The organism is Dactylosporangium sp. NPDC050588, from assembly GCF_040654975.1.
Taxonomy (GTDB): domain Bacteria; phylum Actinomycetota; class Actinomycetes; order Mycobacteriales; family Micromonosporaceae; genus Dactylosporangium; species Dactylosporangium maewongense.
On the sequence record NZ_JBFAJA010000074.1, the window covers coordinates 1 to 56,726 of the forward strand.

Here is a 56,726-nt window from a genome sequence, read left to right on the forward strand (position 1 = left end):
AGACACCCCCCCCCCCGCGCCGCGGCGGGCCCCCGGCGGGGGCCCCCCCCCCCCCCCCCGGCCGCCCCCGCCCCCCCCCACTGCCGGCGCGCTGAGCGCGCGGCAGGACCTGCGCGTCCCGTGCGCCGTCGCCGCCGGCCCGTCCGGTCGCGTTCGTTGCTCCACTCCGCGTCCGGTCTCATCGTCGGCGTGGCCGCCGCCGTGGCGGTTGTGCCGGAGGGGCCTTCAGCTGACGGCTCGGATGGCGGCCACAGCGATGAGGACGACGCCGACCGGCCCGGTCAGGAAGAGCTTCGGATGGCCGACGAAACACGTGCTGGGTTCGAAGAACTGCCGGTCGGGGTCGTCGTCCCGCCGGAGGGGCTGCACGACGTGCGGGTGCTGTGGCAGATGCGCTGAGGCGCCCCGGGATACTGAGGGGACCGGGACCAGGGGGGGTGGCGATGACAGCACAGGCGGCGCGGAGCACCGAGCAGCGCGTGGCGGACACGGTACGACGGCTGGAGGAGGACGTCGACGCGTGGGTGGCGACGGCGTCGGCGGACGGGGAGCCGTGCATGGTGCCGCTGTCGTTCCTGTGGGACGGGGCGACCCTGCTGTTCTCGACGGCCGTCAACAACCCGACGGCGCGCAACCTGGCGGCCAACGGCCGGGCCCGCGTCGGTGTAGGGCCGACGCGGGACGTGGTGCTCATCGAGTGCGCCGTGCAGACCGTGCCGGCCGGCGACCTGACGGACGGCACGAAGGACGCGTTCGCCGAGAAGACGGGGTTCCGGCCGGGGAAGGGCTACGTGTACTTCCGGATGACGCCGCTGTGGATCCAGGCCTGGCGGGAGGCCAACGAGCTGGCCGGCCGGGACCTGCCGGAGCTCACGCCACCGAGGTGAGGGCCAGCATCTCCCACGGGCCCGCGCTCGCGCCGTTGGCGCGCAACATGTTGGCGGAGCCGCCGGTCATGTCGACGCGGACGCTGACCCAGCCCTTCGTGGACTGGTTGCGCAGGTAGTAGACGCCGGCGTCGGACCAGACCTCGAAGACCTCCCAGACGCCCGGCCACTCGCCCCGCCCGCGCATCATGCCGCGGAGGTTGCCGCTGTACCCGTATTCGGCGGTCACGAGGTAGCCGGAGCTGGCCTGGATGTAGATGGTGTCGGTCCGGCCGTTGTAGGCGCAGAGGCGGAAGTGCTCCCACGTGCCCAGCGCGCCGGCCGAGGAGCGGGCCCGCAGCATGTTGTGGCTGCTGCCGGTGTACCCCTGCTCCTCCGAGACGTAGCGCGCCGCGCGGTAGCTGTAGATGTAGAACCGCTGGCAGATCGAGGCGCCCGGGATGCCGACCGGTCCGAGGGCGTTCGCCTGCGCCTCACCGCCGCCGAGGTCCAGCGACGTGCGCGTCAACCCCTTCGTGGCGGGATCGTCCTCGGCGGCCGCGGGCGAGGCGCCAGGGCTGGGCGCGGCGTACGCGGACGCCGGGACCAGCAACGCGAGCAGGATGACGACAGCGGACAGCAACCCCCGGGCACGGCGCACAGCGACTCCAAGCGTGATGTAGTACGACCCCGCCGGACATGCTGGACGAATGCATCGATGAGTGTCAAGGCCCGTCGAAAAGCTTCAGGGTTGCGGCGTGCAAAGTGGCGCTCCGTGCGAAAACCGACGGCCCGGGACCGGGTTCCGGCCGGCCGTGCAGGCCGCTGTACCGCCCGCCGGCCTCCCGCACGATCAGCGACGTCGCCGCGAAGTCCCAGATCTGCCCGCGGGTCTGCACGCACAGGTCGAGCCGCCCGTCGGCGACGAGCAGCGCCGCGTGCACCGGCCACGGCTCCTTGCGCGCCACGGCGGTCAGCGGCTCCAGCATCGCCCGCTCGGGCCGTAGGACGTAGTCGTCGGGGATGACGCCGAGCGTCGCGCCCTCGGGCGTCTCGGCGCCCTCGGCGGCCACCCGCAGCCGCCGGGCGTCGTCGCCGCCGATGCCGCCCTGGAACGAGCCGCCGCCTCGCGAGGCCCACCAGATGGTGCCCTGCGCCGGTACAGCGGCGACACCCGCGACGATCTCGCCGTCCTCCTCCAGAGCGACGAGCACGAGCCAGCGGTCGTCGCCGGCGACGAACATCGCGGTGCCGTCGATCGGGTCGATGATCCAGCGGCGGCCGCCGGTGCCGGTGAGCCCGCCTTCCTCGCCGAGGATCGCGTCGCCGGGGCGCTCCTCGGCCAGCACGGCCCGGATCGCGGCCTCGACGGCGCGGTCGGCCTCCGTGACGACGCTGCCGTCGGCCTTGATCTCCTTCGGCAGCCCGGCGAGGGCGGCGAAGTAGCGCATGCCGACCTCGGCCCCGGCGAGCGCGGCCCGCCGGGCGAGGAGGAGGTCGCTCACAGGCGCGCCAGGTCGATGAAGTACGTCGGGTACGTCTTCGACACGCAGCGCGGGTCGCGGATCTCGATGCCGGGCACGCGCAGGCCGAGCAGCGCCAGGCTCATCGCCATCCGGTGGTCGTCGTACGTGTGGAAGGCCGTCGGCGCGGGCGTCCCCGGGTTGACCGTGAAGCCGTCCTCGTCCTCGACCGCGTCGATGCCGGCGCGGCGCAGCTCGGTGACGATCGCGGCGATCCGGTCGGTCTCCTTCTTGCGGATGAAGCCGATGCCGCGCACGCGCGTGGGGGAGTCGGCGAACACCGCGACCGCCGCCAGGGTCTGCGCGGTGTCGGAGATGTCGGCCATGTCGACGTCGATGCCGTGCAGCGTGCCGGTGCCCGTGACGGTGACCCGGTCGGCGGTCCGCTCGACCCGCGCGCCCATCTGCTCCAGCAGGTCCGCGAAGCGCACGTCGCCCTGCAGGCTGCTGGTGCCGAGCCCCTCGACGGTGACCCGGCCGCCGGTGATCGCGGCGGCGGCGAGCACGTACGACGCGGCGCTCGCGTCGGGCTCGATCGCGTAGTCCGTCGCCCGGTACGCGCCCGGGCGCACGTGCAGGCCGTCGACGGTGACCCCGAACGCGGCCATGACGGCGGTGGTCGCCTCGACGTAGGGCACGGAGACCAGCGGCGAGGTGAGCTCCACCGACAGGCCGTCGGACATCAGCGGCCCGGCCATCAGCAGCCCGGACAGGAACTGGCTCGACAGGTGGCCCGGCACCGCGACCTTCCCGCCGGCGACCGGCCCGGTCACCGCGATCGGCAGGAGCCCGGGCCCGGCCTCGGACAGGTCCTCCACCGTCGCGCCGAGCTCGCGCAGCGCGTCGGTCAGCGGCCCGAACGGCCGCGCCCGCAGCTGCGGCGCGCCGTCCACGACGCTGCGCGCCGGGCGCAGCGCCGCCGCCGGCACCACGAACCTGCCGGTGGTGCCCGACTGGCGGGCGTCGATGCTCGCCGGCGTGGTCTGCGTGCGCGGGTCGACGCCGTCGACGACGACGGTGTGCGCGGCCTCGTCGATGGTCAGCGTCGCCCCGAGCGCCCGCACGGCGCCGAGCATCGCGTGCGTGTCGTCGGCGAACAGCACCCCCGTCAGCGTGCTGCGCCCCGGCGCGAGCGCCGCGCAGATCAGCGCCCGGTTGGTGATGCTCTTGGAGCCCGGCGGCCGCAGCGACACGTCGGGCGGCGCGGTCAGCGGCGTGATGGCAAGGACGTCCGGCAGGTCATCGGCATGGAGGCTCACCCCTCAATTGTCCCGCAGCCCGCCGCCGCCCCGCGGGGCAACCCCACCCCGCTAGCGTTTGCGCATCTCGTACGAGCCGTCGCCGGCCGGGTCCAGCGGCACCGCGTCGCCGAGCATTCCGGCGGCGTCGGCGGAGACGCGCAGCCGCCCGGGCCCGGCGAGGTCGGCGAGGCGGGTCGCGCCGGCCACCACGGGCCCGGTCAGTCGCTCTTCGCCCTGCGGTGTTCCGCCGACGTGCAGGCCGAACCGGACCATCGTCAAGGCGCGCGGCCGCAGGTAGCCGGCGACGTCCCGTACAGCTGCCGCGGCGTCGTCGTAGAGCACGAGGGCGTGCCCGTCGGCGGCGAGTGCGGGACGCCCGCCCGTCAGGGACTTCACGACGTCGCCCGGGGCGGCCGAGCCGCCGATCGCGAGGACCGCTGCGTTCAGGTTCACGGCACCGAGTATCGGGGCCCCGCAGCCCCGCGTCCACCGTGGACTGTTCGCCTCCTAACGATGGTGGGAGGATCGCCCGACCGACTCGAATCTCGCTCCACCGAACGGCTCACCCTCGGGTGATCGTGACCACAGGCATCCGTGCTCATCGGTGCCTGCCGCAGGCCGTCCGCCGCCGCCGTCCCATTCACGGAATCGTTGACGCACAAGGATTTCCGGCGACCCGATGGGTGGTTCGCGACGACTTCCGGACCTTCTGCGGGCATCCGCTCCCGGAGTCGGGCGGTTGCGTCTACTGTGGAATCCCAACCAGCTATTTGCCGGTTTCGGTGGCGCGTGTTTCATTTGCGGTGCACAGTGATGTCATGAGCAGCAGCGGTGCTGAGCGGTACTACTGGTGCCTTTCCCACCATCGGGTCGAGTCCGAGGCAGACATGTGCGCCGGAAGGGATCGACTCGGCCCCTATGATTCGGCGTCAGAAGCGCAGCGGGCGCTGGAAACAGTCCAGCAACGCAACGAGGCGTGGGACGCCGAAGACGAACGGTGGGAAGGCAAGCGCTAGCAACACGTCGGAGCCGAAGGCGACCGCGAACCGCCCCGGCACACGACTCCGGTCCGACCCGTCTCCATCCGCACAACCCAACCGCGAACATCCCGCAGGATGCGGGAGAACTCCTCCAGGAGGACCACGATGGCCGCAGCTAAGAAGGCCACCACGAGATCGGCCGCAACGAGCGCGGCCACGACGACTCCCGCAGCGGACGCTGCACTGACCGCGACCCCCGCCAGGGCCGCGAAGACCGTCGCCGCCGCCGCTCCCCGCCGGCGCGCGACCAGCTCGGCGGTGGCCCAGCCCACCGCCACCACCCAGGCAGCCACGTCCGAGGCTTCCACGACGGCGGCTCCCGCCGCCGCGTCCCCGTCTTCGTCGTCGCCGAGGTCCACGAGGGCGGCGCGCCCCGCCGCCGAGCGGGCCACCGCGACGAAGACGACCCCGGCCGCTTCCAAGGCTACCGCCACCGGCACCGCCACCACGGCCACTGCCGCGAAGTCCCCGTCCACCAAGTCGGCGAAGTCGGCCACCCCGGCGGCCAAGTCGACGGGCGCCTCCGCGGCGAAGACCCCGGCGGCGAGGTCGGCGGCGGCGAAGTCGGCCACCCCGGCGGCCAAGGCAACGGGCGCCACCGCGGCGAAGGCTCCGGCGGCGAAGTCGGCGGGCGCTTCCGCGGCGAAGACCCCCGCTGCGAAGGCCGCGGGCACCACGACCGCGAAGACCCCGGCGGCCAAGACGACGGGCGCCACCGCGGCGAAGGCTCCGGCGGCCAAGCCCACGACCGGCCGGGCCACGACGAGGTCGGCGACCCCCGCCGCGAAGGCGACCGCGGCCAAGTCCGCGACCCCCGCCGCGAAGTCCACGGCCGCCAAGGCCACGACGGCGAAGGCCACCCCGGCCGCGAAGGCCACCACCGCGAAGGCCACCCCCGCCGCCAAGTCGACGGCGGCGAAGGCGGCCACGGCGAAGGCGACCCCGGCAGCGAAGTCGACGGCGGCCAAGGCGACGACGGCGAAGGCGACCCCGGCAGCGAAGTCGACGGCGGCCAAGGCCACCACGGCCAAGGCGACCCCGGCCGCGAAGTCCACGGCGGCGAAGGCGACGACGGCCAAGGCGACTCCGGCGGCGAAGGCCACCACTGCCAAGACGGCAGCGGCGAAGGCGACGACGGCGAAGGCGACCCCGGCCAAGTCCACGGCAGCGAAGTCCACGGCGAAGGCGGCTCCGGCGAAGACCGCCGCTGCGGCCAAGTCGGCCCCCGCCCCCGCCAAGGCAGCCGTGAAGTCCGCGGCGACGAAGGCGGCCCCCGCGAAGACCGCGAAGGCGACGACCGCGAAGGCGGCTCCGGCCAAGGCGGCGGCCAAGGCGACCGCTGCCAAGTCCACGGCGGCCAAGGCCACCGCGGCGAAGAGCACGGCGAAGGCGGCTCCGGCGAAGGCGGGCGCGGCCAAGGCGACGCCCGCGGCCACGAAGGCCACGGCGAGCAAGGCCACCACCGCGAAGGCGACCGCTGCCAAGACGACCGCCGCGAAGTCGACGGCCGCCAAGGCCACGGCGAAGGCGGCCCCCGCGAAGGCCGCGAAGGCCACGACCGCCAAGGCGACGACCGCGAAGGCGGCTCCGGCCAAGGCGGCGGCCAAGGCGACCGCTGCGAAGACCACGGCGGCGAAGGCGGCCCCCGCGAAGACCGCCAAGGCCACCACCGCCAAGGCCACCACCGCGAAGGCGACGACCGCCAAGGCGGCTCCGGCGAAGGCTCCGGCCAAGTCGGCGGCCAAGGCGACCGCTGCCAAGGCCACCGCGGCGAAGTCCACGGCGAAGGCGGCTCCGGCGAAGGCGGGTGCGGCCAAGGCGACGCCGGCGGCCACGAAGGCCACGGCGAGCAAGGCCACCGCCGCGAAGGCGACCGCTGCCAAGACGACCGCCGCGAAGTCGACGGCGGCCAAGGCGGCGCCGAGCAAGGCCACGGCCAAGGCGGCCCCGGCCAGGACGGCAAAGGCCACGGCTGCCAAGTCCACGGCGGCGAAGGCAGCCCCGGCGAAGACGGCGAAGGCCACGACGGCGAAGGCGGCCCCGGCGAAGGCCGCCACGGCCAAGGCGGCGCCCGCGGCAGCCACGAAGGCGACCGCGAGCAAGGCCACCACCGCCAAGTCGACGGCTGCGAAGGCGACCGCTGCCAAGGCGGCCCCGAGCAAGACCACGGCGAAGGCGGCTCCGGCCAAGACGGCGGCGGCCCCGGCGAAGGCTGCTGCCAAGGCGACCACTGCCAAGTCGACGGCTGCCAAGGCGACCACCGCCAAGGCGACCCCGGCCACGAAGACCGCCCCGGCAAAGGCCGCCAAGTCGACCGCCGCGAAGTCGACGGCTGCGAAGTCGACGGCCGCCAAGGCGACCGGCACCAAGGCGACCCCGGCGAAGGCGGCCGCGGCCACGGGCACGGCGGCCGCCGCGGAGACGGCGACGCCCGCCACCGCCACGGCCCCCGCGGCCAAGGCCACCGCGAAGTCGACCGCTGCCAAGGCGGCGCCGAGCAAGGCCACGGCGAAGGCGGCCCCGGCCAAGACGGCGAAGGCGGCCAAGGCAGCCCCGGCGAAGACCGCCAAGGCCGCCCCGGCCAGGGCGGCGAAGTCGGCCGCGGCCAAGGCCACCCCGGCCCCGGCCGAGCCCGCGCCGGCGGCGACCGAGACCGCGCCGGCGGCGACCGAGACCGCGCCGGCAGCGACCGAGGCGACCCCGGCGGCGACCGAGGCAGCAGCCCCGGCCGAGGCGACGGCGACCGAGGCGACCCCGGCGGCGACCGAGTCGGCGGCGGCGCCGGCCGCGGCCAAGACGGCCCCCGCGAAGGCGGCCAGGGCCACCAAGGCCACCAAGGCCACGCCGAGCAAGACCACGGCCAGCAAGGCCACGCCGAGCAAGGCCGCCAAGGCCGCGCCCAGCAAGGCGGCCAAGTCCACGGCGGCGAAGAAGGCGGCCCCGGAGGCTTCCGACACGCCGGCTCCGGCCGCCAGCGCGCCGGCCCCCGCGGAGGCGGCGACCCCGCCGGCCGTCGTGTCCGAGGGTGGGCTCGACGCGGGCAGCGTCGGTGACGTCGAGGGTGCCCCCGTGGCGCCCGCCGGTGGTGCCGCCACCGAGGCGATCCCCGGCCGCGAGAACGGCAACAACGTCGAAGAGGCAGCGAGCATGACGCCCGAGGACTGGGCGAGCCTCGCCCGGCCGTAACGGCGGACAGCGACAAACCATAGGCAGCGCCACGGTCCGGAACGAGGGACCGTGGCGCTGCCGTGTGACGGGGTGCCGGTGGTAAGACTGTGCGGTGGCCCTACGACGTATCCGAGCCGCCCGCATCGACTTCTCCGGGCTGCGCCGAGAGCTCGACCTGCCCACCGGCTTCCCCGACGCCGCCGACCGGGAGGCGGAAGCCGCCGCCAAGGACCCGCACGACGACCGCGAGGACCGCACGGCGCTCGAGTTCGTGACGATCGACCCGCCGACGTCCAAGGACCTCGACCAGGCGCTGCTGCTGGAGGAGCGCCCCGACAAGAGCTACCGGGTGTATTACGCCATCGCCGACGTCGCCGCGTTCACCGCCAACGCGCCCGCGATCGAGCAGGAGAGCTGGCGGCGGGGGCAGACGGTGTACCTGCCGGACGGCAAGGTCCCGCTGCACCCTGCGGTGCTCAGCGAGGGCGCCGCCAGCCTGCTGCCGGACCAGGACCGGCCCGCCGTGCTGTGGACGATCGACATCGACCAGAGCGGCACCACCACGGCGGTCGACGTGCGCCGGGCGACGGTCCGCAGCCGGGCGAAGCTCAGCTACGAGCAGGTCCAGCGCGACGTCGACGCCGGCCAGGCCCACGCGTCGATCAGGCTCCTGCCGGAGATCGGCCGGCTGCTCACCGGCAAGGGGCTGGAGCGGGGCGCGATCAACCTGCCGATGCCCGAGCAGGAGATCGAGCCCGACGGCGACGGCTGGCGGCTCGCCATCCGCGGGCCGGTGCCGGTCGAGGAGTACAACGCGCAGATCTCGCTGCTGACGGGCATGGCCGCCGCGCAGATCATGCTCGAGCACGGCATCGGGCTGCTGCGCACCATGCCGCCGCCGGAGGAGGAGGCGGTGCGCAGGCTGCGGCTGGCGGCGAAGGCGCTGCGGCTCGACTGGCCCGAGGGGCAGGGCCCGGGCGAGGTCATCGCGGCGCTCGACCCGATGGACCCGCGGGCGGCGGCGCTCATCGACCAGGCCGCCGAGATGATGCGCGGCGCCGGCTACACCCCGTTCGACGGCGCGCGGCCGGAGCAGCCGCTGCACGGTGCCGTCGCCGCCCCGTACGCCCACGTCACCGCGCCGCTGCGGCGCCTCGCCGACCGGTACGTCACCGAGGTCTGCCTGGCCCTGCACAACGGCACCGAGGTGCCGGGGTGGGCGCGGGAGGCGCTGCCGCGGCTGCCGGAGGTCATGAGCCGCACCGACCGGGTCGCCAACGCCGCCGAGCGGGGCGCGATCGACCTGGTCGAGGCCGTCCTGCTGGAGCACCGCATCGGTGAGGAGTTCGACGCGGCGGTGCTGGACGTCGAGAAGCACCGGGCGGACATCGCCCTCGACGAGCCGGCGGTCCGGGCCCGCTGCGAGGGCGACGGGCTGCCGCTGGGGGAGCGGATCCGGGTAATCCTCACAGCTGCGGACCCCGCCAGCCGCAAGGTGCTCTTCAGCACGGTAAGACTTGAGTCATGACCTACGACCAGATCGAACTGCCCGACGTCTCGGCGTTGCGGGTCGGCATCATCGGTGGCACCGGCCCGCAGGGGCGCGGTCTCGCGTACCGGTTCGCCAGGGCGGGCCTGCGGGTCGTCCTCGGGTCGCGTTCCACGGAGCGCGGGGCGCAGGCCGCCGAGGACCTCAACGCGCTGCCGGGCGTCCAGCAGCCGGCTGAGGGCGGCGACAACGCCTTCGCCTGCCAGGCCGACGTCGTGGTCATCGCGGTGCCGTGGGAGGGCCACGCGGCGACGGTCGCGGAGCTGGCGCCGCACCTGACCGGCGGCAAGATCGTGGTCGACTGCGTCAACCCGCTCGGGTTCGACAAGCAGGGGCCGTTCTCGCTGCCGGTGGCCGAGGGCAGCGCCGCCGAGCAGGCCGCGACGCTGCTGCCGGAGGCGCGGGTGTGCGCCGCGTTCCACCACGTCAGCGCCGCGCTGCTGACCGACCCGGAGATCGAGAAGATCGACCTGGACGTGCTCGTCCTCGGCGACGACCGCGACGCGGCGCTGCAGGTGCAGGCCATCGCCGGGAAGGTCGACGGCATGCGGGGCGTGTTCGCGGGCCGGCTGCGCAACGCGGGGCAGGTCGAGGCGCTCACGGCCAACCTGATCGCGATCAACAAGCGGTACAAGGTCCACGCCGGCGTGCGGGTGACGGACCTGTGAGCACCTTCGACCCGTGGTCGCCGGCGTTCGTGGCGCACCCCTACGACGGGTACCGGCGGCTGCGGGAACAGGACCCGGTCAGCTGGTTCGAGCCGAGCGGCCAGTTCCTCGTGTCGCGGCACGAGGACGTCAACGCACTGCTGCGGGACCGGCGGCTCGGCCGCACCTACCTGCACGTGGCCACGCACGAGGAGATGGGGCGCACGCCCCCGCCGCCGCAGGACGAGCCGTTCTGGACGCTCAACAACAACGGCATGCTCGACCGCGAGCCGCCCGACCACACCCGGCTGCGGCGGCTCGTGTCGCAGGCGTTCACGCCGCGGCGGGTCGAGGCGCTGCGGCCCGTGGTGCAGCGGCTCGCCGACGGCCTCGTCGACGCGTTCGTCGCCAAGGGCGGCGGCGACCTGATCGCGGAGGTCGCCGAGCCGCTCCCGGTGACCGTCATCGCCGAGCTGCTCGGCATCCCCGAGCCGGACCGGCACCTGCTGCGCCCCTGGTCGGCGGCGATCTGCGGGATGTACGAGCTGAATCCGCCACGGGAGACGGCGGCCGCGGCGGTCCGCGCCGCGGAGGAGTTCTCCGACTACCTGCGCGGCCTGGCCCGGCACCGCGCCGGCGACCCGCAGGACGACCTGATCAGCGCCCTCACCGCGGTCGAAGGCCTCAGCGAGGACGAGCTCATCGGCACCTGCGTGCTGCTGCTCAACGCCGGGCACGAGGCGACCGTCAACGTGACGGGCAACGGCTGGTGGGCCCTGTTCCGCAACCCGGATCAGCTGCGGAAACTCCGGACGGATCCGGCGCTGATACCGACGGCGATCGAAGAGCTGATGCGCTACGACACGCCGCTGCAGATGTTCGAGCGGTGGGTGCTGGAGGACATCGAGGTGCGCGGGCACACCATCCGCAAGGGCCAGGAGGTGGCGCTGCTGTTCGGCTCGGCGAACCACGACCCGGCCGTGTTCACCGACCCGGAGCGCCTGGACATCGAGCGCCGCGACAACCCGCACATCTCCTTCGGCGCCGGAATCCACTACTGCCTCGGCGCGCCGCTCGCGCGGATCGAGCTCGCCGCGTCGTTCGGCGCGCTGCTGGCGAAGGCCCCCGGCCTGCGGCTGGACCGGGAGCCGCAGTGGAAGCCCGGATTCGTGATCAGAGGCCTGGAGAAGCTCGAGGTCTCCCTGTAGGGCAGCCCGACCAGCCGGCGCAGATGTCGTAGGGCCTGCGCCGGCCGGGCTCGCGTCCCGAGCGCTGAGCGGTTTCGCCGTTTCCGCCGGTGTACGACCGGCGCCCCCGACGGCCGGCTAGAAGGTGTGCTCCTGAGCCGGGAACACCCCGGAGCGCACCTCGTCGGCGAACGCCCGGGTCGCGTCGCCGAGCACGCCGGCCAGGTCCGCGTACTGCTTGACGAACCGCGGCATCCGCCCGGTCCGCATCCCGGCCATGTCCTGCCAGACGAGGACCTGCGCGTCGGTGTCGCCGCCGGCGCCGATCCCGACCGTGGGGATCCGCAGCTCGTGGGTGATCCGCTTGGCGACCTCGCCCGGCACCATCTCCAGGACCACCGCGAACGCGCCGGCCTCCGCGACCGCGTGCGCGTCCGCGACCACCTCGTCGGCGGCGTCCCCGCGGCCCTGCACCCGGTAGCCGCCGATGGTGTGCTCGCTCTGCGGCGTGAACCCGACGTGCGCCATCACCGGGATCCCGGCCCCGGTCAGCGCGGTGATCTGCGGCGCGACCCGCACGCCGCCCTCCAGCTTGACGGCGTGACAGCCGCCCTCCTTCATGAACCGCACCGCGGTCCGCAGCGCCTGCGCCGGCCCTTCCTCGTAGGAGCCGAACGGCAGGTCCCCGACGACCAGCGCCCGCCGCGTGGACCGGACCACGGCTCTGACCAGGGGCAGCAGCTCTTCCTCGGTGACCGACACCGTCGAGGCGTAGCCGTACACGTTGTTCGCGGCCGAGTCACCGACCAGCAGGACCGGGATGCCGGCCTCGTCGAAGATGCCCGCCGTGTACTGGTCGTACGACGTCAGCATCGGCCACCGCTCCCCGCGCTCCTTGGCGGCGAGCAGGTCCCTGGTGCGCACCCGGCGGTTGACGGCACCGCCGTACAGCGACTGAACCTCGGACATCACTGTCCTCCTTCGGGTTCCTCGAGGCCCCGTCGTGGGGTCCCCGGGCCTTACACCCCCGATGGTCGCACCGCACCCCACCTTCCGGCAGTACGGATGCTGAATCTCACTGTGCACCCGCCGCACCGCGGGCGCGACGGATCCCCGGCGCGAATTCCCACCCGCACCGTTGACCTGTCCTGTCCCGCGGGAGCGTCAGGAAGGGGTCTCGCGGAAGCGGTTGGTGATGGGGAGGCGGCGGTCGCGGCCGAACGCCTTGATGGAGATCTTCGTGCCGGGGGCGCTCTGGCGGCGCTTGTACTCGGCGAGGTCGACCATGCGCAGGGTGCGGTCGACCACGGCGGGGTCGTGGCCGGCGGCGATCAGGTCGTCGCGGCCGAGGTCGCCGTCGACGTACCCGGCGAGGATGGCGTCGAGGACCTCGTAGTCGGGGAGGGAGTCGCTGTCGAGCTGGCCGGGGCGTAGCTCGGCGCTCGGCGGCTTCGTGATGGAGCGCTCGGGGATCGGCGGCACGTCGCCGCGCCGCTCGGCCTCCTCGTTGCGCCAGCGGGCGAGCTTCCACACCAGCGTCTTCGGCACGTCCTTCAGCGGGTTGAACGCGCCGACGGAGTCGCCGTACAAGGTGGAATAGCCGACCGCGAGCTCACTCTTGTTGCCGGTGGTGAGGACGAGGGGGCCCTCCTGGTTGGAGATGGCCATCATGATGACGCCGCGGACGCGGGCCTGCAGGTTCTCCACGGCGAGGCCGGACAGCGCCATGTTGGCCAGGAAGCCGTCGACCATCGGCTGGATCGGCTCGACGCGGTAGTCCAGGCCGGTGCGGCGGGCCATGTCCTCGGCGTCGTCCTTGGAGTGCTGCGAGGAGTGGCCGCTCGGCAGCGACACCGCGGTGACGTTGGCCGGGCCGAGGGCGTCGCAGGCGATGGCGGTGACGACGGCGGAGTCGATGCCGCCGGACAGGGCGACCGCGACCCCGCGGAAGCCGTTCTTGCGCACGTAGTCCCGCAGGCCGACGACGAGCGCCTGCCAGACCTCGGCCTCGTCGGTGACGCGGGCGGCGATCTCCGGGGCGGGCGCCGGCTGGTCGGCGGCCACCACGCTGTCGGAGATGAGGACGTTGACGACCCGCATCTCGGCGTCCTCGACGACGGGCGGGACCGGCTCCGCGGCCGGCAGGTCCAGGTCGAGCACCATGAGCTGCTCGGCGAACTGCTGCGCCCGGGCGATCAGCGACCCGTCGGGGCGCACGACCATCGAGTCGCCGTCGAAGACCAGCTCGTCCTGCGCGCCGACGGTGTTGACGTAGGCGATGGTCGCCCGCGCCTCCGCGGCCCGGCGGGCGACGAGCGCGAGGCGGGTGTCGTCCTTGTTCAGCTCGTACGGCGAGCCGTTGATGTTGACGACCAGGCCGACCTTCGCGGCGGCGGCGACCGCGAACGGGCCGCCCTCCTGCCACAGGTCCTCACAGATGGTGAGGGCGATGTCGACGCCGCCGACCCGGATGACGGTGAGGGTGTCGCCCGGCTCGAAGTAGCGGTCCTCGTCGAAGACGCCGTAGTTGGGCAGGTGGTGCTTGAAGTACGTGGCGACCTGCGTGCCGCGGTGCAGCACCGCGAGCGCGTTGCGCGGGCCGACCTCGTCGGCGTCGAGGTAGCCGACGATGACGACGGTCTCGCCGAGGCCGTCGCCGGCGAGCTGGGCGGCGAGGTCGTCGACGGCCCGCTTGGAGGCGGCGACGAAGGACCGGCGGAACACGAGGTCCTCGACCGGATACCCGGTCAGCATCATCTCCGGGAACGCGACGACGTGCGCGCCCGCACCGGCCGCCTTGCTGGTCCAGCCGTGCACCAGGGACGAGTTGCCGGGCAGGTCCCCGACGGTCGGGTCGATCTGGGCGAGCGCGAGGCGCAACCGTGGCATGCCTCAAGTGTGGACCAACGCCGCACGGGGTGCTCCTGTGACGTTCACTCCAGTGCTGGGTGGGATGGGCTGGTCCGGTAACTTGTGCGTAACACGTCCGGGCGAGACTTGCCCGAATCAGCCGAATACCGCAGCTCGTGGGGGAACCACCGTGGACCGTCAGCAGGAGTTCGTGCTCCGGACGCTCGAAGAGCGCGACATCCGCTTCGTGCGCCTTTGGTTCACCGACGTGCTCGGCACGCTGAAGAGCGTGTCGGTCGCGCCGGCCGAGCTGGAGTCGGCGTTCGAGGAGGGCATCGGCTTCGACGGCTCGGCGATCGAGGGCTTCGCCCGCGTGTACGAGTCGGACATGGTCGCGAAGCCGGACCCGACGACGTTCCAGGTGTTCCCGTTCGAGGGTGGCATGTCGGGGGAGAGCGCCCGCATGTTCTGCGACATCACCCTGCCCGACGGCTCGCCGTCGTGGGCCGACCCGCGCCACGTGCTGCGCCGGGCCCTATCGCGGGCGGCGGAGAAGGGCTTCACCTTCTACACCCACCCCGAGATCGAGTTCTTCCTGCTGGAGTCGCTGGGTGAGCACGGCTCGGTGCCGACCCCGGTCGACACCGGCGGCTACTTCGACCACACCACCCACGCCGTCGCCCGCGACTTCCGCCGCCAGGCGGTCCTCGCCCTGGAGCGGATCGGCATCTCGGTCGAGTTCAGCCACCACGAGGTCGCGCCCGGCCAGCAGGAGATCGACCTGCGATATGCGGACGCGCTGACCACCGCCGACAACATCATGACCTTCCGGCACGTCATCAAGGAGGTCGCGCTCTCCCACGGGGTGCACGCCACCTTCATGCCGAAGCCGTTCACCGACCAGCCCGGCAGCGGCATGCACACGCACCTGTCCCTGTTCGAGGGCGAGCGCAACGCGTTCCACGACGCGAGCGACCCGATGAAGCTGTCGAAGGTCGGCCAGGCGTTCATCGCCGGCCTGCTGGTGCACGCGCGGGAGTACACCGCGATCACCAACCAGTGGGTCAACTCCTACAAGCGGCTCTTCCCGCAGTCGGTGCCGAACCGGATCACCGAGTCGCCCGCCTACGTCTGCTGGGGCCACACGAACCGGTCCGCCCTGGTCCGCGTCCCCGCCTACGGCAAGCCCAACTCGGCCCGCGTCGAGGTCCGCTCGCTGGACTCCGCCACGAACCCCTACCTCGCCTACGCCGTCATGCTCGGCGCCGGCATGCGCGGCATCGAGCAGGGCTACGAGCTGCCCCCGGGCGCCGAGGACGACGTGTGGGCCCTCACCGACGGCGAGCGCCGCGCCGCCGGCTACGAGTCGCTGCCGGAGAACCTGTCCCAGGCCGTCGACGCCATGGCCGGCTCGGAGCTGGTCGCCGAGGTCCTCGGCGAGCACGTCTTCGACTTCTTCCTGAAGAACAAGCGCACCGAGTGGGAAGAGTACCGCCGCGTCGTCACCCCGTTCGAGCGCGAGCGCTACCTCGGCATCATGTAGCTCCACGGCTGATCGACGGCGCGCCCGGGGCTTCCCGGGCGCGCCGTCCTCGCTTCGGCGGTCAGGTGGCGAAGACGCGTTCGACGGCCTGGCGGCCCCGGCGGGCCACGCGCAGGTACTCGTCCAGGAACTCCTGGGGCTCCACGCCGCCCAGGATCCTCGCCACCGCCGCCAGGTCCGGGCCCTGGCGGGGCAGCTGGTCGGTGGCGCGGCCACGGACCAGGGTCAGCAGGTTGCGGACGTGGGAGGCCTGCTCCCAGGCGGCGCGCAGCGCGGCCGCGTCCGCCGGGTCGACGAGGCCGGCGTCGGTGGCGGCGGCGAGGGCGTCCAGGGTGCGGGTGGTGCGCAGGGCGGGGACGGTCCGGCCGTGCAGGAGCTGCAGCAGCTGGACGGTCCACTCCACGTCGGCGAGGCCGCCGCGGCCGAGCTTCGTGTGGGTGGTGGGGTCGGCGCCGCGGGGCAGGCGTTCGGAGTCGACGCGGGCCTTCAGGCGGCGGATCTCGTGGATCTGGTCGCGGGTGAGGCCGCCGTCGGGGAAGCGCATCGTGTCGGCGAGCTCCAGGAAGCGCTCGCCGACGCCCGCGGAGCCGGCCACGTGGCGGGCGCGGAGCAGGGCCTGCGCCTCCCAGACCTTCGACCAGCGGGCGTAGTACTGCTGATACGCGAAGAGGCTGCGCACCAGCGGGCCCTGGCGGCCTTCGGGGCGCAGGTCCGCGTCGACGCCGAGCGGCGGGTCGGGGGCGGGGCGGGCGAGGAGGCGGCGCAGGTCCTCGGCGACGGTGAGGGCGAGCCCGCTGGCCGCGTCGTCGGCCATGCCGGGTGGGGGTTCGTAGACGAAGAGGACGTCGGCGTCGGACGGGTAGCTGGTCTCCTCGCCGCCGAGCCGGCCCATGCCGATGATCGCGAACTCGAGGCCGCGGTCGGCGGCGGGCGCCGACGTGACGCCGAGGGTCGCGCGCAGCGTCGCGTCGATGACGGCGGACAGGGCCACGCCGACGGCGGAGACGTCGAGGAAGCCGAGCAGGTCGGCGCAGGCGATGCGGAAGAGCTCGCGGCGGCGGGAGGCGCGGACGGCGTTGATCGCGGTCTCGGGGTGGTCGTGGCGGGCCGCGGCGGCGGCGAACTGCGTCGCGAGCTGCGCGGCGGTGCGCGGGACCAGCTCGGCGTCGTCGGCGAGCAGTCGCAGCGCCTCCGGGTCATGGACGAGCAGCTCGGTGACGTAGCGGGACAGGGCGAGCAGCCGGGCCAGGCGCAGCGCGACCGGGCCCTCGTCGCGCAGGAGCCGCAGGTACCACGGGGTGTTGCCGAGCTTGTCGGAGACCTGCCGGTAGGCCAGCAGCCCGCGGTCGGGCTCGGGGGCGTCGGCGAACTCGCTGAGCAGGACCGGCAGGAGCTGCCGCTGGATCGCCGCGGTGCGGGAGACGCCGCCGGTGAGGGCCTCGATGTGGCGCAGCGCCCCGGCCGGGTCGGCGAAGCCGAGCAGTTCCAGGCGGGCCTTGGCCGCGGTCGCGGTGAGCCGCAGCTGCTCGCTGGGGACCCTGGCGACCGCCTCCAGGAGCGGGCGGTAGAGCAGTTTCGCGTGCAGCCGCCGTACCTCCTGCGCGTGCCGGACCCAGTCGGCCCGGAAGGACTCGACGGCGTCCCGCGCGGCGTTGGGACGGTAGCCGAGGGCGTGCGCGAGCCAGCGCAGCGCGGCCGGGTCGTCGGGCACCGTGTGGGTGCGCCGGAGGCGCTGCAGCTGGAGGCGGTGCTCGACGGTGCGCAGGAACCGGTACGCGCGCAGCAACGCCTCACCGTCGGCGAGGCCGACGTAGCCGCCCTCGATGAGGGCCCGCAGCCCGGCGATCGTGGTCGGGGTCCGCAGCGACTCGTCGGCGCGGCCGTGGACGAGCTGCAGCAGCTGCACCGCGAACTCGATGTCGCGCAGCCCGCCGGGGCCGCGCTTGATCTCGCGGTCGAGCTCGCTGCGCGGGATCTGCTCGATGATGCGCCGGCGCATCGCGCGGACCTCGTCGACGGCCTCGGGGCGCTCGGCGGCGGACCAGATCAGCGGCTGCAGCTCCGCCAGCCAGCGGGCGCCGAGCTCGAGGTCGCCGGCGGCGGGCCGGGCCTTCAGCAGCGCCTGGAACTCCCACGTCTTCGCCCACTTGCGGTAGTACGCGAGATGCGAGGCGACGGTCCGCACCAGCGCCCCGCGGCTGCCCTCCGGGCGCAGGGCCGCGTCGACGGGCCAGGCGACGAAGCCGCAGATCTCCATCATCCCCGACGCGAGGGTGCTGCCGGCCCGCATCGCGACCTCGACGTCGGCGCCGCCGACCGGCTCGCAGACGAACACGACGTCGACGTCGCTGACGTAGTTGAGCTCCCGCCCGCCGCACTTGCCCATCGCGACGACCGACACCGTGCAGACGTCGGCGAAGGAGGGGTGCTCGACCTGGACGATCGCCAGGGCGGCCGCCAGCGTGGCGTCGGCGAGCTCCGTGAGGCGGCGCATCGTGACGTCGACGTCCGCGGCACCCGTCAGGTCGGCCGCGACGATGCGCAGCAGCTCCCGCCGGTACGAGCTGCGCAACGACGGCACGGTCGACACGTCGCGGGTCGTGAAGCCGGCGGGGCGCTTGTTCTGCTCGCCGAGCAGCTCCTTCCACTCGTCGGGGTTGGCGACGAGCAGGTCGCCGAGGGTCGCGGACACGCCGAGCACCCCGATGAGCCGCTGCCGCAGCGACCGGTCGGTGAGGACGGCCTCGCGGACCTCGTCCCCGGCCGCCTCGACGAGCCGGTGCAGCTGGAACAGCGCCAGGTCGGGGTCGGCGGCGAAGTACAGCGTGTCGAGCAGCGTCGCGGCGTCGTCGTCGACGGGCCGGCGCGCCTCGGCGTCCCACAGCCGCAGCCCCTCCGGGCCGGCGAGCGCGGACGAGCGGGCGTCGTCGGTGAACCCGAACCGGGCGAGGTGGCCGGCGGGGGGCATCAGGCGGGCCCCAGCAGCGGCAGGGACCGCAGGCCGCCGTCGCCGCGGGGGGTGCGGCCCAGCGCGACGGCCGCGAACCGCTCCGCGAACGGCTGCCACACCTCGGCGACGTCCGGCAGCGCCTCCTCGACGCTCTCGAGCAGCTCGATCGGGTCGATGCCGAGCTCGCCCAGCGTGCCGACGCCGTCCATCGCCCAGGCGGCGAACATCTCCAGGTCACACTCGATGTGGAACTGCAGCCCCCACGCGGACGGGCCGATCCGGAACGCCTGCACCGGGTAGTGGGTGGACGCGGCGAGCAGCGTCGCGGTGACGGGCAGCTCGACGATCTCGTCGTGGTGCCAGTGCAGCACGTCCGGGGCGAACGGCACCGCGGCGAACACCGGGTCGTTGTCGGCGACGTCCCGGCGGGCCACCAGGCGCACCCCGATCTCGGGCCCGGCGGCGCTGCGCTCGACGGTCCCGCCGTGCGCCTGCGCGAGCAGCTGCGCGCCGAGGCAGACGGCGAGGGTCGGCACCTTGTGCCGGACCGCCTTGCGCAGCAGGCCTTCCAGCTGGGCGAACCACGGCGCGCCCCGCTCCCCGTCCGGCCCGGGGAACGCGTCCTGCTCGCCGCCGAGCACGACCAGCGCGGCATACCCCTCCAGGTCGGCGGGCAGCTCCTCACCGGCGTGCGGGCGGACGACGGTCAGCTCCAGGCCGCCGCCGGTCAGCCAGCCGCCGAGGCGCGCCAGGCCGTCGCTGGGGTCGTTCTCCACCACGAGCGCCACCCGTCCCCGCGGGGACCCTTCGATCGTCACGACCCGACAATAACGGCGTGCGAACGCTGCGACGCGGAGACGTGGTCGGACTGGTGTCACCGTCGGGCCCGACCAGGCCGGACCGGGTGGCCCGCGGCATCGAGCTGCTGTCGGGCTGGGGGCTCGAGGTCCGTGCGGGCCGGCACGTGTTCGACCGCAGCGGCTACCTGGCCGGGCACGACGCCGACCGGCTCAGCGACCTCAACGAGGCGTTCGAGGATCCCGAGATCCGCGCCGTCGTGTGTACGAGAGGCGGCTACGGCGCACAACGCATCGTCGACGGGCTGCGGCTGGCGTCGCCGAAGCATCTCGTCGGGTTCTCCGACATCACCGCGTTGCAGCTCGCGGTGTGGCGGCGGACCGGCTGGGCGAGCGTGCACGGGCCGGGCGGCGCGTGGTTCGACGACCGCCTGCCGGCCTCCTCGGCGGAGTCGCTGCGGGCCGCGCTGTTCACGTCGGGGCCGCTGCGGTCGTACCTGAGCGACGACGAGGAGACGAGTGCGGTGACGGTGCCCGGGCCGGTGGTCAGCGGGGTGCTGCTGGGCGGGAACCTCTCGATGCTGGCCAGCACGGCCGGCACCGTCGACATGCCGTCGTTCGCCGGGGCGATCATGGTGCTGGAGGACGTGGGCGAGGCGCCGTACCGGGTGGACCGGATGCTCACGCACCTGCGGCGGGCGGGCGCGTTCGAGGGCGTCGCGGGGGTGGCTGTGGGGCAGTTCACGGACTGCGTGGGCGCGGGGCCGACGGTCGTGGACGTGCTGCGCTCGTGCCTCGGCGGTCTGGGGGTGCCCGTGCTGGGCGGGTTGAGGATCGGGCACGGGGTCGGGCAGGAGACGGTGGTCCTGGGCGCCCGGGCCGAGCTGGACACGACCGTGGGCTGTCTCACGTCCCGCGCCGACCAGTCTTTTGACTGATGGCGTTGGGTTGATGCTGGGGCAGGATTGCGGCATGAGTGAGCTTCGCGAACGAATCATGTTGCAGGGTGGACTTGGCGCTCATGTCGTCGGGGAGCGAAGCGAGCCGGCGGCATGAGTGAGCTTCGCGAACGAATCATGTTGCAGGGTGGACTTGGCGCTCATGTCGTCGGGGAGCGAAGCGAGCCGGCGGCATGAGTTTCGTGACCACAGGGTTCGGGGGGCGGCGGCGTTCGCAGGAGCCTGATCTGCCGCCGGGGCAGTATCTCGCCCATGACTTCCCCGTGCTGTCCGCCGGGCCGACGCCCAAGCTGAGCACGGACCGGTGGGAGTTCGTGATCACCACCGAGACCGGGGCGCGGACGACGTGGACGTGGGCGGAGTTCACCGCGCTGCCGCACGAGGACGTCACCGTCGACATCCACTGCGTCACGAAGTGGTCGAAGCTGCAGACCGGCTGGCGTGGTGTCGCGATCGACACGCTCATGCAGGACGTCGAGTCGGCCGCCGACTTCGTGATGGCACACTCCTACGACGGCTACACCACCAACCTTCCCCTGGAAGACCTCCTCGACGGCCAGGCGTGGGTGGCCTACCGCTACGACGACGAGCCGCTCACCCCCGAGCACGGCGGCCCCGCGCGGCTGCTGGTCCCGCACCTGTACTTCTGGAAGTCCGCGAAGTGGGTGCACGGCCTGCGGCTGATGCTGGAGGACGAGCCGGGCTTCTGGGAGGCGGCCGGCTACCACGACTACGGAGACCCATGGCGCGAGCAGCGGTACCAGGGAGACTGAACGGTCCGGAGCGGAGCGGAGGAGCCGTGCAGCATGGGCACAGTCCGGAGGTCAGGCGGCCGCAGCGCAGCGGAGGGCGACTGAACTGGCGTAAGGCGACGCTTCTGGAGGCGCGGTGGGAGACGTCTTCGGCGCGGACCCTGGTCTTCGACGTGCCGGAATGGCCGGGGCACCTGCCGGGGCAGCATGTCGACCTGCGGTTGACGGCCGAGGACGGGTACACGGCGCAGCGCAGCTACTCGATCGCGTCGGCGACGGGTCCTGCCGCGGCGGGTGGCGGCGGGCTGGGGGCGGGTGGCGTGGAGATCACCGTCCAGCGGCTCGACGACGGTGAGGTCAGCCCGTTCCTCGCTGACGTCTACGACGTCGGCCAGCCCATCGAGCTGCGCGGGCCGATCGGCGGCTGGTTCGTGTGGCGGCACACCGACCCCGCCCCGGTCCAGCTGGTCGCGGGCGGCTCCGGCATCGTCCCGCTGATGGCGATGATCCGGTCCCGCGCGGCGCACGGCGTGCGGACCCCGTTCCGGCTGCTCTACTCGGTGCGCACCCCGCAGGACGTCATCTACGCCGACGAGCTGCGCGAGCGGGCCCGCGACGACCGCGGTCTCGACGTGCAGTTCATCTACACGAGGGTGCGCGGCTCCCGGATCGGCGTCGCCGACGTCAACACCCACGCCTGGCCGGCCGACTTCGCCCCCGCCGTCTTCGTCTGCGGCCCGACGGGCTTCGTGGAGACCGCCGCCGACGTCATGGTCGCCCTCGGCCACGACGCCAGAAGCATCCGGACCGAACGCTACGGCTGACGCCGCCGGGGGAGCGTCCCGCCAGTCCGCCAGCCGCCGGCTTGCCGCAGCCGCACGACGCCGGCCCGGCGTTCTCCGGTCTCGTGACGCTTCGGCGGCCGGGCGGTGCTGGTCGGCCGGAGTGCTCGGTACACGCGAAACGGCGGCCACGCCGGCTGGGAGCCTGGCGTGACCGCCGTTTCGTGCGTCGGGCCGGAGCCTGTCCCCGCGGAGCCGGTCAGCGGGGACAGCGCCGGATCAGCGCGCTGACGTCAACTCACACGTCGTAGTACATGGCGAACTCGTGCGGGGTCGGGCGCAGGCGGACCGGGTCGACCTCGTTGGCGCGCTTGTAGGAGATCCAGGTGTCGATCAGGTCCTGGGTGAACACGCCGCCCTCGAGGAGGAAGCCGTGGTCGCCCTCGAGGGTGTCGAGGACCTCGTCGAGCGAGGCGGGAACCTGCCGGACGTTGGCGACCTCCTCCGGCGGGAGGTCGTAGAGGTCCTTGTCGATCGGGGCCGGCGGCTCGATCTTGTTCTTGATGCCGTCCAGGCCGGCCATCAGCATGGACGCGAAGGCCAGGTAGACGTTGGCCGACGGGTCCGGGACGCGGAACTCGACGCGCTTGGCCTTGGCGTTGGTGCCGGTGACCGGGATACGGGTGCACGCGGAGCGGTTGCGCTGCGAGTAGACCAGGTTGACCGGGGCCTCGTAGCCGGGGACCAGGCGGCGGTAGGAGTTGACCGTCGGGTTGGTGAAGGCCAGCAGCGACGGAGCGTGGTGCAGGAGGCCGCCGATGTACCAGCGGGCCGTGTCCGACAGGCCACCGTAGCCGGCCTCGTCGTAGAACAGCGGCTCGCCACCCAGCCAGAGGGACTGGTGGGTGTGCATGCCGGAGCCGTTGTCGCCGAAGAGCGGCTTCGGCATGAAGGTCGCGGTCTTGCCGGCGGCCCAGGCGGTGTTCTTCACGATGTACTTGAAGAGCTGGAGCTGGTCGGCGGCCTGCAGCAGCGTGCCGAAGCGGTAGTTGATCTCCGCCTGGCCGGCGGTGCCGACCTCGTGGTGCGAGCGCTCGACGATGAAGCCGGCGCCGAGGAGGCGCTGGACGATCTGGTCACGCAGGTCGGCGTAGTGGTCGACCGGCGGGACCGGGAAGTAGCCACCCTTGTAGGCGGTCTTGTAACCGCGGTTGCCGCCCGGCTCTTCCTTGCCGGAGTTCCACCAGCCCTCGACCGAGTCGATGTAGTAGTAGGCCTGGTTCGCCGACGTCTCGTGCCGGATCGAGTCGAAGATGTAGAACTCGGCCTCGGGGCCGAAGTAGGCGGTGTCGGCGATGCCGCTCGACGCGAGGTACGCCTCGGCCTTCTTCGCCACGTTGCGCGGGTCACGCGAGTAGGCCTCGCGCGTGAACGGGTCGTGGATGAAGAAGTTGAGCGCCAGGGTCTTCTCGATCCGGAACGGGTCGATGAAGGCGGACGTCGGGTCCGGCAGCAGCATCATGTCCGACTCGTGGATCGCCTGGAAGCCACGGATGGACGAACCGTCGAACGCGAGACCGTCGCTGAACACGCTCTCGTCGAACGCCTCGGCGGGGACATTGAAGTGCTGCATGACGCCCGGCAGGTCGCAGAAGCGAATGTCGACGAAGCGGACGCCCTCGTCCTTCACGTATCGCAGCAGCTCGTCAGAATTGGCGAACACTCGTCCTCCAGGTCGCAGGCAGTACCAGTCTCGTGGTGATCACTTCAGTGTGAAGGTGGCTGGTTGAGGGCGACCGTAGAACCGTGCGATTGCCCGGGCATGTCTCGATTGTTTCCACTGTGTTTCGCCACAGTCGTTTGACAAATCAGTGACAGGTGAGGCGCCCGGTAGGCTGGTCCGCCGTGGAGCTCACCGCGGCATCGCTGTCCAGGCGCTTCGGCGCCATCCTTGTCGACTGGCTGTTGTGCCTGGTCATCAGCAGGGCGTTCGCGGATCCGGTCGAGGTGCCGTGGCTCGCGCCGGGTCTGCTGCTGGTGGTGTACGGACTGTTCCTCGGCTTCTTCGCCCAGACCCTCGGGATGTGGCTGCTGCGCATCCGGTGTGTGTCAATGACCACAGGCGGGCCGATCGGCGTGCCCAAGGCGATCCTGCGGGGCGCGTTGCTGCTGCTGCTCGTACCGGCGCTGATCATGGACAAGGACGGCCGGGGACTGCACGACAAAGCCGCCGGCTCCTGGGTCGTGAACACCCAGCCGGCGGCCTCGTAGGTCCCGCAGCGGATCGCTCAGCGGCCGCGCATCGCCTTGAACGCGCCCTTCGGGGGCTTCATGTTCTTCGGCATCGCGCCGCGCGGCATCTGCGGGCGCGCGGACAGGGCCGTGAGCCGCTTGTCGAGCGCGTTGACGTCCTTGCCGGTGATCGTGCGCGGCAGCCGGACCAGCGTGTTGCGCAGCTTCGCGAGGGGCAGCTGCCCCTCCTCGTTGCCGATCACGAAGTCGCGCAGCTCCGCGTTGCCGATGACCTTCACCAGGCGGCGGCGCTCCTGGTTGATCAGGCCGCGGACCCGGCTCGGGTTGCCCTCGCCGAGGAGGATCACGCCGGGCCGGCCGATGACCAGGTGCACCATGTCGAACTGCGTCGTGGAGACGATCGCGGGGGTGACCCGCCAGTCGCCGCGCATGTTCTCGATGATCGAGGCGGCCGCGCCCGGCTGCCCCTCGGCCTCGCGCATCATGGCCTTCTGCGAGCGCAGGTTGAGCACGATGACGGTGCCCAGCAGCGCGGCGAGGACACCGATCGGCGCCCATACCCAGGACACCCCGAGCCCGATGGCCACGCCGACGGCGATGAGCGGCACGAGGACCACCACCAGGACCAGCGGAACGAAGAGCTTGTCCCGCTTGGCGGTGAACGAGAACACCATGCCGATCTGCTTGAGCCGAGTGAAGAAGGAGACCTTCTCCGGCTCCTGGGCCTTTGCCATACCTCCCACTCTAGTGGGAGACGCTCACGCCTTCAGCGCCCGGCTGTCACGCCTTCAATGCGCGGCTGTCCAGGGCCTGACGGTAGAGGCGACCGGCCCGGTAGGACGAGCGCACCAGGGGCCCGCTGAGCACGCCGGCGAAGCCGATCTGCTCGGCCTCCTCGCGCAGCTCCACGAACTCCTCGGGCTTGACCCAGCGCTCCACCGGGTGGTGCCGCGGCGTCGGCCGCAGGTACTGCGTGATCGTCACCAGCTCGCAGCCGGCGTCGTGCAGGTCGCGCAGCGCCTGGGTGACCTCGGCCCGCTCCTCGCCCATGCCGAGGATCAGGTTGGACTTGGTGACGAGGCCGGCGGTGCGGGCCTGTGTGATCACGTCGAGGGAGCGCTCGTAGCGGAACGCGGGACGGATCCGCTTGAAGATCCGCGGGACGGTCTCCACGTTGTGCGCGAGCACCTCGGGGCCGGCCTCGAAGACCTCGCCGAGCAGCTTCGGCTCGCCGTTGAAGTCGGGGATGAGCAGCTCCACGCCGCAGCCGTCGACCAGGCCGTGGATCTGCCGGACGGTCTCCGCATAGAGCCACGCGCCACCGTCGGGCAGGTCGTCGCGGGCGACACCGGTCACCGTCGCGTAGCGCAGGCCCATCGTCGCCACGGACTCGGCGACCCGGCGCGGCTCGTCGGCGTCGAACTCGGCGGGCTTACCGGTGTCGATCTGGCAGAAGTCGCACCGGCGCGTGCACTGGTCGCCGCCGATGAGGAACGTCGCCTCGCGGTCTTCCCAGCACTCGTAGATGTTGGGACAGCCGGCCTCCTGGCACACCGTGTGGAGGCCCTCGCGTTGCACGAGGCCTCGCAGGTGCGTGTATTCAGGCCCCATCTTCGCGGAGACCTTGATCCACGGCGGCTTGCGCTCAATCGGCGTCTCCGCATTTCGCGCTTCGATGCGCAGCAGACGACGGCCTTCCGGAACAACGGCGGTCACACGGGAAAGCCTACGCCCGAGGCCTGCCCAGCCGCCGGGAACGCGATTGACGTCACGTCCGCGAGGTTCCCGATCCGTACACCCGGCAATCACGAAACGGTGGTGCTGGACGACACGTCGGTGGTCTATGTCCGCGGCCGGCCGGGTCGGTGTCCTAGTCGATGTCCTGCGGGCCTGCCCGGTGCCGGACAGGCCCCCACCAGCCGCGTCAGCTCTGGTGCAGCGTCGCCAGGTGCCGCTCGACCACCGGCAGGACCTCGGCGACCGTGACGTCGCGGCCCAGCTCGGCCGACAGCGACGTCACGCCCGCGTCGCGGATGCCGCACGGGACGAAGATGTCGTAGCGGGACAGGTCACAGTCGGCGTTGATCGCGAACCCGTGCAGCGTCACACCCCGGGCGACCCGGATCCCGATCGCGGCGACCTTGCGGTCCGGCCCGCGCTCGTCGGCGGCGACCCACACCCCGCTGCGCCCCTCGACCCGCACCGTGGCCAGTCCGAACTCGGCGCAGACGTCGATCAGGACCTGCTCCATGCGGCGCACATACGCCACGACGTCGATCGGGTCGGGCAGCTTGACGATCGGGTAGCCCACCAGCTGCCCCGGCCCGTGCCAGGTGATCTTGCCGCCGCGGTCGACGTCGACGACCGGGGTGCCGTCGAACGGGCGGTCCGCGGGCTCGGTCCGCTTGCCCGCCGTGTAGACGCTCGGGTGCTCCAGCAGCAGCACCGTGTCGGGTGCGGCGCCGCTCGCGACGGCCTCGTGGATCCGCCGCTGCTCGGCCAGGGCCGTCTCGTAGTCGACCAGGCCGGCCCGTACAACCTCAAAACCCAGAATGCTGGTCACGCCTCAGCCTAACCGCTCAGGCCGACGCCTCCGCTGCGCTCCGACGTCGGCCTGAGCTCACACCCTGCGTCTATGGTTCGCAGCCCTCCGCTTCGCTGCGGCCTGCTCACGCCGCCCCCGCACGCTGAACCGGGCCGGAATGTGTGGACAACGGACATAGTGGTGCGTGAAGCGTCACACCTAGCGTGGGCATCCCCCGAGAGGAAAGGGCACCGCCATGCCCCGCTGGTTGCGCTTCGTCCTGCCCGTGCTCGCCGCCGTGGGCACCGCCGTCGGCCTGACCGTCGTGTCCACCCCGGCCTACGCCGCTTCGCTGACCGCGGTGTCGAGCTTCGGCTCCAACCCCGGCAACCTCGCCATGTACAGCTACCGCCCCGACGGCCTGCCGGCGAACGCGCCGCTGGTCGTCGCCATGCACGGCTGCACCCAGAACGCCACCGACTACTTCACCAACGCCGGCTGGCGCAAGTACGCGGACCTGTGGCGCTTCGCCCTGGTCCTGCCGGAGCAGAAGTCCGCGAACAACAGCTCCAGCTGCTTCAACTGGTTCGAGACCGGCGACACGGCCCGCGGCGCCGGAGAGGCCCTGTCAGTGAAGCAGATGGTCGACTACGCCGCCACCAACTACCAGGTCAACCGCGGCCGGGTGTACGTGACGGGCCTGTCCGCCGGTGCCGCCATGACCGCCGTGATGCTCGCCACGTACCCGGACGTCTTCGCCGGCGGCGCGATCATGGCCGGCATCCCGTACCGCTGCGCGACCTCGACGACGAGCGCCTTCAGCTGCATGAACCCGGGCGTCGACAAGACCCCCGCGGCCTGGGGCGACCTGGTCCGCAACGCCTACAGCGGCTACACCGGCGCCCGGCCCCGGGTGTCGATCTGGCACGGCACGTCGGACACGACCGTCGCCCCGGCGAACGCGACCGAGCTGCGCGACCAGTGGACCAACGTCCTCGGCGTCTCGCAGACCCCGACGTCGACCGCGTCGCTGCCCGGCGGCACGTCCCTGTCGAACTACGGCGACAAGGTCAAGGTGTACCTGGTGCAGGGCATGACGCACGCGACGCCCGTCGACCCGGGCAGCGCCACCGAGCAGTGCGGGACGGCCGGCACGTACTACAAGGACACCATCTGCTCGTCGTACTACCAGGCCCGCGACTGGGGCCTGGACGGCGGCGTCGTGACCCCCACGGGCTCGCCGACCGCCTCGCCCACGCCGTCGGCCACCCCGTCGTCGACCCCGTCCGCCGGTCCGTGCGTCCGGGCGTCGAACTACGCCCACGTCACCGCCGGGCGGGCGCACCAGAGCGGCGGCTACGTGTACGCCAACGGGTCCAACCAGGCGATGGGCCTCTACAACGTGTTCACCACGCACGGCCTGCAGCAGACCGGCCCGAACTTCTACGTCGTCGCCGACACCGCCTGCTGAAGCGCCGCCTCGACGGTCCGGTGCGCGAACGGGAAACCCTCGCGCACCAGGACCCCGGGCAGCACCCGCTGGCTGACCAGGGCCTCGCCGCCGAACTCGCCGACGGCGGCCTTCAGCGCGAACCCGGGCACCGGCAGCAGGTTGGGCCGGTGCAGCACCTTCGCCAGGGTCGCGGAGAACTCGGCGTTGGTGACCGGTTCGGGGCCGGTGAGGTTCACGGGGCCGGCGAGGTCCCGCTCCAGGACGAACTCGACGGCGCCCAGCCAGTCCGGCAGCGACATCCACGGCAGGTACTGCCGGCCGCCGCCCATCCGCCCACCGGCGAACAGCTTGAACTGCAGGTACAGCGGCTTCAGCAGCCCACCGTCGCGGGCGAGCGGGAACCCGGTGCGCAGCAGCGCGACCCTCGTCCCGGCGTCCTCCGCGGGGCGGGTCGCCGCCTCCCACACCCGGCACAGGTCGGCGAGGAAGCCCGCTCCGGCCGGTGACTGCTCGTCGACGGGCCGGTCGCCGGTGTCGCCGTAGAACCCGACCGCGGACGAGTTCAGCAGCACCGCCGGCCGCTGCGCCCCGGCGGCCGCGATCGCCTTCGCCAGGGTCCCGGTGGTGTCGACGCGGCTGGTGCGCAGCGTCCGCTTGTACTGCTCGGTCCAGCGCCGGTCGCCGACACCGGCCCCCGCCAGGTTGATGACGGCGTCCTTGCCGGCGACGGCCGACGCGTCGAGCAGGCCGGCGGCCGGGTCCCAGCGCAGCTCGCCCGGGCCGCGGGCGGGTCGTCGCACGAGCTGGGTGACCTGGTGCCCGGCGGCGCGCAGGTGCGGCACGAGCCGCCCGCCGAGAAACCCGGACGCGCCCGCGATGAGGATCTGCATGCCGTCATCTTGCCCAGCGGCGGCCCTTCAACCACAAACAGGGGCGCCCGGTGGGCGCCCCTGTTCCGCGTCGCGGTGTTACAGGCCGAGGTCGGCCTCGAAGTTGCCGCCCTCGAGGCGCTCCTTGACCGTGGTCAGGAAGCGGGCCGCGTCGGCGCCGTCGACGATCCGGTGGTCGTAGGACAGCGCCAGGTACACCATGGACCGCGGCGCGATGATCTCGCCGAGCTCCGGGTCGTTGACGACGACGGCACGCTTCACGACCGCGCCGGTGCCGAGGATCGCCACCTGCGGCTGGTTGATGATCGGCGTGTCGAACAGCGCGCCGCGGCTGCCGGTGTTGGTCAGCGTGAACGTGCCGCCGGTGATGTCGTCCGGGTTGAGCTTGTTGGTGCGGGTGCGCTCGGCCACGTCCGCGATCCGCTTGGCGAGGCCGCCGAGGTTCAGGTCGCCCGCGTTGCGGATGACCGGGACGATGAGCCCCTTCTCGGTGTCGACGGCCATGCCGAGGTGCTCGGCGTCGTGGTACGTGACGGTGCCCGCCTCCAGGTCGATCGAGGAGTTCACCGACGGGTGCACCCGCAGCGCCTCGACCGCCGCGAGGGCGAAGAACGGCAGGAACGACAGCTTCACGCCGTGCGTGTCGAGGAACTGCTGCTTGGCCTTCGCCCGCAGCTTCGCCACCTTGGTGACATCGACCTCGACGACCGTGGTGAGCTGCGCCGACACCTGCAGCGACTCGACCATGCGGCGGGCGATGAGGGCGCGCATGCGGGTCAGCTTCTGCGTCTGGCCGCGCAGCGGGCTCGGCGCCGCCTTCGCGGCCGGCTTGCTCTCCGCGGCGGCCGCGGCGGGCGCGGCCGCGGGAGCGGCGGCGGCCTGCTTGGCCTTGGCGGCGGCGTCCAGGACGTCCTGCTTGCGGATGCGCCCGCCGACCCCGGTGCCGGACAGCGTCGCCAGGTTGACCCCGTGCTCGGAGGCGAGCTTGCGGACCAGCGGCGTCACGTACCCGGCGTCGCCCTCGGCCTTGCCGTTGACGCCCGGCTCGACCGAGGTGGCCGGGCCCGCGGCGACCGGGGCGGCCGCGGCCGGCTTGGCCTGTGCCGGCTGCGCGGGGGCCGGGGCGGCCGCCTGCGCGGGAGCGGCGGCCTGCTTCGGCTCCGGCTTCGGCTCGGGCTTGGGCTCCGGCTTGGGCTCGGCCTTCGGCTGGGGCTGCTCCACCTGCTGGGCGGGCTGGGCCTGCTGCGCCGGCTGGGCGCCGCCGCCCGCGCCCGGGGCGCCGATGACGGCCAGCTCGGCGCCGACCTCGACGGTCTCGTCCTCGGCGACCTTGATCTCCAGCAGCGTGCCGGCGACCGGGGACGGGATCTCCGTGTCGACCTTGTCGGTGGAGACCTCGAGCAACGGCTCGTCGGCCTCGACCGTGTCGCCGACCTGCTTGAGCCAGCGGGTGACGGTGCCCTCGGTGACGGACTCGCCCAGCGCCGGCATCTTCAGCGACGTGGTTTCCCCCGACGCCGCCTCCGCGGCGGGCGCCGCCTCGGCCTTGGGCTCCTCGGCCTGGGGCGCTTCGGCCGCGGGGGCCGGCTCCTCCGCCTGAGCGGGCTCCTCCTCGGCGGCCGGCTCCTCGGCCGGGGCCGCACCGCCCGCGTCGCCGGCGTCGCCGATGACGGCGAGCTCGGCGCCGACCTCGGCGGTCTCGTCCTCCTGCACCACGATGCGCGTGAGCACCCCGGCCGCCGGTGACGGGATCTCCGTGTCGACCTTGTCGGTGGAGACCTCGAGCAACGGCTCGTCGGCCTCGACCTGGTCGCCCTCCTGCTTCAACCAGCGGGTGACGGTGCCCTCAGTGACGCTCTCGCCCAACCGGGGCATGGTGACCGATACCGGCATATGAACAGTCTCCTTGAAACGCTGCTGGACAGTGCTTGTGGCGGTCGGGTCCCGGATGGATCAGTGGACGTGCAGCGGCTTTCCGGCGAGCGCCAGGAACGCCTCACCGATGGCCTCGTTCTGCGTGGGGTGCATGTGCACGAGCGGGGCGACGTCGCCCGGGAAGGCCTCCCAGTTGTAGATCAACTGGCCCTCGCCGATCAGCTCGCTGACCCGCGCACCCACCATGTGGACGCCGACGACGGGGCCGTCCTTGACCCGCACCAGCTTCACGAAGCCGGCGGTCTTCAGGATCTGGCTCTTGCCGTTGCCGGACAGGTCGTACTGGATCACCTCGATCTTGTCGCCGTGCAGCTCGCGGGCCTTCGACTCGTTGAGCCCGACGGAGGCGACCTCCGGCTCCGAGTACGTGACGCGCGGGATGCCGGCCTCGTCGATCACCTGCGGGTGCTGCCCGGCGATCTCCTCGGCGACGAAGATGCCCTGCTGGAAGCCGCGGTGCGCGAGCTGGACACCCGGCACGATGTCGCCGACGGCGTACACGCCGGGGACGCTGGTGCGCAGCCGCTCGTCGGTGATGACGAACCCGCGCTCCATCTTGACGCCCTGCTCCTCGTAGCCGAGGCCGGCCGTCGTCGGGCCGCGGCCGACCGCGACGAGCAGCAGCTCCGCCTCGATCGTCTCGCCGCCCTGGATCGTCACCTTGACGCCCTCGCCGGCGCGCTCGACCTTCTCGAACGGCTTGCCGGTCTTGAACTTGATCCCGCGCTTGCGGAACGCCCGCTCCAGGGCCTTCGAGCTCGCCTCGTCCTCGACCGCGATGAGCCGCGGGAGGGCCTCGACGATCGTCACGTCCACCCCGAAGGACTTCCACGCGCTGGCGAACTCGCAGCCGATCACGCCACCGCCGAGGATCACCGCCGACGCCGGCACGTGGTCCAGAGTCAGGGCGTGCTCACTGGTCAGGACCCGCTCGCCGTCGACGTCCAGGCCCGGCAGGGACTTCGAGTAGGAGCCCGTCGCCAGGACGACGTTCTTGCCCTTGTACCGCGTGCCCGACACCTCGACCGTGTCGGCGGCGACGAGCCGGCCCTCGCCCTCGATCAGCGTCACCTTGCGGGCCTTCGCCAGGCCCTGCAGCCCCTTGTAGAGCTTGGTGATGACACCGTCCTTGTACGAGTTGACCGCCTTCATGTCGACGCCGTTGAACGTCGCCTGGACGCCGAACTGCTCCGCCTCGCGGGCCGCGTCGGCGACCTCACCTGCGTGCAGCAGCGCCTTCGTCGGGATGCAGCCGCGGTGCAGGCAGGTGCCGCCGAGCTTGTCCTTCTCGACCAGGCCGACGGACAGGCCGAGCTGCGCCGCGCGGAAAGCCGCCGCGTAGCCGCCGCTGCCGCCGCCCAGGATCAGGACGTCGAAGGAGTTGGCGTGTGGGTCGCTCACGGATTCTCCCAGGTGATGCACGGACCGGTTGGGTCCGTGATGGCATGACGATCCTTGGCCATCTTGTCATCACCGCCGTCCGCCTGCGACGGTAGGTGCCCCGACGTCGACCGCCGGGTGCCCGTTCGCGGGGGTTCGTCGGGGCATCATCACGGGGAGGGGCACGGATCTTGGCCTGGTTCCGCCGTAACAGAGCCGCCGCAGGTGGGCGCGCCGCCAACCGTGAGGACCTGCGGCACCTGGAGGAGTTCGTCCGGTCCCGGCGGGGCGTCGAAGGGTTCATCGAGCCCCGCACGGCAGTGACAGAAACGACACTGTTGCTGATCGCACACGACGGCGAGTGGACCCGCCGCCGCGTCGACGACCCGCAGGCGGCCCGCCAGTTCGCCCACAAGCTGAGCATGCCGATCTACGACGTGGCGCTCGTCGGCTACCCGCAGCGGATGCGCGACTTCAACGCCCGCAACAAGACCACCTAGCCTTCGGCGGCGATCTCCTCCACCAGGCCGATCAGGGTGCGCACCGGCACGCCGGTGCCGCCTTTCGCCCAGTAGCCGAACGCCTCACCGGAGTGGTAGCTGGGGCCGGCGATGTCGATGTGCGCCCACTGCACGCCCTCGGCGACGAACTCGGACAGGAACACGCCGCCCTGCAGCATGTGCCCGGCCCGGTCCATGCCCGCGTTGACCTGCGAGATGTCGGCGACCTCGGAGTCCATGCCCTTGCGGACGTCCTCCGGCAGCGGCATCGGCCACGCCGGCTCGCCGACCTGCTCGCCCGCGTCCCGGACCCGCTCGCACAGCTCCGGCGTGCCCATCACCCCGGAGATCCGCTTGCCGAGCGCGATCACCTGGCCGCCGGTCAGGGTCGACACCTCGAACAGGTAGTCGGGGTCGTCCTCGCACGCCCGGGCGATCGCGTCGCCGAGGATCATGCGGCCCTCGGCGTCGGTGTTGAGCACCTCGACCTTGTGGCCGTTGTACATCGTCACGACGTCGCCCGGCCGGTACGCGCTGCCGGACGCCATGTTCTCGGCCATCGGCGCGTACGCCACGACAGCGACCTTCGGCTTCAGCGCCGCGATCGCGATCATCGTCGACACGACCGCCGCCGCCCCTGACATGTCGGACTTCATCTCCCACATGCCCGCCGCCGGCTTGATGGACACGCCGCCCGTGTCGAACGTGATGCCCTTGCCGACCAGCGCGACCCTTCTCGTCGCGCCCGCCGGCTCGTACGCGATCCGCACCATCCGCGGCGCCGCCGCCGAGCCGAGCCCGACCGCGAGGATGCCGCCGTACCCCTGCTTCGCCAGGGCCTTCTCGTCCAGGACGGTGACGTCCAGCTGCGCCGCCTCCGCGGCCTCTTTCGCCTGTTCGGCGAACTGCGGCGGGCGCAGCTCGTTCGGCGCCGTGTTGATCCAGTCGCGGGTCCGGGTCACCGCCGCGGTCACCGTGCCCGACCGCTTCACTGCCGCCTTCGCCAGGCGCGCCGCCGCGTCTGGCACGTGCAGCACCACCTTGCGGACCGGGTCCTTCCGGACGCCCTTCGTCTTGTACCCGGTGAACTGGTACGCACCCAGCACCGCGCCCTCGGCGACGGCCCGCACGCCCGCGGTCAGCTCGTCGTCGGTGGGGGTGTCCCGGTCCGACAGCGGCAGCACGAGCGCCACCGACGCCGACCCGGCCAGGGCGCGCGTCGCCGCCCCGGCGGCCCGCCGCAGCGTCTCCGCCGCGGGGGCGGCACCCGCCGGCTCCGGCCCGAGCCCGACCGCCACCACCAGCGGCGCCGCGACCGCGCCGAACGCGGCGACCTTCGTCACCTCGCCGACCGCCCCGGTCGCGCCGAGGACCCGCAGCGTCTCCGCCAGCCCGCCACCCGGCCGGTCGCTGAACGCCGCCGCGACACTCTCCGCTCCGGAGGCGAGCAGCAGCTTGGCGTCACCGCCGTCGTGTGCGTACACGCCGACGACCACGGCGTCGACGGCGAGTTCGGCGGGGTCGGTGTCGACCAGGTTCAGGGCGGTCACTCGGGCTCCACATCACTGGTGGTGTTCTGCGTCAGCGTCGGCTGCGGCGGTACCGCACCTTCAGCATGCCGCCGATTCGGGTGCTGGACACGATAACCAACGCGATAGGTTGCGGGCATGACGCAACCCTTGCGGCACCCCGCGTTGTATCACCGTCATGCGGCGCTCGGTGCCAAGTTCGCGGCGTTCGGTGGCTGGGAGATGCCCCTCGAGTACGCCGGAGGTGGCGTGCTCAAGGAGCACACGGCGGTCCGGGAGGACGCCGGCGTGTTCGACGTGTCGCACCTGGGCAAGGCCCGGGTCCGCGGCCGCGGCGCCGCCGACTTCGTCAACCGCTGCCTCAGCAACGACCTCAACCGTATCGCCGCAGGCCAGGCGCAGTACACCCTCTGCCTCGACGAGTCCGGCGGCGTGGTTGACGACCTCATCGCATACCGCTTCGGCGACGACGACGTCTTCCTCATCCCCAACGCGGCGAACACCGCCGAAGTCGTCCGCCGGCTGGTCGCCGCGGCCCCGAACGGGATCAGCGTGGTCGACCAGCACGAGATCTTCGCCGTCCTCGCCGTGCAGGGCCCCCGCTCCGCGGAGCTGCTGTCCGGCATCGGACTGCCGACCGACCACGACTACATGAGCTTCACCGTCTCGGCCTTCGAGGGTAGCGACGTCGTCGTGTGCCGCACGGGGTACACCGGCGAGCACGGCTTCGAGCTGGTCGTGCCCTCCCACGACGCCCACACCCTCTGGGACGCGATCACCGCGGCCGGCGCCCGCCCGTGCGGCCTCGCCGCCCGCGACACGCTGCGCACCGAGATGGGGTACCCCCTGCACGGCCAGGACCTGTCGCTGGACATCAGCCCCGTCCAGGCCCGCTCGGGCTGGGCCGTCGGCTGGGGCAAGGAGCAGTTCTGGGGCCGCGACGCCCTGCTCGCCGAGAAGGCCGCCGGCCCGCGCCGCCTCCTCTTCGGCATCGAGTCCCTGGACCGCGGGATCCCCCGGGCGCACATGGCCGTCCTCCCCGCCTCCGGTGACACCCCGATCGGCGAGGTGACCAGCGGCACGTTCTCCCCGACCCGCAAGGTCGGCATCGGCCTGGCCCTCATCGACACCTCGGCCGGGGTCTCGGAGGGTGACGAGGTCGCCCTGGACGTCCGCGGCCGCCGCTCAACCGTCCGCGTCGTCAAACCCCCCTTCGTGAAGTCCAACGTCCGCTGACCACGCTGTTCCGGGCGGGCCACCCGCCTCCAGCACCCCGCCCGGACCGCCCCCCACCTGACGTTGGTCAATGCCCCGGATCGCCCCGTTTTCAGCATTGGCGTTGCCCGATCCACCCTCATTTCAGAGACCGGGGTGAGTGAGGGTCAGGGGGTGGTGGCCAGGACGAGCCAGGCGGTCAGTGTGGCGAGTTCCACAGCGGCGCCGATCACGTCGCCGGTGATGCCGCCCAGGCGGCGTCTCGTGTGGTGGGTCAGGGACCAGGCGGTGGCGGCGGCGAGGAGGACGGCGAGCGGGGCGCGGACCGGGTCGGTGAAGCCCGTCGTGGTGGCCAGGGCGGCCGCGGCGGCGGCGAGCAGCAGGGTGACCGCGGCGATCAGCGGGCGGGGGAGGGTCGCGGCGACCAGGGCGCCGAGGCCCTCGGGGCGCGCGGCGGGCAGGCCCGCGCGGCAGGCGACGGTGGCGCCGAGGCGGCCCGCGGCGGTGCCGGTGACGACCATGGCCAGCGCCGCCGGCCACGGGTGGGACAGGATGCTGGTCAGGGCGGCCGTGTCGAGCAGCAGCACCGCCACGATGGACACCACGCCGAAAGGGCCGATGTCCGATTTTTTCATGATTTCGAGGGCTTTGTTGCTCGGGGCGAAGGAGCCCAGGCCGTCGGCCGTGTCAGCCAGGCCGTCCAGGTGCAGGGCACGGGTGCAGACGGCGGCCAAGGCGACCGTCGCGGCGGCGGCCAGGAGCGGTGAGGCGCCCGCGGTGCGGAGACCGAGGGCGGCGCCGGCCAGTACACCTCCCAGCATGACGCCGACCAGGGGCGCCACGGCCATCGCCGTCCGCGCCGCTGGACGGTCGACCCGGGACACGCCCAGCGGGGCGATCGTGAAGAGGGTCAGGGCGAGCTTCAGTCCTCCCACGACGGTTTCACGTATGGCATCTCGGCGGTGGGGGAGTCGGCGACGACCCGCTGGATCTCCGCCTCGATCCGCTCCTGCTCGGTCAGGCCGTCCGACGGCGGCTCGGCGGGGGCCGGCACGCGGGGCGGGGTCGCCGCGGCCAGGGTGAGCGCCGTGTTGATCAGCGGCAGCGTGGCCAGGGCCGTGCCGCCCTCGCCGAGGCCGAGCTTGAGCTGCAGGAACGGGGTCACGCCGAGCACGTCGGCGGCGAGCTTCACCGTCGGGTTCTCGCCGTGGTCGGGCATGAGGAGCCAGTGCCGGGTCTGCGCGCCGTAGTCGCGGGCGACCAGGCCGGCGGCGATGCCCACGGGGCCGTCGATCATGACGGGCAGCTTGCGGGACGCGGCGCCGAGCAGGACGCCGACCGCGACCGCGATGTCGCCGCCGCCGAGCATCGACAGGATCGTGTGCGGCTCGCGGCTGCGGGCGCGGATGCGGTGCCGGGCGTCGCGGACCGCGCCGACCTTGCGGATCCAGGCGGCGTCGTCGACGAAGCCGGTCGCGTCGACGACCCGGCCGAGCAGCGCGGCGGGCTCGCCGCCGGTGAGGACGGCCACGATCGCCGCGGCGGCCGCGTCGGAGCCGGAGCCGCAGGCACCCAGGACGAGCAGGTCGACGCCCTCGTTGGCGGCGGCGTCGGCGAGCCGCCAGCCGAGGGTCAGCGCCGCGTCGACGCTGCTGTCGTCGAGGGAGTCGTGCAGCTCGGCGGGGCCGGCCTCGGGGCAGTCGATCGCCTGCACGCTGGCGCCGGCGGTGGCGGCGAGCATCGCCAGGGTGCCGGTGCCGTCCACGACGTCCTGGAGGCGCTCGTCGGCGGCCGCCGACGAGTCACCGGCCGCGAAGCCGCCGGTCCGGTCGCCGCGCAGGACCAGGATCCGCGGCTGCTGCCACGGGCGCGGGTCGGGCCGGCCCTGGGTGCCGCCGGCGAACCGGACGACGGGCACGAGCCCGCCCAGGCCGGCGCCGTTGAGCTTCAGGGTCCGCAGCCGCTCGCCGGCCTCGGCCGCCGTCGACTCGTCGGGCAGCGGCAGCTCCATGCCCGGCTGGAACGACAGCGCCTCGCCACCGTCGGCCGTCGACAGCACCGCTCCGGCGACCGCGCCGGTGAAAGCGAACGGCGTGGTGTCCACAGCCGGGGCGGCGGCCTCCCGGCCGCCCGCGAAACCGACCGCGGAGCCGCCGCGCAGCCAGGTGACCTCCCCGGCGATGACCAGGGCGACCCCGTCGCTGGCCGCCGCGACCCGCTGGTTGAGCAGCCCGTTGGCGTCGGCGAAGGTGCGCCCGGCCGCGGTGGCGGGCAGCACGGCGAGCCCGGCCTCCGGCGAGACCATGACCAGCAGCGCCGCCGGGCAGCCGCGGACGGCGTCGGCGAGCGCGGCGATGCGGGCGTCGGCGGCGTGCGCGTCGGACCAGTCGCCGCCGGTGTCGAACACGGCGGTGAGCCACCCGCCGAGGTCGTCGACGAGCAGCACGTCCTCGGGCTTCGCGCTGTGCAGCAGGTCGGCGAGGCGCTCCGGCTCGGTGCCGATCTCCTCGGTGCTCCAGCCCGCGGGCCGCCGCTCCCGGTGCCTGGCCAGCCGCGCCGCCCACGCCTCATCTGTCAGTCCGCCCGGCAGCTCGGGGGCGGTCGCGACATAGCGCACCCGCTCCGCGTCCGCGACGAGCGACTCCGCCACTTCCGACTTCCCGGACCGGATTCCACCGAGCACCAGCAACCGCATGCCCCGTACTTTATGGCCAGGGGTTCACTTTCCGGTGGGCGGCATCGGCACAACGCAGTCTTCCCGATACGCTCGAAACTACCTACCTGGGACGGGAGCGTGACTGATGGCGTGGACATGGCATTTCGAAGACGCTGAGAGCCGGACGGTCGACGGCCCGAACGAGGCGTTTTCCAGCCAGTCCGACGCGGAGTCCTGGCTCGGCCAGAGCTGGCGTGAGCTGGTCGCCAAGGGCGCGACGACGGCGATCCTGACCGAGGACGAGCGCACGGAATACAAGATGAGCCTCCTGCCCGCGGCGGGAGGCTGACGCGGTGGCCTTCGGCCGGTCGCCGGGACGCGTCGCGGGGCTGCCCCGCGAGGCGTTCCGGCCGAGCCCGATCTTCCTGGGCATCCTCGCGCTGTTCGCGGTCTCCGGCTGGATGACGTGGACGGGCTTCGGCAGCGAGCAGCTCGACGTGTTCCTGTTCGTCGCGTCGGGCTGGACGGTCTCGCTCTGCCTGCACGAATACGCGCACGCCCTCGTCGCGTACAAGGGCGGCGACCACGACGTGGCGCACCGGGGCTACCTGACGCTCGATCCGCTGAAGTACGCCCACCCGCTGCTGTCCATCGTGCTGCCGGTGGTGTTCCTGCTGATCGGCGGGATCGGCCTGCCCGGCGGCGCCGTCTGGGTCAACCACTCGGCGATCCGCAGCCGGTTCACGGACAGCCTGATCAGCTTCGTCGGCCCGGCCACCAACATGGTGCTCGCCGTCGTGCTGGTCCTGCCGTTCGCGATGGGCCTGGACAACGGCGGCACCGACGCGTTCTGGGCGGCGCTGGCGTTCCTGGCGTTCCTGCAGCTGACCGCGAGCATCCTCAACTTCGTGCCGATGCCCGGCGTGGACGGCGGCAACCTGCTCTTCCCGTGGCTGAGCCCGCAGTGGCAGCGGGGGTTCAACCACGTCGCGCCGTACGGGATGCTGCTGCTGATCGCGCTGCTGTGGTCACCGGTGATCAACGACTGGTTCTTCAGCGTCGTGTTCGCGTTCGGCGACGTGCTCGGCCTGCCGTCCTACCTGGTCTCCGAAGGTCTCAGCCTGTTCCGCTTCTGGTCGTGAGACGGGGGCCGTCGAAGCGGCCCCCGTCACCACCGATCAGGGACGCTTGGCGGGGCTCTGCGTCTTGCCCGGGTCGCGCTCCACGACCGGGTCGAGCACCTCGTCGATCCGCTTGAGCAGCTCCGCGTCGAGCTTCACGCCCGCCGCCTTCACGTTGTCCTGCAGCTGCTCGGGGCGGGTCGCCCCGACGATCGCCGAGGACACGTTCGGGTTCTGCAGCACCCACGCGACGCCCAGCTGCGCCATCGTCAGCCCGGCCTGCTCGGCGAGCGGCTTGAGCTGCTGCACCGCGGTGAGGACCTCGTCGCGCAGCAGCGCGGAGATGAAGTTGGCACCCGACTTCTCGTCGGTGGCCCGCGACCCGGCCGGCGGCGGCTGGCCCGGCAGGTACTTGCCGGTCAGGACGCCCTGCGCCAGGGGCGACCACACGATCTGCCCGACGCCGAGCTCCTGCGACGTCGGGACGACCTCGGCCTCGATGACCCGGTACAGCGCCGAGTACTGCGGCTGGTTGGAGACCAGCTGGATGCGGAGCTCGCGGGCGAGCTCGTGAGCGGCCCTGATCTCGTCGGCCCGCCACTCCGAGACGCCGATGTAGTGCGCCTTGCCGCTGCGCACCACGTCGGCGAACGCCTCCATGGTCTCCTCGAGCGGGGTGGCGTAGTCGTACCGGTGAGCCTGGTACAGGTCGACATAGTCGGTCTGCAGCCGACGGAGCGAGCCGTTGATCGACTCGAGGATGTGCTTGCGGGACAGGCCGCGGTCGTTGCGGCCCGGGCCGGTCGGCCAGTAGACCTTGGTGAAGATCTCCAGGCCCTCGCGGCGCTGACCCTTCAGCGCCTCGCCGAGCACGACCTCCGCCCGGGTGCCGGCGTAGACGTCGGCGGTGTCGAACGTGGTGATGCCGAGGTCGAGGGCGGCGTGCACGCAGGCGGTCGCCTGCTCCGCCTCGACCTGTGAGCCGTGGGTGATCCAGTTGCCGTACGAGATCTCGCTGACGAGCATCCCGGACCGGCCGAGGTGACGAAACTCCATGACTAACTGCTTACATGACGGGGCGCGTGTCGGCGAGCAGACGGTCGATCTCGTCCGTCACCCCGGTCCGGCTCGGGAACGTGGCCTCGATCACCGTCCGGCCGCGCCGGTCGAGGGCGCCCCACCGCTGCGAGTCGTCCGCGAACAGGAACGCGACCGGGTGGATCATCAGCGTGTGGTGGATCGGCGGCACCAGGACCCGGCCCGACCGGTCCACGACACCCTTGCGCCCGTCCAGGGACACGACGGCGAGACCTTCGTCACTGAAGCCGTCGATGTACCGGCCGTCGAGCAGCGCGGTGGCGAACCCGTCGTACTGGAACGACACCACGACCCGGCCGACGCTGTCGACGGCGCCCCAGTGCTCGCCGCGCCGGACCGCCGCGACCCCGCGCCGGAACGGCCGCACGTCGTCGTACCCGGTCGAGATGAGCACCGCGTTGGTCTTGTCGATCGCGATCCAGCGGTTCGTGCCGTCGCGGGACACCCAGGCGACCCCGTCGGAGAAGCTGCCGACGCCCAGGTACCCGGCGGCGGGCTCGATGAGCAGCTTGCCGGCGTCGTCGATCAGCTCCCACGTCTCCGACCCCTGCCGCTGCACCCACGCCACACCGTCGCGGAACGGCTGCACGTCCAGGTAGCCGGGGCCGATGCAGAAGTTGCCGTCGGGTTCGACGTACCCCCACCGTTGGGTCTGCTCGTCGAACGCGGGCGCCGGCGCCTTGCGGATCTGCAGGATGTCGTCGCGGCTGCGCGGGTACGGGCCCCACCCCTTCTCGGCGACCCGCCGGAACACCGCGTCGAGCGCCAGCTCGGTCTGCGCGATGAGCTCCGGGTCCTCCTCCTTGCGCAGGTCGAGGGCCCGTTCGAAGTGGTTGCAGGCCTCCATGTAGCGGCCCTGGTCGTAGGCGCACTTGCCGGCGTGCTGGTGCATGGTGGCGCGCAGCCGGTCCGGCAGCTCGCTGGAGTTGGCGAGCGTGAAGAGCCGGTCGGCCTCCTCGAACTCCTCCCGCCACTGCAGCACGTGCGCCAGCCGCGCCTGCGCGATCGCGATCCGGCGCAGCTCACCGGTCGCCTCGGCGTGCGCGAGGGCGAGCTTGCCGTCCGCGAACGCCTTCGGCAGGTCGTTCAGGATCCGGGACACCACGGCGCGCAGGCTCAGCAGCCGCGCCCGCGTCGGGTTGTCCTCGACACGGTTCAGCTTCGCGGTCAGCGAGTCGCGGATGTCGGTGAGCTCCTGCACCTCGTCGCCCTCGATCTGCTCACGCAGCGTGTCGGGGTCGAAGCGCCACACGTACCCGGCGAGGACCTGCTCCGGGTCGGGGCCCGCGGCCTCCTCGGGCTTCGGCTCGCTGCGTCCAGGTGCCGCCGGCGACGTCGGCAGCAGCGCCGCCAGCTCGGCCGGGAACCCTTCCGCCCCGGGCCGCACGATCGGCAGGTAGCCCGTCGCCTGCAACCCGTCGACGCCCGCACCGGTCAGCGGCGCGGAGCGATAGGCGTCCATCGCGGTCTGCTGCACCGTGCCTGACCCCTCATGTTCCGTTTGCGGCGTCGGTACTGCCTGCGCCGGCCCTTCCGCGTCGCCGCCTCCGGCGGGCCCGAACGCGTTGAACGGCGCCTCCGGTGCGTCGACCGGCGGCGCGCTCAGCGGCGCCACCGTCACGACCACGTCGTCGCCGGCCGGCGGCTCCGCACCCCCGCCCACCGGGCCGGCCCCGCCGGACGCGTTCGCCGTGTCCGCGTCCGCCGCGGACCCGGGTGCGGGCTGGATGGGCGAGGTTGGGACAGGAGCGGGCGGCACGGGAGCGGGCTGGACGGGTACGGGCGGCATGGGCGGCATGGGTGCGGCCTGCGCCGGGACAGCCTGCGCCGGGGCGGCGGAGACGGGCACGGACGAGACCGGGACCGACGAGACGGGCGCAGACGAGACGGGCGCCGCGGAGACCGGGGCCGCGGAGACGGGCGCCGCGGACACCGGCCGGTTGCCCGGGTCCTCGTGCCGGCCGTGCCCGGCGTGCCCGGCGTGCCGGGAGGGCGCGGACGACACGGGCCGGTCGGCGAGGTCCTCGGGCCGGGCGTGACCCGGCGCGTGGTGGTGCGGCACGGCCGACACCGGTGCCGACGAGACCGGCGCCGCCGACACGGGCGCGGCCGAGACCGGTGCGGCCGACACGGGCGCGTCGGGCATGCCGTGGTCGCCGTGCGCCGGCGGGCCCTGGATCGGGGCGCCGTAGGTGCGTCCCTGCTGCGGGGCACCCTGCTGGCCCGGTCCGCCGCCCGGCTGGGCGGGGGCGCCGTAGACGGTGGAGCGGCCCTGACCGCCGTACGTCGTCCCGGCCGGCGGCGCGCTCATCGGCGCGTCCACCGGCGGGGGAGCGCCGTAGACCGTGGCCCGGCCCGCGCCGGGCGGGGCCGACTGCGGTGCGGCCGGTGGGGCGGCGCCGCGGCGCACCCGGGGGACCTCGTCGGTCGGCTCGTCCAGGGCGGGGTTGCGCGGCCGGCCGTGCCCCTGCTGCGGGCGCCCGTACCCGGGCGGCGGCCCGTCGTAGCCCCGCCGGTCGTCGTACCCGCGGCGGTCGTCGTCGTAGCCGGCGCCGTACCCGCGCCGGTCGTCACGGCGGTCGTCGCGCCGGAAGTCGTCACGGCGGTCGTCGTAGCCGGGCTCGTGCCCGCGCCGGTCGTCAAAGCCGGGTTCGTGGCTGCGGCCGTCGTAGCCGGGCTCGCGCCCGCGGCGGTCGTCGCGCCGGAAGTCGCCGCGGCGGTCGTCGTCGTAGCCCCGGCGGTCGTCCCGGCGGTCGTCCCGGCGGGGGTCGCCGCGCCGGGGATCGCCGCGGCGGTCGTCGTGACCGGGGTAGCCGCGCCGGTCGTCATACCCGGCGTCGTGCCCGCGGCGGTCGTCGAAGGGCGCGTCGTATCCGCGGCGGTCGTCGTACTGGCCGTCGTACGGGCCGTCGTGGCCGCGCTCATACCCGCGCCGGTCGTCGCGGCCCTGCGGCGGACGTCCCTGCTGCGGGTGGCGGCCCTGCTGCGGCACCTGCGGATAGCCCTGCTGCCCCTGGTAGCCGCCCTGCTGCGGCCGTCCCTGCTGCGGGTGGCGGCCCTGCGGCGGCACCTGCGGCGGCGGCTGGTATCCCTGCGGCGGCGGCCCGCCCTGCGCCCAGCGTGGCTGCGGGCGGCCGTGCTCGTCGACGGGCCCGCGGGGGTCACCGGCACGCGGATCGGTCAGGCGCGGGTCGCCGGGGTGGCGCGGGTCGCCGTACGGCCGGCCCTGCTGGCGGCGGCCGGACGGGTCGTCGCCCCACTGCTCGCCGCCCTGCTGGCCGGGACCGTGCTCCGGACCGCCGCGACCCGGCGGTGCCTGCTCGTCACGTCGCTGCTCCGGCACCCTGGTCCACGGCATCGTCTGCGCTGCGGCCCAGGTGGGCGCGGCGGTTCCCGGCTCTTCCCCCGGGTACTCGTCGCTCACAGCTTCGCTCTCCTCGCCCCACACCGGCGCCGATCATGCACCGGCGCCCGCCACGCGCCTACCCGGTGAAAATCGTGGTCCGGTCGCGAAGGGAGGGTACGGCTTGGGAGCCTCCCACCGCCACCGTCGGACGGAGCGCCGCCGCCGAATCGTTGTCGCCCGGAGAGCCGGAACCGTCGGCCAGGCGGCCGCTAGACGGTGGCGCCGATCTTCACCTGCGGTTTCGGGTTGCGGATGAAACGGAACGAGATGGCCCGCATGATCGCGTAGAAGTACAGCCGGCCGAGCTTCTCGGTGCTGTTGGGAAAGCGCTGCTTGACGAGGCGCTTCACGGTCCGCGAGATCAGGAAGCTGTCGATCGCGGTCGCGACGGCCATGACGCCGAAGAGGGCGTTCGCCGCGAAGTAGATGCTCGGGTTGAGGTTCTTGTTGAACCCCACCAGCATCACCAGGAACGTGGTGCCGAAGAAGAACGTGCCGATGGTCCGGCGCGAGTCGACGATGTCGCGCACGAGCCGCCGCTCGGGGCCCTTGTCACGGGCGAGCAGGAAGCGCTCGTCGCCGTTGGCCATGCCCTCGCGGGCCTCGAGGCGCTCCGCCCGCTGCCGCTCCCGCATCTTCTTCGCGGCCTCGCGCCGGTTCGCCGCGGGCGGCTCGGCGACACGCCGGCCGGCCACGACCCGCTTCGGCGTGGTCTTGCCCTGCTCGCGCTTGCTCAGCGTCTGGCGCCGACCGGCCGTGACCTCGGGCTCGTCGGGCTCAGGGGTGGGTGCTGCGGCGGGCTCTGCTGACTTACGGGAAAACAACGACGGCACGCCGTGAAGGGTAGCGGACAGTGTGCGAGCGGCCCAACGCCACGGGCCGGTCGCACACTGTCCGCGAGAAGAACGTCAGCCCAGCTCGACGTGGGCGCCCAGGCCGTTGAGCTTGCCCTCGAAGTCCTCGTAGCCGCGCTGGATGAGCTTCACGCCGTACACGCGGGACGTGCCCTCGGCGGCCAGGGCTGCGATCAGGTGGCTGAACCCGGCCCGCAGGTCGGGGATCACCAGGTCGGCGGCGTGCAGCTTGGACGGGCCGGCGATGACGGCGGAGTGCATGAAGTTGCGTCGGCCGAAGCGGCACGGCGTGCCGCCGAGGCACTCCCGGTACGTCTGGATCGTGGCGCCCATCTGGTTGAGCGCCGCCGTGTAGCCGAGGCGCCGCTCGTACACCGTCTCGTGCACGATCGACAGCCCGCGGGCCTGCGTGAGCGCCACGACCATCGGCTGCTGCCAGTCGGTCATGAAGCCCGGGTGGACGTCGGTCTCCATCGCCACGGCGTTGAGCTCGCCGCCCGGGTGCCAGAAGCGGATGCCGCCCACGCCCGGGGTGTCGTCGATCTCGAACGCGCCGCCGACGGACGTGAACAGGTTGAGGAACGTCATCATGTCGGCCTGCCGGGCGCCGCGGACGAACACGTCGCCGCGGGTGGCGAGGGCCGCCGCGCCCCAGCTGGCCGCCTCGATGCGATCGGGGATCGGGCGGTGCGTGTAGCCGGTGAGCCGCGGTACACCCTGGATCTCGATCACCCGGTCGGTGTGCACCTTGATGATCGCGCCCATCTTCTGCAGCACGCAGATGAGGTCGATGATCTCCGGCTCGACCGCGGCGTTGCGCAGCTCGGTGACGCCCTCGGCGCGCACGGCCGTGAGCAGGATCTGCTCGGTCGCGCCGACGCTCGGGTACGGCAGCTGCAGCTTCGCCCCGTGCAGCCCGTTGGGCGCGGTGATGTCCATGCCCTTCTCGGACTTCTCCACGACCGCGCCGAACTCGCGCAGCGCCTGGATGTGGAAGTCGATCGGGCGCCCGCCGATGTTGCAGCCGCCGAGGTCGGGGATGAACGCGTGGCCGAGGCGGTGCAGCAGCGGCCCGCAGAACAGGATCGGGATGCGGCTCGAGCCGGCGTGCACGTTGATCTCGTCGACGTTGGCCGACTCGACGTCGGAGGTGTCGAAGTGCAGCTCGCCGTCGAGCGGGCCGCGGGTCACCGTCACCCCGTGCAGCTCCAGCAGGCCGGTGACCACCTCGACGTCGCGGATCGCCGGCACGTCGAACAGCGTGCTCGGAGTCTCGCCCAGCACCGCCGCGACCATCGCCTTGGACACGAGGTTCTTGGCGCCGCGCACCCGCAGCTCGCCATTGAGCGGCGCGCCACCGTGCACGGTGAGGACGTCACCGGCGTCGTAGTTGGTCACGGAAAGACCCTCCTGCAGGCAGGGATTGACGGCTGATGTGCTGACGGAGCGTGAACCCGCGCAGCAGCATAACCACATCTACGGCATGCGAGCGCCGACCGCACGTCCGTCATGGCACGAAGACGTGACTCCGACAGCGATCAACCTTCAACCACCACAGAGGGTGACGGGGTGGTCGGCGTTACGGCAGGGCGAGCATCCGGTCGAGTGCCACCCGGGCGTGGTGCGCCGTGTCCGCGTCGACGGTGATCACGTTCGGCACGCGACCGGCGACGAGCTCCTCCAGCGCCCACACGAGGTGCGGCAGATCGATCCGGTTCATCGTCGAGCAGTAGCAGACGTTGCGGTCCAGGAACATGATCTGCTTGTCCGGGTGCGCCAGCGCCAGCCGGCGGACCAGGTTGAGCTCAGTGCCGACCGCCCACGCCGAGCCGGCCGGCGCCGCCTCGATCATCCGGATGATGTACTCGGTCGAGCCGACGTGGTCGGCGGCCGTGACGACCTCGTGCTTGCACTCGGGGTGGACCAGCACGTTGACGCCCGGCACCCGCTCCCGCACGTCGCGCACGCTGTCGAGGGTGAACCGGCCGTGCACCGAGCAGTGGCCGCGCCACAGGATCATCTTCGCGTCGCGCAGCTGCTGGTCGGTCAGCCCACCGGCGGGCTTGTGGGGGTCGTACAGCACACAGTCGTCGAGGCTCATGCCCAGCTTCAGCACGGCGGTGTTGCGGCCCAGGTGCTGGTCAGGCAGGAAGAACACCTTCGAACCCTGCTCGAACGACCACTTCAGGGCCGTCTCCGCGTTGGACGACGTGCACACGACGCCGTCGCGGCGGCCGACGAACCCCTTGATGTCGGCGGTCGAGTTCATGTAGGTCACCGGCACCACGTCACCGGCGATGCCCAGCTCGGTGAAGTGGTCCCAGGCCTTCTCCACCTGCACGAGCGCGGCCATGTCGGCCATCGAGCAGCCGGCGGCCAGGTCCGGCAGCACGACCTGCTGCCGGTCGGAGGTCAGGATGTCGGCGCTCTCGGCCATGAAGTGCACGCCGCAGAACACGATGTATTCCGCGTCGGGCCGGGCGGCGGCCTCCCGCGCCAGCTTGAACGAGTCGCCGGTCACGTCGGCGAACTGGATGACCTCGTCGCGCTGGTAGTGATGGCCCAGCACGAAGACGCGGTCGCCGAGGGCGGCCTTGGCGCGCCGGGCGCGCTCGACGAGGTCGGGGTCGCTCGGTGCGGGCAGGTCGCCGGGGCACTCGACACCCTTCTCGGTGTCAGGGTCGGTGCCGCGGCCCAGCAGCAGGAGCGCGGTGGCGGTTGACGACGGTTCAGCCCAGGTCACCCTTCGATCGTCCCACGCGTGCGGTACCGCGGAACTGTGACCTAGCAGACGTGCACAATGTCCGGATGCGTGTCCTGGTGTGCCCCGACAAGTTCGCCGGCACGATCACGGCCGTCGACGCCGCCGAGGCCTTCAGCGCCGGCTGGCTCGCGGCCAGGCCCGGCGACGAGCTCGTCCTGCGGCCGCTGTCGGACGGAGGTCCGGGTTTCGCGGGTGTACTGGCGGCGGCGCTGCCGCACGCGCGCGTCCTGACCGTGCCGGCCACCGGCCCCCTCGGCCGCCCGGCCGAAGGGCACGTCGTGCTCGACGGGACGACCGCCTACATCGAGAGCGCCGAGGTCTGCGGCCTGCACCTGCTCGCCGACGCCGAACGTGATCCGAAGCACACCACCACCTTCGGGCTCGGCACGCTGCTGCTCGCCGCGGTCGAGGCCGGCGCCACCACGCTCGTCGTCGGGCTCGGCGGCAGCGGCACCAACGACGGCGGCGCCGGGCTGCTCGCCGCCCTGGGCGCCGCGCCGCTGTCCCCGTCCGGCTACGCGCTGCCGTTCGGGGGCGCCGCGCTGACGGAGTGCGCCTCGCTCGGCGGTACACCTCGGCTGCGCGACGCCAGGATCGTCGCCGCCACGGACGTGGACAGCCCTCTGCTCGGGCTGCACGGCGCGAGCGCCGTCTACGGCCCGCAGAAGGGCGCGACCAGGGAGGACGTCTTCCTGCTCGACGCCGCGCTGACCCGCTGGGCCGGCGTCCTGCAGGCCCTGCCGACCGCCCCCGCCGGCCTCGCCGACCAGCCCGGCGCGGGCGCCGCCGGCGGGCTCGGCGCCGCCCTGCTCGCCCTCGGCGGCCGTGTCACCTCCGGCATCGGCCTGGTCCGGGAGCTGACCCGCCTCGACGCCGAACTGGAGGAGGTCTCCCTGGTCGTGACCGGTGAGGGCGCCTTCGACGAGCAGTCGCTGCGCGGGAAGGTCGTGGCCGGTGTGGCGAACGCCGCACGCGACCTCGGCGTGCCCTGCGTCGTGGTCGCCGGGCGCGTCGACGCGGGCCGCCGGGAGGCCGCCAGCATCGGCGTCACGGAGACGCATTCCCTGGTCCAGCACTTCGGCAGCGCCGCCGAGGCGCTCGCCCGACCGGCCGACGGCCTGCGGGAACTGGGCGAACGGCTGGCTCCGCAGTGGAGCCGCTAGCACGAAACCGTGTCACTATGAGAGGGAATGCCGTCGGTCGCCTCCGCGTTGGCAACCGGTGGAACCGTAGACATCACCGCAGGGAGCCTTGATCGTGACCGCTTCTCCGAAGTTTGCCGAGCCTGTTCAGACGGACAACCCGGCCGGCATCGGCCTCACCGCGGATGCCGCTGTCAAGGTGAAGGGCCTGCTCGAGCAGGAAGGGCGGGACGACCTGCGACTCCGCGTCGCCGTCCAGCCCGGCGGCTGCTCCGGCCTGCGCTACCAGCTGTTCTTCGACGAGCGTTCGCTCGACGGGGACAAGGTCAGCACCTACGACGGCTTCGAGGTCGTCGTCGACCGCATGAGTGTGCCCTACCTCACCGGCGCGACGATCGACTTCGCCGACCGGATCGACGCGCAGGGCTTCACCATCGACAACCCCAACGCCCAGGGCTCCTGCGCCTGCGGCGACTCCTTCCACTAGTTCCCGGCTCATCCCAAGGCCGCTCTCCGACCCCTGGAGGGCGGCCTTTGGTGCTTTTCCGCTCGCTTCCTGCTCTCTTCCTGCTCCTGCAGGGCGGCCTTTTGGTGCTCTTCCTGAGCTTTCTGTGGGGTGTCCGCGCTGGCTGGACCGGGACAGTAGTCTGTTCAGGCCCTGCCGTCTTGAGACCGAGGTTTCCATGAAGATCGTCGTCACCGGCTCGATCGCGACCGACCACCTGATGCACTTCCCGGGCCGCTTCGCCGAGCAGCTCCTGCCCGACCAGCTGCACAAGGTCTCGCTGTCGTTCCTCGTCGACGACCTGACGGTCCGCCGCGGCGGCATCGCGCCCAACATCGCGTACGGCATGGCCCTGCTCGGCCTCGAGCCGATCCTCGTCGGTGCCGTCGGCGCCGACTTCGGCGACTACCGCAGCTGGCTCACCCGCCACGGCGTCGACTGCGACTCCGTCTACGTGAGCGAGATCGCGCACACCGCCCGGTTCGTCTGCACCACCGACGACGACATGTGCCAGATCGCCTCGTTCTACGCCGGCGCCATGTCCGAGGCCCGCAACATCGAGCTGTCCCCGGTCAACGACCGGGTCGGCGGCATCGACCTCGTCCTCATCAGCGCCAACGACCCGGTCGCGATGGTCCGGCACACGGAGGAGGCCCGCGCGCTCGGCGTGCCCTTCGCCGCCGACTGCTCGCAGCAGCTCGCCCGCATGTCCGCCGACGAGATCCGCAAGCTGATCGACGGCGCCGCGTACCTGCTGACCAACGACTACGAGAAGGAGCTCCTCGAGTCGAAGACCGGGCTCACGACCGAGTCGCTGCTGGACAAGGTCGGCGTCCTCGTCACCACCCTCGGCAAGGACGGCGCCCTCATCCGCGGCCGCGACCTGCCCGCTGAGATCCACGTGCCGGTCGCCAAGGGCGTCGTCGCCAACGACCCGACCGGCGTCGGCGACGGCTTCCGGGCCGGATTCTTCTCCGCCCTGTCGTGGGGCCTGGGCCTGGAGCGCGCCGCGCAGGTCGGCTCGATGGTCGCCGCCCTGGTCCTCGAGACCGTCGGCCCGCAGGAGTACGAGATCCTGCCCGCCGAGTTCACCAAGCGCATCGCCGAGTCGTACGGCGACGCCGCCGCGGACGAGATCCGCGCGTACCTCCCCGCCTGACTCTCCCTTCCCGGGCTCCCCGTTGGGGCTTCCCGGCGCCGAACCATCCCTATCGGTGTAGTAGGTACGGGCGTACAGTTGCCGCTGTGACGATCGTGGTCGTGGCGCTGCTCGCCCTCGCGACCGTGGCGGGCCTCGTTTACCGGGCCCGCTACGGCCGCCTCCGCGCGGCCGGGGGCGACCTGCCCGCGGGCCTGCTCTCCCCGGCCCGCGACACCGTCACCCTGCTGCAGTTCTCCTCCGCGACGTGCGCCCCCTGCCGCCAGGTCCGCGCCGTCTGCACCGACCTCGCCACCAGCGTCTCCGGCGTCCGCCACGTCGAACTGGACGCCGAGGAACACCTCGACGCCGTCCGTGAGCTGGGCATCTGGCGCCTGCCGACGCTGCTCGTCGTGGACCCGCACGGCACCATCGCCCGCCGCACCGTCGGCGTCCCCGACCGCGCCACCCTCCATGCCACCGTCACGGAGGTCCTGGCCGCATGACCTCCGCCCCGCCTGGCACCGCCGCCGGCCGCGCCGTCGCCATCACCGCACCCGACTGCGCAGCTCTCCGCGCCACGGTCACGAGGGTCCTGCCCGCATGATTCCCGTCGTCCGGGGCACCCGCGCCCGCCACACCGTCGCTGACTGGGCCTCCTTGCGCGCCATCGCCACGCCGGTCCTGGCCGTATGGCCCTTGACGCGGGACCCTCGCAGCCCGCACGGTGCCGTTGCTCGTCACGCCCCCGGCGCCCGCGTCCCCGACCGCGCCGTCCTGCGCGCCACCCACGGAGATCGTGGTCGCATGACCCCCGACCTCTGCGGTGCCACCACCCGCCGTGCCACCGCCAGCTGGGCTTCCCGACGGGCCGCCGCCACCGAGATTCTAGCCGTATGGCCCCCGCTGGGTGCCTCCCGCGGCCCGCGCAGCGCCCTCTCCTGCAGCGCGATTCCCCGCCGCGTCATCGCCCACCGCGCCATCGGTGTCGGCCTGCCCGACCGCGCGCTCCTGCGCGCCACCTTCCCGGAGGTTCTGGCCACATGACCCTCGACCCGCGCGGCCCGCGCTTCTCCGCCGCCCTCACCACGGTTGTCTTCGTGATCGTCCTGCTCACCGGCAGCGGCTGGCTCGCCCTCGCCCAGGCGGCGATCTTCGCCGTCGGCGCGTACGACCCCCGCCTCACGCCGTACGGGCTGCTCTACCGCTACCTGGTCGCCCCGCGCCTCGCGCCGCCCGTCGAGCGGGAGGACGGTGCCCCGGTGCGCTTCGCCCAGGCGGTCGGCCTGCTCTTCACCGTGGTCACCGTCGCCGGCTACCTGTCGGGCGTCACCGTGCTCGGCGTCGTCGGTGCATCGTTCGCGCTGGTGGCGGCCTTCCTGAACTCCGCGTTCGGCCTCTGCCTGGGCTGTGAGGCGTATCTGCTGATCAAGCGCCTCCGCCCGGCGCAGTAACCCGATCGAGTCACCCGATCGCGCCTTCGCCCAACGCGCGCCCGACGCGGCTGCCCAGGGCCTTCGCCCGACGCAGCTACCCGGCGCAGCCACCCGGCGCGGTCGGTCAACCCAGCCGCCCGACGCAGTCGCCTCAAGCGGTCGCTCGACGCAGTCCGCCCAGCATGGTCGCTCAGCCGCCCGTGGCAGCCGCCCAGCGCCTTCGCCCAACGCAGCTGCCCAGTGCGGTCGCCCGACGCAGCCGCCCGACGCAGCCGCCCGACGCAGCCACCCGGCGCGGTCGGCCAACCCAGCCGCCCGACGCAGCCCGCCCACCGTGGTCGCTCAGCCACCCGACGCAGGCGCTCGGCGCGGTCGACCTACGCCCAGCTCGGTAACCCTTCGTCCAACGCAGCAGAAACCGATCGCGTCCCGCCCGAGCGCGGCGGACCCGATTCGGATGACCCGGTGACGGGCCTCCGCTGTTCCTTGACCGTACCCCAGGCATCCAAGTTGATGTTCGGCGTCGCTACTGTCCGTAGCATACCGGTCGTCGGGAGCGTGGTCAGGTCAGCGGAGCTCGACGGTGTGGCGGGTGTCGTCGGTGGAGATGAAGGTGTGGCCGCGCAGGCGGCACCACGCGGGGATGTCGACCGCGGCTGCCGGGTCGTCGGCCAGGACCTCGATGCGCGTGCCCGGAGGCTGCGTCGCGGCGAGTTTCGCCAGCATGATGACCGGCAGCGGGCAGCGCTTGCCGAGGGCCTCGACCACCAGCGGCGCGCTCACATGCCCACCTCGGCCCGCACGTCGGCGACCAGGCCGGGCAGCACCGCCAGGAAGCGGCGGACGTCGTCGGCGGTGACTCCGCTGTGGAGCGAGACGCGGACGTTGCCGTGGGTGAGGACGCCCATGGCGGCCAGGACGTGCGACGGCTGGAGGGTGTCGGCGGTGCAGGCGGAGCCCGACGACACCGCGAACCCGGCCCGGTCCAGGGCGTGCAGGAGGACCTCGCCGTCGACGTACAGGCAGGAGAAGGTCACGATGTGCGGCAGCCGCTCGACGGGGTCGCCGACGATCTCCACGTCGGGGACGGTGGCGGCGACCGTGGTGCGGATCTCGTCGACGAGGGCGCTCAGCCGGACGGCCTCGGCCGCCGCCTCGGCGTGCACGGCCCGTAACGACGCGGCGGCGGCGACCACCGCCGGCACGTCCGCGGGCGGCTCCCACGGCTGCTCCCAGCGGGTGCCCTTGCGCACGGCGAGGACGCCCACCCCGGCCGGCCCGCCCCACTTGCGGGCGCTGCCGGCCAGCAGCGACCAGCCCGTGGGCAGCGGCGCGTGACCGATCGACTGGGCGGCGTCGACCAGCAGCGGCACGCCGGCCGCGGCGCACAGCGAGGCGGCCGCCTCGACCGGTTGCAGCGTCCCCACCTCATGATTCGCGCTCTGGACCGCGGCCAGGGCCACTTCCGGCGAATCCAGTGCCTTCTGGAGGGCGTCCAGGTCGACCCGGCCGGTCAGCGACACCGGCACCGCGGTGGCGTCGGCGCCCGCGGCCTTGATGACCGCGGAGTGCTCGACGGCGCTGTGCACGACGCGGCGCAGGTCGCGGGCCTTCCTGACGCCGCTGACGGCGCGCCGGACGGCGTCGGTGCCGCCGGCGGTGAAGTGCAGCTCGTCGGGGCGGACGCCGAGGACGTCCGCGACGGTCGCCCGGGCCGCGTCCACCAGCCGGCGGGCCCGGCGGGCAGGGGTGTAGAGCTTGCCGGGGTCGGCCCAGCCGTCGTCCAGTGCGGCCAGAAATGCTTGCCGCGCAACGGGATGCGGCGGCATCGCGGTGGCCGCGTCGAAGTAGACACCCACCTGGGCAACGCTATCGCGAGCCGGACACTGCCACCCCAAGCCGGGCGGACCACTCATGGTCGAGTACGCTCGCCAGCGTTGGTGAGGCTTGCCGCGTGACGCATCCGTAAGACGGGCAGCGCGGCGCTGCTAAGGAGGCAGGAGCAGGTGGTCTCAAAGGGTTTGAGCCCCGCGCGCGCCGTCGGGCTCGCCGTCTCGGCCGTCGCGGTGACGACCCTGCTCGCCGGGTGCTCCGTCGACGACGCGTTTGCCGGGTTCGGTTGGCCGAAGGGCATCACCCAGCAGGGCGATCGCATGTACGACCTGTGGATCGGGTCCGTGGTCGCCGCGCTCGTGGTCGGTGTCTTCGTGTGGGGCCTGATCTTCTGGTGCGTCGTGCGGTACCGCAAGCGCGGCGACGAGCTGCCGCCCCAGACGCGGTACAACATGCCGTTCGAGATCCTGTACACGGTCGCGCCGTTCGTGGTCATCGCCGTGTTGTTCTTCTACACCGCGATCATCCAGACCGACGTCGACCGGCTGTCGAAGAACCCGGACGTCAACATCGAGGTCATCGCCTCGAAGTGGAACTGGCAGTTCGTGTACAGCGACACCAAGGGCCCGGACGGCAAGCCGATCACGACGGTCGGCGCCGACGACTACATCCCGGTGCTGGTGCTGCCGGCGGGCAAGTCGGTGCAGTTCAAGGAGACCTCGCGCGACGTCATCCACTCGTTCTGGGTGCCGGACATCCTGTTCAAGCGGGACGTCATCCCCGGCGTGGAGAACAGGTTCGAGATCAGGCTGAAGGACAACGCCGCCGGCGCCTACGTCGGCCGGTGCGCGGAGCTGTGCGGCACGTATCACTCGATGATGAACTTCGAGCTGCGGGTCGTGTCGGCCGAGCAATACACCCAGTACCTGGCCCTGCGGACCGACGGTAAGAGCACCCCGGAGGCCCTGGCGCAGATGGGCTTCCCGAACCAGGGCTACGCGACCAAGACGCAGCCGTTCGACACCGACCGCACCAAGCGGTCCTCGAGCTGAGAAAGGGCGCACGGCGATGAAGTCAGAAGGACGCTTGTTCTTCGTGCTCGCGTTGTTCGTGTTCGCGATGGCCGCGCTCTACGGCTGGTGGACCAACGTGGCCCCGCACGAGCAGACCGGACACCGCGGTGTCGAGTGGATCGGCGTGGTCGCGCTGGTCCTGTCGGGGCTGCTGCTCACGATGATCGGCAGCGCGCTGTGGCTGATCTCGCGCCGCATCGAGCCGCGTCCCGAGGACCGGCCCGAGGCGGAGATCCACGAGGGCGCCGGCGACCTGGGCTTCTTCAGCCCGGGCAGCTACTGGCCCGTCGGCATCGCGCTCGCCGCGGCGACCGCCAGCATCGGCCTGGCGTTCGACCAGTGGTGGCTCGTCGCGGTCGGCCTGGTCTCGGTCGTCGTCGCCACCTGCGGGCTGATGTTCGAGTACTACACCGGCAGCCGGCGCGGCGCCGAGCACTGAGGCACTGAGGTTCGTCGAGAGAAGGGGGCCCCTGGTGGGCCCCCTTCTTCATACCCTGGACTTGGCGGCGGCGAGCTCGCCGCGCTCCTTGAGGTCCGCGGCGCGCTGCAGGTCGCCGTCGCTGACGACGAGGTTCCCGAACGCGGAAACGGCCTGGTAGTACGTCCACGCGAGGCTGGTGCAGGCCGGCCGGACGAACGCGTTGTACGTGGCGCACTTGGCCTTCAGGTCGCGGTAGAACGCGTCGTCGATGCGGGACTTGTTGGCCGGGAACTGCCCGACCGCCTTGTAGTTGCGGTAGCCGAAGTCGTGCCGCTGGCACGACAGCCGGAAGTCGAAGCCGAGCGGCTGGTCGGGGCTGCTGGAACAGTAGTCGGTGGACCAGTCGAAGCCGTAGGCGGCCCAGTCGGACTGGCGCTGGCGGGCGGTGTTCCAGGCGTTGTAGCTTGCGGCGGTCGGCTGCGACCACGACGACATGACGGCCAGCTTCTCGTCGATGCCGGCCGCGGCGGCGGGGGATGCGGTGGTGACGATGCCGGCCACCGCGCAAGCGAGCGCGAGGCCGGCGGCGCGCCGGAGATTCATGGACAGATTGTCCAGCCTCGATGTGTACCGGCGGGGAACTTGCGCCGAACGGTATCCACGGAGAGCTGAACGGTCGTTCAGGCCGCTTTCCGCCGCTGCCGGAGGATCACCCGCGAGCGGCGGTCCATCAGCAGGATGACCGGCGCCACCACGATCGCGGCGCCGCAGGCCGTGCAGGCCCGGTCGGGGCAGGTCGCCCGCGGGTGGTCGGGGCACGCCGGCTGTTCGAAGATCCGCTGCCGGGCGCAGGTGTCGCAGTGCAGCTCCATGCGGGTCACGCTGCCACCGCCGGCCGCCCCCGCCAGGGACGGCCCGCGGCGTGTCACATCACTTTTCGGTAGCGCTCGGCCTCGGGGCCCGGGTGGGGCTGGGGATCGCCTTCGCGGCGGGCTTGGCCGAGGCCGTCGCCTTCGCGGCCGGCTTCGCGGTCGGCGGCAGGAACGCCTCGTCGCTGACGCTGGGGGTCGTGTACTGCAGGGTGAGCTGCGTGTACTTCCCGGCGTCCGTGGTGCCCTCGAAGTACGCCAGCAACCCGGCCGGGTTGACGCACGCCGTCTCGGTGCGGATGCCGCGCGCCGTCACCGACACGCACTGGGCGTCGCCGCGCTTGGAGGTGCCCGTCCGCACCTCCTCACCCCGGGCGATCGTGGCGAGCCTGCCCATCGCCGCCTCAGGGGCCATGAACTCGCCCCCGAACGCGTCGCTGATGTCCTTGGCCTGGGAGGGGGACATCGTGTCCGCCCCGGGGCCTTCGTCGCACTGAGGGACCGGCTGAGGGCTCTTCCTGGCCTTCGGGGACGGCGAGGGGGTCACGTTCCGGCACAGGTAGGTGCCGTCGGGCGTCGCGATGTACGTGACGCCGAACCCCCGGTAGGCCCGTCGCGGCATCGACTGGGAGACGACGACGCCGGCCCCGGCGGCGGTCTGGTACTGGATCGTCGCGTCCGTCTGCAGCCCGAGCACCAGCCTGGACGCGAGACTGTCGACCAGCTCGAGGGCGGGGTTGGCGGCCTCCGCCTGCTCCTGCACCGGTGCGCCGCACGACTTCGCCATCATGCCGGCGAACCCGAGCGTCAACGCCCCGGCAAGGACCGCCGACACCAGCGCCTTTTTCTGCGAGTTGGGAGTGTTGGCCACGTTTCG

General features: G+C 72.7%; 54 protein-coding genes. 25 read left to right on the forward strand and 29 right to left on the reverse strand.

Features of this window, described 5'->3' with window-relative positions:
• The first annotated feature begins 189 nt into the window (after positions 1–189).
• Positions 190–399, forward strand: a complete 210-nt coding sequence (locus tag AB0I21_RS40680; RefSeq protein ID WP_360569025.1) for a hypothetical protein — start codon at positions 190–192, stop codon at positions 397–399.
• Between the two features lie 44 nt (positions 400–443).
• Entirely contained in the window at positions 444–887 is a 444-nt protein-coding gene (locus tag AB0I21_RS40685) for a pyridoxamine 5'-phosphate oxidase family protein (RefSeq protein WP_344506209.1), read from the forward strand.
• Here the strand turns inward: AB0I21_RS40685 and AB0I21_RS40690 are convergent.
• From AB0I21_RS40690 to AB0I21_RS40705, 4 genes are all read right to left on the reverse strand, one after another.
• Positions 871–1,527, reverse strand: coding sequence for a hypothetical protein (locus tag AB0I21_RS40690; protein WP_360569026.1), 657 nt, complete (start codon positions 1,525–1,527; stop codon positions 871–873). The two genes, AB0I21_RS40685 and AB0I21_RS40690, sit on opposite strands and share 17 nt — an antisense overlap.
• A gap of 64 nt (positions 1,528–1,591) precedes the next feature.
• Entirely contained in the window at positions 1,592–2,371 is a 780-nt protein-coding gene (locus tag AB0I21_RS40695) for an inositol monophosphatase family protein (RefSeq protein WP_360569027.1), read from the reverse strand.
• Positions 2,368–3,648, reverse strand: a complete 1,281-nt coding sequence (gene aroA, locus AB0I21_RS40700; RefSeq protein WP_360569028.1) for a 3-phosphoshikimate 1-carboxyvinyltransferase — start codon at positions 3,646–3,648, stop codon at positions 2,368–2,370. Before aroA ends, AB0I21_RS40695 begins: the two co-directional genes overlap by 4 nt.
• 51 nt (positions 3,649–3,699) lie before the next feature.
• Positions 3,700–4,083 (reverse strand): hypothetical protein, encoded by a 384-nt coding sequence (locus tag AB0I21_RS40705; RefSeq protein ID WP_360569029.1) that lies wholly within the window; start codon positions 4,081–4,083, stop codon positions 3,700–3,702.
• A 125-nt stretch (positions 4,084–4,208) separates the two neighbouring features.
• On the opposite strand from AB0I21_RS40705, the gene AB0I21_RS40710 reads away from it, so the two are divergent.
• Positions 4,209–4,646 (forward strand): hypothetical protein, encoded by a 438-nt coding sequence (locus AB0I21_RS40710; RefSeq protein WP_360569030.1) that lies wholly within the window; start codon positions 4,209–4,211, stop codon positions 4,644–4,646.
• Here the strand turns inward: AB0I21_RS40710 and AB0I21_RS40715 are convergent.
• On the reverse strand, positions 4,643–7,627 hold the full coding sequence (locus AB0I21_RS40715; RefSeq protein WP_360569031.1) for a hypothetical protein: 2,985 nt from the start codon (positions 7,625–7,627) through the stop codon (positions 4,643–4,645). The genes AB0I21_RS40710 and AB0I21_RS40715 overlap by 4 nt on opposite strands.
• Before the next feature lie 58 nt (positions 7,628–7,685).
• Here AB0I21_RS40715 and AB0I21_RS40720 point away from each other — a divergent pair, with 58 nt between their 5' ends.
• From AB0I21_RS40720 to AB0I21_RS40735, 4 genes are all read left to right on the forward strand, one after another.
• A complete protein-coding gene (locus AB0I21_RS40720; protein WP_360569032.1) occupies positions 7,686–7,856 on the forward strand; it encodes a hypothetical protein in 171 nt (56 codons plus the stop codon).
• Positions 7,857–7,950: 94 nt separating this feature from the next.
• Complete coding sequence (locus AB0I21_RS40725) at positions 7,951–9,366, forward strand: RNB domain-containing ribonuclease (RefSeq protein ID WP_360569033.1); 1,416 nt, start codon at positions 7,951–7,953, stop codon at positions 9,364–9,366.
• Positions 9,363–10,055 carry an NADPH-dependent F420 reductase gene (gene npdG / locus AB0I21_RS40730; RefSeq protein WP_354891426.1) on the forward strand — a complete coding sequence of 231 codons (693 nt, stop codon included), beginning with the start codon at positions 9,363–9,365 and terminating at the stop codon, positions 10,053–10,055. The genes AB0I21_RS40725 and npdG overlap by 4 nt, the downstream gene beginning before the upstream one ends.
• Positions 10,052–11,242, forward strand: a complete 1,191-nt coding sequence (locus tag AB0I21_RS40735; protein WP_360569034.1) for a cytochrome P450 — start codon at positions 10,052–10,054, stop codon at positions 11,240–11,242. The genes npdG and AB0I21_RS40735 overlap by 4 nt, the downstream gene beginning before the upstream one ends.
• Positions 11,243–11,359: 117 nt before the next feature.
• On the opposite strand, the gene panB is transcribed toward AB0I21_RS40735, so the two are convergent.
• Positions 11,360–12,190, reverse strand: a complete 831-nt coding sequence (gene panB, locus AB0I21_RS40740; protein WP_360569035.1) for a 3-methyl-2-oxobutanoate hydroxymethyltransferase — start codon at positions 12,188–12,190, stop codon at positions 11,360–11,362.
• Between the two features lie 195 nt (positions 12,191–12,385).
• Entirely contained in the window at positions 12,386–14,110 is a 1,725-nt protein-coding gene (locus tag AB0I21_RS40745; protein ID WP_360569036.1) for an NAD+ synthase, read from the reverse strand.
• A gap of 151 nt (positions 14,111–14,261) precedes the next feature.
• Here AB0I21_RS40745 and glnA (AB0I21_RS40750) point away from each other — a divergent pair, with 151 nt between their 5' ends.
• The gene (glnA, locus tag AB0I21_RS40750; RefSeq protein ID WP_360569037.1) at positions 14,262–15,614 is read left to right on the forward strand and encodes a type I glutamate--ammonia ligase; all 1,353 of its coding nucleotides are present in this window, start codon (positions 14,262–14,264) and stop codon (positions 15,612–15,614) included.
• A gap of 61 nt (positions 15,615–15,675) precedes the next feature.
• Here glnA (AB0I21_RS40750) and AB0I21_RS40755 read toward each other — a convergent pair whose 3' ends face one another.
• Both AB0I21_RS40755 and AB0I21_RS40760 read right to left on the reverse strand, forming a co-directional pair.
• On the reverse strand, positions 15,676–18,582 hold the full coding sequence (locus tag AB0I21_RS40755; protein WP_360569038.1) for a bifunctional [glutamine synthetase] adenylyltransferase/[glutamine synthetase]-adenylyl-L-tyrosine phosphorylase: 2,907 nt from the start codon (positions 18,580–18,582) through the stop codon (positions 15,676–15,678).
• Complete coding sequence (locus AB0I21_RS40760) at positions 18,582–19,376, reverse strand: type 1 glutamine amidotransferase (protein WP_360569071.1); 795 nt, start codon at positions 19,374–19,376, stop codon at positions 18,582–18,584. The genes AB0I21_RS40755 and AB0I21_RS40760 overlap by 1 nt, the downstream gene beginning before the upstream one ends.
• 23 nt (positions 19,377–19,399) lie before the next feature.
• Here AB0I21_RS40760 and AB0I21_RS40765 point away from each other — a divergent pair, with 23 nt between their 5' ends.
• The 3 genes from AB0I21_RS40765 to AB0I21_RS40775 all read left to right on the forward strand — a co-directional run bounded on the left by AB0I21_RS40765 (position 19,400) and on the right by AB0I21_RS40775 (position 21,896).
• Positions 19,400–20,299 carry an LD-carboxypeptidase gene (locus AB0I21_RS40765; protein WP_360569039.1) on the forward strand — a complete coding sequence of 300 codons (900 nt, stop codon included), beginning with the start codon at positions 19,400–19,402 and terminating at the stop codon, positions 20,297–20,299.
• 194 nt (positions 20,300–20,493) lie between these two features.
• Entirely contained in the window at positions 20,494–21,093 is a 600-nt protein-coding gene (locus AB0I21_RS40770) for a sulfite oxidase-like oxidoreductase (RefSeq protein WP_360569040.1), read from the forward strand.
• Positions 21,094–21,173: 80 nt separating this feature from the next.
• Entirely contained in the window at positions 21,174–21,896 is a 723-nt protein-coding gene (locus AB0I21_RS40775) for a ferredoxin reductase (RefSeq protein ID WP_360569072.1), read from the forward strand.
• A gap of 256 nt (positions 21,897–22,152) precedes the next feature.
• Here AB0I21_RS40775 and glnA (AB0I21_RS40780) read toward each other — a convergent pair whose 3' ends face one another.
• The gene (glnA, locus tag AB0I21_RS40780; RefSeq protein ID WP_344506227.1) at positions 22,153–23,577 is read right to left on the reverse strand and encodes a type I glutamate--ammonia ligase; all 1,425 of its coding nucleotides are present in this window, start codon (positions 23,575–23,577) and stop codon (positions 22,153–22,155) included.
• A gap of 182 nt (positions 23,578–23,759) precedes the next feature.
• Here glnA (AB0I21_RS40780) and AB0I21_RS40785 point away from each other — a divergent pair, with 182 nt between their 5' ends.
• Entirely contained in the window at positions 23,760–24,125 is a 366-nt protein-coding gene (locus tag AB0I21_RS40785) for an RDD family protein (RefSeq protein WP_360569041.1), read from the forward strand.
• Between the two features lie 17 nt (positions 24,126–24,142).
• Here the strand turns inward: AB0I21_RS40785 and AB0I21_RS40790 are convergent, their stop codons facing one another.
• From AB0I21_RS40790 to lipB, 3 genes are all read right to left on the reverse strand, one after another.
• Positions 24,143–24,841 carry a DUF4191 domain-containing protein gene (locus AB0I21_RS40790; RefSeq protein WP_344506229.1) on the reverse strand — a complete coding sequence of 233 codons (699 nt, stop codon included), beginning with the start codon at positions 24,839–24,841 and terminating at the stop codon, positions 24,143–24,145.
• Between the two features lie 46 nt (positions 24,842–24,887).
• Entirely contained in the window at positions 24,888–25,823 is a 936-nt protein-coding gene (gene lipA / locus AB0I21_RS40795; RefSeq protein WP_344506230.1) for a lipoyl synthase, read from the reverse strand.
• A gap of 208 nt (positions 25,824–26,031) precedes the next feature.
• Positions 26,032–26,670 carry a lipoyl(octanoyl) transferase LipB gene (gene lipB / locus AB0I21_RS40800; RefSeq protein WP_344506231.1) on the reverse strand — a complete coding sequence of 213 codons (639 nt, stop codon included), beginning with the start codon at positions 26,668–26,670 and terminating at the stop codon, positions 26,032–26,034.
• A gap of 217 nt (positions 26,671–26,887) precedes the next feature.
• Here lipB and AB0I21_RS40805 point away from each other — a divergent pair, with 217 nt between their 5' ends.
• Positions 26,888–28,102, forward strand: coding sequence for a PHB depolymerase family esterase (locus AB0I21_RS40805; RefSeq protein WP_360569042.1), 1,215 nt, complete (start codon positions 26,888–26,890; stop codon positions 28,100–28,102).
• On the opposite strand, the gene AB0I21_RS40810 is transcribed toward AB0I21_RS40805, so the two are convergent.
• The 3 genes from AB0I21_RS40810 to lpdA all read right to left on the reverse strand — a co-directional run bounded on the left by AB0I21_RS40810 (position 28,075) and on the right by lpdA (position 32,310).
• Entirely contained in the window at positions 28,075–28,974 is a 900-nt protein-coding gene (locus tag AB0I21_RS40810) for a TIGR01777 family oxidoreductase (protein WP_360569043.1), read from the reverse strand. The two genes, AB0I21_RS40805 and AB0I21_RS40810, sit on opposite strands and share 28 nt — an antisense overlap.
• 78 nt (positions 28,975–29,052) lie before the next feature.
• Positions 29,053–30,867: a 2-oxoglutarate dehydrogenase, E2 component, dihydrolipoamide succinyltransferase gene (sucB, locus tag AB0I21_RS40815; protein WP_360569044.1), complete on the reverse strand. Its 1,815-nt coding sequence runs from the start codon at positions 30,865–30,867 to the stop codon at positions 29,053–29,055.
• 60 nt (positions 30,868–30,927) lie between these two features.
• Positions 30,928–32,310: a dihydrolipoyl dehydrogenase gene (gene lpdA, locus AB0I21_RS40820; RefSeq protein ID WP_360569045.1), complete on the reverse strand. Its 1,383-nt coding sequence runs from the start codon at positions 32,308–32,310 to the stop codon at positions 30,928–30,930.
• 167 nt (positions 32,311–32,477) lie between these two features.
• Between lpdA and AB0I21_RS40825 the strand changes: the two genes are divergently transcribed.
• Complete coding sequence (locus tag AB0I21_RS40825) at positions 32,478–32,789, forward strand: hypothetical protein (protein WP_344506341.1); 312 nt, start codon at positions 32,478–32,480, stop codon at positions 32,787–32,789.
• Here AB0I21_RS40825 and AB0I21_RS40830 read toward each other — a convergent pair.
• On the reverse strand, positions 32,786–34,339 hold the full coding sequence (locus AB0I21_RS40830; protein ID WP_360569046.1) for a leucyl aminopeptidase: 1,554 nt from the start codon (positions 34,337–34,339) through the stop codon (positions 32,786–32,788). The genes AB0I21_RS40825 and AB0I21_RS40830 overlap by 4 nt on opposite strands.
• Positions 34,340–34,456: 117 nt before the next feature.
• Here AB0I21_RS40830 and gcvT point away from each other — a divergent pair, with 117 nt between their 5' ends.
• Positions 34,457–35,554 (forward strand): glycine cleavage system aminomethyltransferase GcvT, encoded by a 1,098-nt coding sequence (gcvT, locus tag AB0I21_RS40835; RefSeq protein ID WP_360569047.1) that lies wholly within the window; start codon positions 34,457–34,459, stop codon positions 35,552–35,554.
• A gap of 146 nt (positions 35,555–35,700) precedes the next feature.
• Here gcvT and AB0I21_RS40840 read toward each other — a convergent pair whose 3' ends face one another.
• Together AB0I21_RS40840 and AB0I21_RS40845 are read right to left on the reverse strand one after the other, a co-directional pair.
• The gene (locus AB0I21_RS40840; RefSeq protein ID WP_360569048.1) at positions 35,701–36,468 is read right to left on the reverse strand and encodes an adenosylcobinamide-GDP ribazoletransferase; all 768 of its coding nucleotides are present in this window, start codon (positions 36,466–36,468) and stop codon (positions 35,701–35,703) included.
• Entirely contained in the window at positions 36,456–38,228 is a 1,773-nt protein-coding gene (locus tag AB0I21_RS40845) for a bifunctional adenosylcobinamide kinase/adenosylcobinamide-phosphate guanylyltransferase (protein ID WP_360569049.1), read from the reverse strand. The genes AB0I21_RS40840 and AB0I21_RS40845 overlap by 13 nt, the downstream gene beginning before the upstream one ends.
• Before the next feature lie 106 nt (positions 38,229–38,334).
• On the opposite strand from AB0I21_RS40845, the gene AB0I21_RS40850 reads away from it, so the two are divergent.
• Positions 38,335–38,538, forward strand: a complete 204-nt coding sequence (locus AB0I21_RS40850; protein WP_344506240.1) for a hypothetical protein — start codon at positions 38,335–38,337, stop codon at positions 38,536–38,538.
• A gap of 4 nt (positions 38,539–38,542) precedes the next feature.
• Positions 38,543–39,331, forward strand: coding sequence for a site-2 protease family protein (locus tag AB0I21_RS40855; RefSeq protein WP_360569050.1), 789 nt, complete (start codon positions 38,543–38,545; stop codon positions 39,329–39,331).
• Between the two features lie 36 nt (positions 39,332–39,367).
• Here AB0I21_RS40855 and AB0I21_RS40860 read toward each other — a convergent pair whose 3' ends face one another.
• The 5 genes from AB0I21_RS40860 to nadA all read right to left on the reverse strand — a co-directional run bounded on the left by AB0I21_RS40860 (position 39,368) and on the right by nadA (position 47,411).
• Positions 39,368–40,366 carry an aldo/keto reductase family protein gene (locus AB0I21_RS40860; protein WP_360569051.1) on the reverse strand — a complete coding sequence of 333 codons (999 nt, stop codon included), beginning with the start codon at positions 40,364–40,366 and terminating at the stop codon, positions 39,368–39,370.
• A 10-nt stretch (positions 40,367–40,376) separates the two neighbouring features.
• Positions 40,377–43,832, reverse strand: a complete 3,456-nt coding sequence (locus AB0I21_RS40865; RefSeq protein ID WP_360569052.1) for a WG repeat-containing protein — start codon at positions 43,830–43,832, stop codon at positions 40,377–40,379.
• Positions 43,833–44,023: 191 nt separating this feature from the next.
• Positions 44,024–44,647, reverse strand: a complete 624-nt coding sequence (locus AB0I21_RS40870) for a DUF3043 domain-containing protein (protein WP_360569053.1) — start codon at positions 44,645–44,647, stop codon at positions 44,024–44,026.
• Between the two features lie 75 nt (positions 44,648–44,722).
• Positions 44,723–46,066: a UDP-N-acetylglucosamine 1-carboxyvinyltransferase gene (gene murA / locus AB0I21_RS40875; RefSeq protein WP_344506245.1), complete on the reverse strand. Its 1,344-nt coding sequence runs from the start codon at positions 46,064–46,066 to the stop codon at positions 44,723–44,725.
• Between the two features lie 181 nt (positions 46,067–46,247).
• Complete coding sequence (nadA, locus tag AB0I21_RS40880; RefSeq protein ID WP_344506246.1) at positions 46,248–47,411, reverse strand: quinolinate synthase NadA; 1,164 nt, start codon at positions 47,409–47,411, stop codon at positions 46,248–46,250.
• A gap of 65 nt (positions 47,412–47,476) precedes the next feature.
• Between nadA and AB0I21_RS40885 the strand changes: the two genes are divergently transcribed.
• The 6 genes from AB0I21_RS40885 (at position 47,477) to AB0I21_RS40910 (ending at position 51,671) form a co-directional block, all read left to right on the forward strand.
• On the forward strand, positions 47,477–48,595 hold the full coding sequence (locus AB0I21_RS40885; protein ID WP_360569054.1) for a glycerate kinase: 1,119 nt from the start codon (positions 47,477–47,479) through the stop codon (positions 48,593–48,595).
• Positions 48,596–48,743: 148 nt separating this feature from the next.
• Complete coding sequence (locus AB0I21_RS40890) at positions 48,744–49,061, forward strand: iron-sulfur cluster assembly accessory protein (protein ID WP_239136685.1); 318 nt, start codon at positions 48,744–48,746, stop codon at positions 49,059–49,061.
• A gap of 196 nt (positions 49,062–49,257) precedes the next feature.
• Entirely contained in the window at positions 49,258–50,238 is a 981-nt protein-coding gene (locus tag AB0I21_RS40895; protein ID WP_360569055.1) for a carbohydrate kinase family protein, read from the forward strand.
• Between the two features lie 86 nt (positions 50,239–50,324).
• Entirely contained in the window at positions 50,325–50,723 is a 399-nt protein-coding gene (locus AB0I21_RS40900) for a thioredoxin family protein (RefSeq protein ID WP_360569056.1), read from the forward strand.
• 301 nt (positions 50,724–51,024) lie between these two features.
• Positions 51,025–51,264 carry a hypothetical protein gene (locus AB0I21_RS40905; RefSeq protein ID WP_360569057.1) on the forward strand — a complete coding sequence of 80 codons (240 nt, stop codon included), beginning with the start codon at positions 51,025–51,027 and terminating at the stop codon, positions 51,262–51,264.
• Positions 51,261–51,671, forward strand: coding sequence for a DUF4395 domain-containing protein (locus AB0I21_RS40910; RefSeq protein WP_360569058.1), 411 nt, complete (start codon positions 51,261–51,263; stop codon positions 51,669–51,671). Before AB0I21_RS40905 ends, AB0I21_RS40910 begins: the two co-directional genes overlap by 4 nt.
• Before the next feature lie 549 nt (positions 51,672–52,220).
• Here AB0I21_RS40910 and AB0I21_RS40915 read toward each other — a convergent pair.
• Together AB0I21_RS40915 and AB0I21_RS40920 are read right to left on the reverse strand one after the other, a co-directional pair.
• Positions 52,221–52,436, reverse strand: a complete 216-nt coding sequence (locus tag AB0I21_RS40915) for a sulfurtransferase TusA family protein (RefSeq protein WP_344506251.1) — start codon at positions 52,434–52,436, stop codon at positions 52,221–52,223.
• A complete protein-coding gene (locus tag AB0I21_RS40920) occupies positions 52,433–53,569 on the reverse strand; it encodes an aminotransferase class V-fold PLP-dependent enzyme (RefSeq protein WP_360569059.1) in 1,137 nt (378 codons plus the stop codon). Before AB0I21_RS40920 ends, AB0I21_RS40915 begins: the two co-directional genes overlap by 4 nt.
• 150 nt (positions 53,570–53,719) lie before the next feature.
• On the opposite strand from AB0I21_RS40920, the gene coxB reads away from it, so the two are divergent.
• Together coxB and AB0I21_RS40930 are read left to right on the forward strand one after the other, a co-directional pair.
• Complete coding sequence (coxB, locus tag AB0I21_RS40925) at positions 53,720–54,538, forward strand: cytochrome c oxidase subunit II (RefSeq protein WP_360569073.1); 819 nt, start codon at positions 53,720–53,722, stop codon at positions 54,536–54,538.
• 16 nt (positions 54,539–54,554) lie between these two features.
• Positions 54,555–54,998: a cytochrome c oxidase subunit 4 gene (locus AB0I21_RS40930; RefSeq protein ID WP_360569060.1), complete on the forward strand. Its 444-nt coding sequence runs from the start codon at positions 54,555–54,557 to the stop codon at positions 54,996–54,998.
• Positions 54,999–55,046: 48 nt separating this feature from the next.
• Here AB0I21_RS40930 and AB0I21_RS40935 read toward each other — a convergent pair whose 3' ends face one another.
• The 3 genes from AB0I21_RS40935 to AB0I21_RS40945 all read right to left on the reverse strand — a co-directional run bounded on the left by AB0I21_RS40935 (position 55,047) and on the right by AB0I21_RS40945 (position 56,684).
• A complete protein-coding gene (locus tag AB0I21_RS40935) occupies positions 55,047–55,583 on the reverse strand; it encodes a phospholipase (protein ID WP_360569061.1) in 537 nt (178 codons plus the stop codon).
• 77 nt (positions 55,584–55,660) lie between these two features.
• Entirely contained in the window at positions 55,661–55,861 is a 201-nt protein-coding gene (locus AB0I21_RS40940; RefSeq protein WP_344506255.1) for a hypothetical protein, read from the reverse strand.
• 49 nt (positions 55,862–55,910) lie between these two features.
• Positions 55,911–56,684, reverse strand: a complete 774-nt coding sequence (locus AB0I21_RS40945; protein WP_360569062.1) for a hypothetical protein — start codon at positions 56,682–56,684, stop codon at positions 55,911–55,913.
• Positions 56,685–56,726: the final 42 nt, after the last annotated feature.

Excerpts from the sequence above, each read along its gene's own strand:
- AB0I21_RS40685 (WP_344506209.1), top strand. The coding sequence starts at position 444 with ATGACAGCACAGGCGGCGCGGAGCACCGAGCAGCGCGTGGCGGACACG.
- npdG (WP_354891426.1), top strand. The coding sequence starts at position 9,363 with ATGACCTACGACCAGATCGAACTGCCCGACGTCTCGGCGTTGCGGGTC.
- panB (WP_360569035.1), bottom strand. The coding sequence starts at position 12,190 with ATGTCCGAGGTTCAGTCGCTGTACGGCGGTGCCGTCAACCGCCGGGTG.
- AB0I21_RS40745 (WP_360569036.1), bottom strand. The coding sequence starts at position 14,110 with ATGCCACGGTTGCGCCTCGCGCTCGCCCAGATCGACCCGACCGTCGGG.
- AB0I21_RS40755 (WP_360569038.1), bottom strand. The coding sequence starts at position 18,582 with ATGCCCCCCGCCGGCCACCTCGCCCGGTTCGGGTTCACCGACGACGCC.
- AB0I21_RS40770 (WP_360569040.1), top strand. The coding sequence starts at position 20,494 with ATGAGTTTCGTGACCACAGGGTTCGGGGGGCGGCGGCGTTCGCAGGAG.
- AB0I21_RS40790 (WP_344506229.1), bottom strand. The coding sequence starts at position 24,841 with ATGGCAAAGGCCCAGGAGCCGGAGAAGGTCTCCTTCTTCACTCGGCTC.
- AB0I21_RS40805 (WP_360569042.1), top strand. The coding sequence starts at position 26,888 with ATGCCCCGCTGGTTGCGCTTCGTCCTGCCCGTGCTCGCCGCCGTGGGC.
- AB0I21_RS40810 (WP_360569043.1), bottom strand. The coding sequence starts at position 28,974 with ATGCAGATCCTCATCGCGGGCGCGTCCGGGTTTCTCGGCGGGCGGCTC.
- sucB (WP_360569044.1), bottom strand. The coding sequence starts at position 30,867 with ATGCCGGTATCGGTCACCATGCCCCGGTTGGGCGAGAGCGTCACTGAG.
- gcvT (WP_360569047.1), top strand. The coding sequence starts at position 34,457 with ATGACGCAACCCTTGCGGCACCCCGCGTTGTATCACCGTCATGCGGCG.
- AB0I21_RS40845 (WP_360569049.1), bottom strand. The coding sequence starts at position 38,228 with ATGCGGTTGCTGGTGCTCGGTGGAATCCGGTCCGGGAAGTCGGAAGTG.
- AB0I21_RS40850 (WP_344506240.1), top strand. The coding sequence starts at position 38,335 with ATGGCGTGGACATGGCATTTCGAAGACGCTGAGAGCCGGACGGTCGAC.
- AB0I21_RS40860 (WP_360569051.1), bottom strand. The coding sequence starts at position 40,366 with ATGGAGTTTCGTCACCTCGGCCGGTCCGGGATGCTCGTCAGCGAGATC.
- AB0I21_RS40885 (WP_360569054.1), top strand. The coding sequence starts at position 47,477 with ATGCGTGTCCTGGTGTGCCCCGACAAGTTCGCCGGCACGATCACGGCC.
- AB0I21_RS40895 (WP_360569055.1), top strand. The coding sequence starts at position 49,258 with ATGAAGATCGTCGTCACCGGCTCGATCGCGACCGACCACCTGATGCAC.
- AB0I21_RS40905 (WP_360569057.1), top strand. The coding sequence starts at position 51,025 with ATGACCCCCGACCTCTGCGGTGCCACCACCCGCCGTGCCACCGCCAGC.
- AB0I21_RS40910 (WP_360569058.1), top strand. The coding sequence starts at position 51,261 with ATGACCCTCGACCCGCGCGGCCCGCGCTTCTCCGCCGCCCTCACCACG.
- AB0I21_RS40920 (WP_360569059.1), bottom strand. The coding sequence starts at position 53,569 with ATGAGTGGTCCGCCCGGCTTGGGGTGGCAGTGTCCGGCTCGCGATAGC.
- AB0I21_RS40930 (WP_360569060.1), top strand. The coding sequence starts at position 54,555 with ATGAAGTCAGAAGGACGCTTGTTCTTCGTGCTCGCGTTGTTCGTGTTC.
- AB0I21_RS40935 (WP_360569061.1), bottom strand. The coding sequence starts at position 55,583 with ATGAATCTCCGGCGCGCCGCCGGCCTCGCGCTCGCTTGCGCGGTGGCC.